Source organism: Halorubrum orientale, from assembly GCF_059623105.1.
The window spans coordinates 1-57,671 of sequence record NZ_JBSPSR010000004.1; the positions used below are offsets into that span (position 1 = coordinate 1).

Here is a 57,671-nt window from a genome sequence, read left to right on the forward strand (position 1 = left end):
CGACGCAAAACAAATGATCGTCTCCGGATTCATCGAACCGATCACGGAAGAACTCCCGATCGAGTACGCGGTCGAACTCAACCGACTCGTCGAACTCGAAATGGAGGGCTCGCTCGGGTAATCCATCATGAGCACACAAGCAATCGAGAGCCTCTCTGAGGACACAGTACGACGCATCGCCGACGACCGAGACGAGCCCAAGTGGCTCCTCGAAGCCCGCCTCGAAGCGCTCGAGGCGCTCGAGACGGCCGAGTTGCCCGACGTCATCCAGACGCCCGGGCGTCGCTGGACCGACCTCGAGGCGCTCAACTTCGAGGCGCTCGTCGACCCGCTGAATCAGTCCGACGCGACCCAGCGAGACGGCGGCAGCGACGAAGTCGTCGTCGCGCCGTTCACCGAGGCGTTCGACGAGTACGGTGACGTTCTCGAGGCGCACTTCGGAACGGTGCTTGACCCAACCGAGAACTATCTCACCGCACTGTCGGTCGCACTGTTCACGACCGGGACGTTCGTCTACGTCCCCGAGGGCGTCGACGTCGAGGACGTCACCGTCCGTGCAGAGATGAACTCACGGTCGTTGTTCAGTCAGACGCTCGTCGTGGCCGAGGAGTCGTCGTCGGTGACGATCCTGGAGTCGATCACCTCGGGTGACGGCGACGTCGACGGCGACCGATACTTCTCGAATCTCGTCGAGATCGTCGGCGGCGAGAACGCCGACGTCCAGTTCGGGTCGCTACAGAACCTCGACGACGAGACGTACACCTACTCGCTGAAGCGCGGCGTGACCGACACGTACGCGACGATCGACTGGATCGAGAGCAACTTCGGCTCGAAGCTCACCCGGTCCGACGTCGAGACCGAGCTGAACGGCGACGGCTCCGAGAGCCAGATCGTCGGGACGTTCTTCGGCGGCGAAGACCAGCACTTCGACGTCAACGCTCGTGTCTGGCACCAGGCTGAGCACACGACGGCCGACCTCGTCACGCGCGGCGTACTCGACGACGTTGCCCGCTCGGTGTACGAGGGAGTCCAGGACGTCGGCGACGACGCGTGGAACACCTCGAGCTATCAGCGAGAAAATACGTTGATGCTCTCGGATGAGGCCGAAGCGGACGCGTCACCGAAGCTGATTATCCACAACCACGACACCGAGGCGTCACACTCGGCGACGGTCGGGCAGGTCGACGCAGAAGACCTGTTCTATCTAGAGAGTCGGTCGGTCGACTCGCGGTCGGCGCGAAACATGCTCGTTGAGGGCTTCTTCGTTCCCGTCCTCGAAGAGATCGCGGTCGACGAGTTCCGGCAGGACGTAGAGGACCTCGTCCAAGCGCGACTCGCGTAGACACGACAGCAGCGAAACGGATTTTTTCGCTCACTTGGACGCCATACCATTGAGCGCATCGGCCGTCTGACCGACGGCGTCGACGACACCGCGACCGATCGTCGCTATTGTCTCATCGTCGACGGTGAGCGGCGGCGTAAGCATCAGATGGTCACCGGCGCGGCCGTCGGCGCTCCCGCCGCCAGGATATGTGTAGACGCCGTTCTCGAGTGCAGCGTCGTACACGCGCCTCGTGACCGCCGTATCGGGGTCGAATGGGCTGTTCGTCGACCGGTCTGTGACGAACTCGATTCCGATCTGTAGGCCCACGCGCCGAAGCTCACCAACGATCGGGCTCTCGCGGAGCGGCGCGAGGGCCGACTCGAGACGCTCGCCTCGCCGGCGAACCGCCGCGTACAACGCCGGGGTGTAGTGGTCAAGCACGTGGTCGGCAACAGCAGTCGAAATTGGCGTGGCGCTGTAGGTGTGACCGTGAGCGAACGAGTGAGTGTGAGTCTCGAGCGTCTCAACGACGTGGTCACGCGCCATCGTGGCGCTGATCGGTGCGTATCCCGCAGAGAGCCCCTTACCGAGCACCAGGAGATCTGGCGTCACATCGAGCCCTGTACAGGCGAACGCGTCACCCGTTCGGCCAAAGCCGACCATCACCTCGTCGGCGATGAACAACACGTCGTGTGTCGCACAGATGCGGGCCACCTCGCGGTAGTACGCCGGGTGGGGTCGCGCCGCCGGCAGGCTCGCACCCCCGACGGGCTCGGCGATGAACGCGGCAACGGTTTCTGGGCCGGTCCGTCGGATGAGCCGGTCGAGTTCCGCCGCAGCAGCGATCGCCTGGGTTTCCGGGTCACCGCGGTGATCCCAGCGGGCGGGATCGGCCGGGGCGATCTTCGGCCACTCGTGGAGCAGCGGGGCATATGTCGCTCGGCGGTCGGTGTTACCCGACGCCGAGAGCGCACCGAGCGTCGCCCCATGGTACGACTGCCATCGGCTGATCACCGTCTGTCGCGTCGGCTCACCACGGGCGACGTGGTAGTCTCGAGCGAGCTTGATCGCCGACTCGACCGCCTCACTGCCCGACGTGACGAAGAACGCGGTGTCGAGGTCACCGGGCGTCATCGCGGCCAGTCGGTCGGCGACGGATTCAACCGACGGCGTCCGGAAGTGTGAGGTCGAGACGTAGCCAACGCGGTCGGCTTGGTCGGCCATGACGGCCCCGATACCGTCGAGTGAGTGGCCGAGATTGACGACGGCTGCGCCCGCGGCCGCATCAACAATCTCGTCGCCGTCCGCCGTTACGAGAACAGCGTCGTGTGCGTCGACGATGGTGGGGTGGTCAGGGTTCCGCCCGGCACCCCACTTGAACAGTACACTCATCAGGAGCCAGTCACAGAGTGGGTATATAACTCGACAGCCACCCGGCACCGATCACCGCAATGGTTGAGACCGCATAGAACGCGCGGGCGCAAGCACCGTAGTGTGAGGGAACGGCTTAAGTCCGGACGGGCCCGACGGTTCGACTATGCGAACGGGTGCACAGCGCGACGGGTGGTCGCCGTGAGCGTCAGTCAGCGGGTCACCTCAGACGACCAGCTCGCTCGGTTGCTCCAGATTGGGATTGTCTTAGAGCAGGTCGTCGAGGCACGAGCACACCATCACACCGAGAGCCTCGACGAAGCGCTCGACGAGGAGGTAGAGACGTTACTCGCCGAGGCCGCCGCAGAGTCCGCAGATCACCGTGGTCGGCTCGAAGCGCTGGTGGACGCGCTGGGCGTCGACAGTGTGCCGTTTGAAGAGATTGAGTCGTTAGTTGACGCGCGATACGGCCAGACACGACCGGAGGATTTCGACGGCGTGTTGTACGACCAGCTGTGTAACGAAGAGACCGCCTACAAGTTCTATGACGACCTCATTGAGGCAATTGTGGAGTCGGACGCGACGTTCTCACTCGATCGGTCGGCGCTACTCGAGACGCTGCGGGCGATACGCGAGGAGGAAGCCGAGGGTGTGAGCGAGGTTACCGCCGTCATGGAGCGACGATGAGTGAGACAGGGGAGCCACCGACTGAGATCGCTACCGCAGCGACCGCCGACGGAGGGGAGCCGTGAACACCGCAGACCAGTACCTCAAGACGATATACGTCGTACAGCAGCAAGAGGACGGACCCGCCTCAACCGGGTCAATAGCCGACGCGCTCGACGTGAGCCCGGCAAGCGCGAACGAGATGATCGGGAAACTCGAATCCCGCGGACTCGCCGAACACGAGAAGTACAAAGGCGTCAGGCTCACCGACGACGGCATCTTCAAGGCGCGCGAAGCACTGCAAACGTACTGCATCATCGAGCGCTTCCTCGCGAACGTGCTCGCCGTCGAAGCGTTCCGTGAAGAGGCGCGCGAACTCGAGGCAGTCATCGATGACACTGTCGCCGAGCGTCTCGATACGATAATCGACCGACAGCCGGAGTGTCCAGACTGTTTCGACCCCGACAGCGACGCCTGCGCGTGTCTGGAGGCGGTGACCGCGCCGGTCGAATCAGAGTGATGGACGCGCGCTGTGCGAGCGCGTAGGTAGCCGGGTCAGACGCCAGTCGAATAGCGAAGGATACCAGCGATACCGCCGAAGGCGTCAAGCAGCTGTTCGCCTTTCTCGAAGTCTGTCGAGATGAACTTTGTCTCCGTGCCGCGCTGTTCAGCGATCGACATGAGGTGCTCGATGACGTCCTCGCGTGCTTCGACAGCCGCCGACTCACCGCACTCAGAGCACTCGTGGTCGGGCGTCGAGTGGCGGGCATCGACGACCTCGAATTCCTCGTGACCGTTTGGACACTCGTAGACGATCACGTCAGAGCGAAGATCCTCCGAGATGAGGAGCCGGTCGACTGATCCCATGATGAGGTTTCGGCGGGTCTGTTCGAAGCCGTAGGTGGCCTCCTCGCCGGTGTTGAGGTTCTCGAAGAACTCCTCCATCTGGCGTTTATCCTCGACTATCTCTTGATCGGCGAGCGCGTCGCTCGCGGCGTCGACGAGGTCTTTCAGCCCGGACTCGTCGGTGTACGCGACGTCGAACTTCCCGAGCACCTTGTCTTGGAGCTCGTGGTGGAGGTAGTCGCCGTCGAGAAATTCGTCTTTGGTCGGGGAGGGGCCGCCGACGAGTACGCCGTCGAGCTCGTGACGCTTGTCGACGAAGAGATCGTTCGCCATGCCCGCGACCTCCTGATAGAAGTTGTCGATAGCCTCGAGCCGGAGGCGGGCGAACCGCTGGGCGGACTGACCGCCTTTGCGTTGTTTGCCGGGGACGAGCGAGGAGGCGGACTTGACCGGTTCGACCCGCTTGCCTTTTAACCAGCCGACGTTCGCTTCTCGGCGGTCTAAGACGATGAGCCCGAAGAGCCCGGAGTCGGTGAGCATGTGCTCTAACGGCTCCGTAAGGAAGTCCGAGTCGCAGTGGTACCGGAATGACTCGACCGGCTGTGGGGGCGAGTCGAGCGTACGGGTCACCATGTCCGTCTGGCCCCCACCAGTGTCGATGGCGCCAGAGAAGATCACGATCCCGTTTTCTGGTGGGAAGGTGTCGTAGTAACGGAGTCGGTCTTTGATGCTCGTAAGAGCGTCTTGGACGTTCGTCCGCGTTTGTTTGGACTTGATGTTGGACGCCTCGCTGTGTTCTTGGGTGACGTGGGCGACAACGTCGGAGATCTGTCTGTCTTCGGGGATGTAGATCGTGACGAGTTGCGTGCCGGAGCCCTCGTACGACTTGAGCTCCTCTATGACTTTGCGGAATTCGTACTTCCGTCTGTCTGCAGAGTCGCTCGTGGTACTCGTATCGCTCATGCTGGTCTCTTATCGGCATCGAAGGTGCCAGGACAGTAAAGATACCCGACTTTCCGTCTCTGCGGGGACGACGTGTCGAGCGGGCGGTCAGATCACGGCCGCATCCACCGGAAGGTAGCTTTATATCGCTTCATCTGGAGACCCAGGTGAATGACGTCTCCCCAAGACGGATCGACCCGCCTCATCACCTCGGGTGTGGAGGAATGGGTCGCTCACGCGGCGTTGCTCAACGCCTACGAGCGCGCCGTCAACGCGGGGGAAGACGAGAGTCACTACCGACGCGCCCTCATCCGGGTCGAAGACAGTAGCCCCCTCGATCGATCCGGGCGGCAGCTCCTCCGTGCGGCGCTGGTCGAGTACCTCGCAGATGCCCCACTTCGGGATCGCGCCGCCGCGAGAGCGGTACTCAGACGGATTCGAGAACACGCTGGCTCACCGGCACTCACCGGGCGTTCACCACGCCAATGGCGAACAGACTGAGACCGAGTGCGAGCGCGATGGCGTCGGTGCGACCGAATGTGAGCGCCGGAAGTGTTGGGTTCCACGAGAGACACCGCGCCGCCATCGCCGTTCCAAGTCGGTCTGCCCGCGAGAGCGTTCGGCGAACGCCGACGGTCGCGACCGCTCGCATTCGCAGGTGGACGGGACGGGCGCCGCCGCCGCGGGCGTGAACCGCCTCGCGAGCGCGACGGAGGTCGGCAGCCAAGCGCGGCAGGGCGCGGAAGACGAGCGCGACTCCGAGTCCCAGCGCCGCGCCGGGGCGGCCGGGAACCGTGTGTTGTACCGCAGCGCGTGACTCGCGAACCGTCGTCGACCGAACGTAGGCGGCCGCAACGACAAGAATCAGTCCAACTCGGTAACTCGCGAGCGCGGTGGTAGCTGTGCGGTCCGGCTGTATCCAGGGCTCACCAAGCGTGAGGCCAGCAGCGACTGGGGCGACAAGCAGCATCGGCAACGCAAAGCGGAACGCCCACACGTCACCGATGCCACCATCAGCCGCCCACAGACAGCCAACGGCGAGCGGCGTCGCAAAGAGCAGCCCGCGGGGTGAGTGTGTCGCGTAGACGGCCGCGGTAAAGCCAGCCTGGACGACGAGTTTCACGCGGGGGTCAAGACGATGAGCGAGCGAGTCGCCCGGTACGTACGCGAGCGTCATCGTTCCACACTACTGAAGGGTGGCACGCGAACGCCGTGGTCAGCAAGATCGGCCATGACCGACGCAGGCAGTCCGTTCACGACGAGCCGGCCGTCGTCCAGTCCGATAAGTCGGTCTGTGAGGCCTAGAACGTCGCGGAGGTCGTGAGTTACCACGATGATGCTCGTCCCCTCTGCGGCGAGCGATCGGAGGCGCCTGAGGACGGTCCGACGTGCCGGCTCGTCAAGTCCCGTGAACGGTTCGTCACAGACGAGATGCGTGGGGGCCATCGCCATCGCCCCCGCGATGGCGGTTCGTTGTTGTTCGCCCCCAGAGAGCGCCGCAATCCGGGTGTCGCCGCGGCCGGCTAGGTCGACCGCGTCGAGTGCGGCCGCGACACGCCGGTCGATCTCCTCGCGCGGAAGTCCGAGATTCTCGGGGCCGAAGGCGACATCGGCGGCGACGGTCGGCGCAACGAACTGGTCGCGCGGCGTCTGGAACACCATGGCGACCGCCGAGCGGGCGCTCACGAGATCGGACTCAACAGGGGTCCCGTCGACCGAGACGGTGCCCGTCGTGGGCTCAACGAGGCCGTTGAACGTCCGGACGAGCGTCGACTTGCCCGAGCCATTCGCGCCGGCGAGGACGACGAACTCGCCGTCGTCGATCCGCAATGAGACGTCGTCGACGGCGACAATATCGGATGAACTGGTGTTCTCGTCCGGCTCGGCTCGGTCGCCACCGACCTGACTCACGTCGTATCGAACGGTGACGCCATCGACGTCGATCATTGGCCGGTGGCGCTGACGACGTCAGAGCGGACGATCCCGACTGCGGCCGCGATTTTTATCGCCTCTGCCGGGAGGAACGCGACCGCGCCGACCGTGACCGCCTCAGAAATTGTGAGCGACAACACGACGACGAGCCCGAGGACCCCGGCGGTGTAGATCACGATGGTGCCGAGAACCATCGCGGCGACGAGGACAGCGGGGCGGACCATGCGCGGGTCGCGGAGCGTGGGCCCGCGGTGGACGATTCCACCGACGAGCACCGCGGCAACCGGATACGAAAGGAGGTACCCGCCGGATTGCCCCACGATGGCCCCGATTCCGCCTGTTCCACCCTGAAACACCGGGGCCCCGAGCGCGCCAGCGACAAGATAAAACACGAGCGAAACGCCACCCCACACCGGGCCCAAGTAGACGCCCGCAAGGAAGACGCCGAGCACCTGTAGCGTCACGGAGACGGGAGAGACGGGATTCGGGAAGGTGACATACGCAAACGCCCCGACGAGCGCCGCGAACAACGCCGCTCGCGCGAGGTTACGTGCCGTCCCGTCTGCAACGAGCTCGACGGTCTCGGACCGTGTCGACATGCAACCAGATGGTTCGTAAACCACATTTAGTGTACCGGTTTACAATCGGGTTTGGCGCGCGGTTTATCACCGCCGACGGCGACGGCTCCATCATGGACGAGCAGACCGAACACCTTCGAGACGTGTTCCTCGAAGCAACGGGCGAAGAGACAGTCACCGAGCGACAGGAGGCGTCACCCGGCAGCCTCGTTGACCGCGACGAGGCGACTGTGGCGGGCCGCATCGTAGCGATCGTCGAGACGATGCGCGAGCGGGAGTCCTTCGAATCCGATCTCTCGACCGCAGCCTACGAGCGGGTCGCACGCGGGGTCTTCGACGGCGAGTCGGACGAGGCGATCACGGACGCGCTTGAGGCCCGCGAGGAGTTCGACCGGCGTGATGGTGTAGACGACGTGGACGAGGCGGACGAAGAGATCGGCCCCGAGACCGTGCGGCGGTCCCGCCTCGACCTCCACCTCGTTCGCGCGAGCGACAGGGAAACCGTGGCTCCATATGCGGCGCTTCAGCAACTGCTCGCAGCTGACCCCGATCGGTCGGCCGAGGCGTGTGCACGCCGCCTCAATGCACCGGTTGGAGCCGTCGAACGAGCCCTCCCGGCGGCACGGGCAGACCTTGCGTCGGCCCGGGTGAACGACCGGTTCCGCGACGAGTTTCGATCGCTGCTCACCGACGCGGACCTCAGCGAGTCACACGCAGCGACGGCCAGAGAAGACGGCCTTCGCGAGGCGACCGAAGACATCGAGACGGACGTTTCTTTGTGAACTGACCCCAAGCGGTTATTACTGAAGCCGCGGCCACCCCACCGCGTGATCGCCTTTAGCGACCTGGCGTCGGCCGCATACTGTCCGCGACAGTTGTACTACCGCTGGCGCGACGAGGACCGTGAGGTGCCGGCTGTAGCCCGTGAGCGGATCGAGTTGGCGTACCGGTATCCCGAGCTGGCGACCGCGTCGGACGCAACACTTCGTCGACTGCCGATCCGCCGCGAGCCGGCAGTGTACCGGCGAAACCTCGCGCAGGTGCGTGAACGACCCGAGTACGACCACCTCGTCGACCCGGCGGCGACGCGGACCGTCCTCACCGGTCGAGAGTGTCGTGGGGTCGTTCACAAACTGCTGTCGGGCGACGCAGATCGAGCGCCGACACCGGTCGTCTGTTCACCCGGGGAGCCCCCGGAGCATGGCGTCTGGGAGCCGCAGTCGGTCCGTGCGGTGGCGGCGGCGAAGGCACTCGCGTGGGAACGAGAGCGAGAGATCCCGCGAGCCCTCGTCGAATACCCGGCGGTCGGCGTCGTCCGGTCGGTACGGCTCACGACCCGGCGGAAGGCCGCCTATCGGCGGACAGTGCGAGCGGTGCGGGCGATAGACGGCCCTCCCGCACGGGTCGCCGATAACCGCTGTCAGAGCTGTGCGTACCGCGAGACGTGTGGGCCGAGCCGACGCACCCTCCGGTCGGTGTTGCGCTTGGGCGAGTGAATTGGCAAACCTCACTACAGACGAACAAATCCAGGCGCTGTATGCGCGGGCCGCCCGTAGCACGCTAGCTTCGGGAGCTCGACGAAGGATCGTCGCCAATCACCGGCAATCATCGACGATTGCTCGGCTATCACCCCGGAATAACCGTCCGATTTAATACGGTGTGTCCCTTCGCCACGGGTACGAATGACACGAGACGCTCGTGGTCGTTCGGAGGATAGAGCAAGTCGCCTCGCGGCGGCTGGCCGCGAAATTCACCGACCGTGACCACTCCCCCGACGACCGACCCACGCGAACCGACGGCGGCAGCGACCACCCTGCGACGACGGAGACCGTTTTGACCCAACTTACCACCCTCGACGAGGTACAGCTCTTAGATACGACACTGCGCGACGGCGAGCAGATGCCCGGCGTCTCGCTCACGCCGACCGAGAAGGTCGACGTGGCCCGTGAACTCGACGCCACGGGCGTCCACATCATCGAGGCCGGCTCGGCGTGCACCTCAGCCGGCGAGCGGGAGGGCATCCGCCGCGTCGCTACGGCGGGCCTCGACGCCACCGTCACCAGCTTCGCGCGCGGGGTCCAGTCGGACATCGACCACGCGCTGGACTGCGGCGTCGACGGCGTCAACCTCGTCGTCCCAGCCTCTGACAAACACGTCGAGACAAAGGTCGGCTCAAGCCGTGATGCCGTCGTCGAGACCACCGTCGAGCTCGTCGAGTACGCTACAGATCACGGCCTCTGGGTCGAGGTGCTCGGCGAGGACGGTTCGCGGGCCGACCTCGACTATCTTGAACGACTACTCGGTGCTGGGCTCGACGCGGGTGCAGACCGCATCTGTTACTGTGACACTGTTGGAGCGGCTGGCCCCGAGCGCACCGCGGACGTTGTCTCACGGCTCGCCGCGCTCGGCCCGACGAGTCTTCACACGCACGACGACCTCGGCTTCGGGCTCACAAACGTCCACGCGGGCCTGCGTGCCGGTGCCGACACCGTCCACGGCACCGTGACGGGCGTCGGCGAGCGAGCTGGCAACGTTGCACTCGAGGAGGTCGCCATCGCACTCGACCAATGTTACGACGTCGAGACGGTCCAGCTTGACCGACTCTACCGGCTTTGCCGGCGCGTCTCGGAGGCGACTGGCGTCGCACTCCCCCCGAACAAGGCAGTGTGTGGTGCGAACGCCTTTGCACACGAGTCGGGGATCCACACCGATGGCACGCTCAAAGACGGCACAATGTACGAGCCGTACGCGCCGGAGACGGTCGGCAGAGAGCGCCGACTCGTACTGGGCAAACACGCCGGGCGGGCGGGTGTCGCAGCTGCGCTCGCTGAACACGATCTTGAGTTCGACGACGACGAGCTCCACGAGGTCGTCACGCGGGTGAAAGACCTCGGTGACCGCGGAAAGCGCGTCACCGACGCCGACCTGCTCGCGATCACGGAGGACGTCCAGGGTCGTGAACGCGACCGTCATGTCGAACTCGTCGACCTCTCTGCGACCTCTGGTGGGAATCTCCCCTCCGCGTCGGTCAAGCTTCGAGTAGGGGACGACGAGCGGATGGCGGCCGGCACCGGCTCTGGACCAGTCGACGCCGGCCTCGAAGCGGTTCGTGCCGCGCTCGCAGACGGAACGGAGGGAGTCGACGAGACGGCCTTCGAGCTTGACGCCTACCACGTCGACGCCATCACCGGCGGAACAGACGCTGTGGTCACCGTGGCGGTCGACCTCTCACGTGGGGACCAGTCTGTGTCGGTCTCGGCGTCCGACGCGGACATCACTCGGGCGAGTGTCGTCGCCATGGTCGACGCACTCGACCGGCTTTCGGCGCTCGAATCGTCTGATGACGGCTCGGCCACGGTGGGTGCGTCGACGTCTGCCGGTTCCGCAGACGACTGAGTCAGGACGGCAGGCTGAAGTGCCTCGGGGACACGCCCCGAGGCTTCACCGTGTTGACCGCACGCACGAAAGCGGGTCGTGCCGTCGCAGGCGAATTTAATTCCCTTCGACCTCCCCATACGGGTTGATTGAAATTAACACCCGAACACTCGGTGCGTCCGTGAGGGTCGGCGGCTCCACCTCACCCGACAACATCCGTCTCACCACGTCGAAGACGCGGGGGGTGAGAGGTGCCGCATTTTCACCAACCGAGCGACCACTTCATATTGAGGTCTTCAATATTCGCGGTCGTTACCAGTTGATACGAAGTGTTGAATATTAAATATGTTGGTCGGCTTCACCTCCGAGGTCAAGTGGTTCGAGACGCAAAGCATCTCGTCATCACGGAAATATCCGATTTCCGTACGACCCCGGGGCACTCGTCTTGTACCGCCTGTAGATCTCGTTTTTTCGCGTATCACACCAGCCGGCGGCCGTCGTCGGGCCGGCGAGATGATCCGCCTCGAGGTCTGCCACCGGTCTGGATGATGTTGAACGCGGTCATCAGGTCTGACCGCGAGATGAGTCCGACGAGCTGTCCCGTATGATCGACGACGGGCAGTCGTCCGATCCCGTTTTTTTGCATGACCTGAAGCGCGGTCATCGCGTCGGTGTCCGTCGTCACCGAGGCGATATCGGTCGCCATTACGTCTCCGACGTGGTGTGCGTCGCGTTCGACCTCGCGTACGTCACGGGCGTCTTCAAGCGTGACCATCCCGACAAGGTCGTCGCCGTCCATTACTGGATAGCCGGTGTGTCGTTGCTCGAACATCCGGTGCATCAACTCGGCCACCGACGTCTCTGCGGTGACGGTGTGTAACTCCGCGCCTGGCGTCATTACATCGCTGACGGTGACGTCTTCAAAGACGGCTTGAAGCGTTGTCTGTTGGGCCTCGCCTGAGGCGGCGACGTAGATGAAAAAGGCGAGTGCGATCAACAACAATTGAAACGACAACAGACCAAAGAGCCCGAGCAGAAACGCGAATACCTTTCCGACCGCCGCAGCTCGCTGGGTCGCCTGTGCGCGCGGCTGGCGCCGAGCCAAGAGCGCCCGCAACACGCGGCCGCCGTCCATCGGGAACGCCGGAAGCATGTTGAATCCCGCGAGGACGACGTTCAACAGCGCGAGGTAGCCGGAGACGAACAACAGCGCGTCAGCACCGGCGGGGGCGAGTCGAAAGATGACGTAACAGACGCCGCCGACGCCGACACTGACGATCGGGCCGGCGATAGCGATGGTGAGTTCGTGGCGCCAGTCGTCGGGGAACGCCGCAAAGTTCGCGAGCCCGCCGAGAAGCCACAGCGTTATCGACTCGATCTCGTAGCCGTACCGCATCGCGACGACTGAGTGGCCGAGTTCGTGGAGCAAGACGCCGGCGAAGAGGCCGATAACCGCGGTCAGTCCGAGTACCCAAGTGATGGTGCCCGAGCCGATCGCTGCCGGGTCGATACCTGCACCGAGCGTCTCGTTCATCACGCCTGCAATCGTTCCCACCTCAGACCCGATGAGGTACGCGAAAAGCGGCAGGACGATCAGGAACGTCCAGTTGAGTCGGATGGGGATACCGACGATGGTTCCGACGTGAATTCCACGCATGAGTGTCATTTCACGCGGTAGCCGCATAAGTATCGGGCCTGTACGCATCGAGGACCGAGCCACCGTTTTATGTTCGACGGGCGTGAGCGTCAGGTATGGCTGATATGGGGGAAACTCATCCGGAGCCCGTGATCGTACGCCACGAGTCGGTGAGTGCTGACCCGGTCGACGCTGCCGAGGGGCTCCAGAAGGCGGTCTTGCTCGATGAATCCGACGGCGCACCAACGTTCGCCATCCGTCGGTTCGAACTCGATCCGGAGAGTACGGTCCCGCGGCACACCAACGCGATCGAACACGAGCAGTACGTACTTGACGGCGAGTACGTCGTCGGAATCGGCGAGGAAGAGCACGTCGTCTCCGCCGGCGACGCGCTGTTGATCCCGGCCGGCGTCGAACACTGGTACCGTAACGAGGGGAGCGAGCCGGGCGCGTTCATCTGTGCGGTGCCGAACGGTGACGACGAGATCGACCTCGTCGAGTAGCTGACCGACCAGTCGCCCGCGACTCACTCGAGTACGCCGACGCGCTCTGCAACGTACCCGAATTGGTCGCGGTACCCCTCCGCCGAGAGCAACACCGGATAGAAGTCCGTCTCCGCGCGGACCGGCTCTCCGTCTGCGGTTGCGAACCGTTCGCCGGCCTCGACGCGCTCGAAGTTGTGTGCGAACACTTTGTACTTCGTCGCGGCCGGCTTCGGGATCCGTTCGTGGAGCCGAAACACCGGCACGGCCTCGCGGCCGCCGGCGTCGACTACGCCGTCCGCAGCCGGGACCGCGAGCACACCGGTCGCGGCGAGGAACGCCCGGGTGACCCAGTAGGCGTTGTCGGCCGCTTCAGTCGACCCTTGTAGCCCGGCTTCGATTTCGAGGGTGTGCGGCTGTTCGATGAGCCGCCCTTCGGTGATCGCGTCCGTCTGAACCACCGCGTCGACCGGAAGGTGCGGGGCGACCGCACGGGCGACCTCGTCCATCGAGTCGACGACAGCGAACGGCTCGGCGTATGACTGTGTCGAGTGGATCGCAAGGGTCGTACAGCCGCCGAGTTCTGCGTGGAGCCGGTGAGCGAGCCGTTCCTCGTGTGTGTCTGCGTCCGGGTCACCGGGGAACGACCGGTTGAGATCGGCTTCGAGATAGCGCTCGCCGGCCGCAAGCGCCTCCTCGTTCGCGACGATCAGCTTCACGGCACGCTCGACCGCCGGCGCCTCTTCTATCAGCCGCTCAACTGCACTGGCGCCACAGGGCTCGTCTCCGTGAATCGCGCCGACAACCGCGACCTCGGCTGGACCCTCTCCGAGCTCGTGAACCTCCATACACGCATCTGGCCCCGGGCGGGTAAGTGGCGTTCGGATCGACGCGTCTCGGCTGACGACCGCTCACACCGGGTCGAACCGGAGCACGTCGCCGGCGGCGACGTCCCGGGCTGTCGTCCAGTCGTATCCGACCTCGAGCACGTACTTTCCGCGACCCGGATAGCGCTGGCTTTCACCGTCCTCATCCGGTCCCGGCGCCGGAGCGTGGTGTATCTCGGTGATCACGCGGTCGGTATCGGCGAACACGATGTCGATACCGAAGTCCATCTCGCGCATCACGTACGTCAATCCTTGCTCGCGTTCGTGGACGAACAACATGCCGCGGTCTTCAGGTAGCGACGTGGTGTCACTCAACCCAGTGTATCGCAGCGCGCGCGTGTCGGCGACCGCGGCGGTCACTGCCCCGAGACGGTCACCGGCGGCCGTCTCGACGACGACGTCGCGGGTGTCGTAGCCGGCGTGGATCGGTGGGGCATCGGTTTCGCCTGTGCCCGTCGTATCAGCGTTCACGCCGGCGTCACCGCCATCGTCGGTCGAACCGGCGGTCGACGATCCGCCGAGACACCCGGTGACGCCCACACCCACAGCGCCGGCGACCACACCGAGAAGTCGTCTGCGCGATCCGGTCGGTGCGTCCATACGGTCGATCGTCGACGGGCGGACATAAACCGGTCGCCGGCAGCAGTGAGTGAACACGCACCACCCCGACGGGAACGCCTATGCCCGGCGCCGCCGAAGCTGTGACATGGACGAACGCGTACGCGAGCACGCGAGGGTGCTCGTCGACTGGAGCGCGCGGGTGACGGCGGGCGACGATGTCGTCCTCAGCGTGGCCGAGGGAGCTCACGAGTTGGCCGTCGCGGTCGCCCGAGAGCTCGGCGAGCGTGGGGCGACGGTGACGACCCTGTACGACTCGGCGGAGGTCACCCGCGGGTACCTCCGCGGGGTCGCCGCGGGCGAGGTCGACGTCGACGATGACCAGCCAGTCGACCGGGCGCTGTATGAGGCCGCAGACGTCGTCTTGCGGCTCGGTGGCGGCCGAAACACGACTGCGACCGCTGACGTTCCCCGTGAGACGCGGCGAGCGTACGCGACGGCGCGCGAGGGCGTTCGCGAGGCGCGTATGGCCACCGACTGGGTGTCGACGGTCCACCCGACCCGAGCGCTCGCCCAGCAGGCCGGCATGTCAGTCGAGGCCTACCGCGACTTCGTGTACGACGCGGTGGTTCGCGACTGGGAGTCACTCGCCGAGGAGATGGCCCAGTTGAAAACGATCTTCGATGCGGGGGCGCGTGTCAGGCTTGTCACCGAGCGCGCGGACGCACCAGACACGGACGTGGAGATGCGTATCGACGGGCGAACCGCGGTCAACTCCGCGGCGTCGGTCGCGTACGACTCACACAACCTCCCCTCAGGCGAGGTGTTTACCGCGCCGTACGCGACCGAGGGGGAGGCCTTCTTCGACGTGCCGATGACGATTGACGCGACTCGCGTGCGCGACGTGCACCTCGTGTTTGAACGCGGGGAGGTCGTCGACGTCACCGCCGCTCAGGGCCAGTCAGCCGTAGAGAGCGTCCTCGAGACCGACCCGGGCGCGAAGCGACTTGGTGAACTCGGCGTCGGGATGAACCGCGGCATCGACCGGTTCACCGACTCGATCCTCTTCGACGAGAAGATGGGTGACACCGTCCACCTTGCGGTCGGCCGGGCCTACGACGCCTGTCTCCCCGAGGGCGAGTCGGGGACCGAAAGCGCGGTACACGTCGACATGATCACCGACGTGAGCGAACGGTCACGACTCGAGGTCGACGGCGAGGTCATCCAGCGAGACGGCACCTTCCGGTGGGAGGACGGCTTCGAGGCGGCCTGAACGGTATCGCCGCGGGATCGGCTCAAAGCGCCGACGACTGGCCGATCGACCCGACCGGCGGCGCCTGTGCGTCCTGGACGGCGTCCCATTCGGTCGAACAACGGAGACACAGATAGTACGCAAATCCGTCGACATCACAGTAGTGGACCGGGTGATCGGTCCCGCACTTCTCACACTGCATGCCCCTCACCAACGGAGTGGGTCAAAAAAAGCCACCGATTCGACCGACCACGTCCGGATCGTTCGTGTGGATCCGGTGTTCGTGATGCACCGTGGACGGGTCGACGTGCCGCTCACCGAAGCGCGTCGAGGGCGAACTCGAAGGCGGCGACGGGGACCTCGAGGTCGTGGTCAACGAGGACCGCCGGGTGAACTTCACCTATCACGCCGACCCGGTTGCCGTCGATCACCACGTCGGCAACCCGACCGTCGATGAACGTCGGATGGTCCGTCGGTGGGGTCTCCAGGGTGCGATCGAAGCCGTCACAGACGGCCTGCAGTCGGCCCTTCGCGGCCTCGTAAGAGGCGTCTCTTCGGGCGAGCGCGCCGGCAACGTGACGCGACTCTGCGACGCTCGTGTTCGCGGTCGGGTCGTGCTCGGCGACAAACCCAATCTCTGAAACGTCTTGTGGATACGCGTTGTGGGTATTACCCTTGAGCAGTTGCAGAAGCGACGGGAGCGCCCATGTCCGAAGCTGGGTATACGCCTCGCTGTACGGCTCGGTGATCTGGACCGGGTCGCCGCCACCGAAGACGCCGTCCTCGACTGCGACGCCGCCGGTGCCGGGGTCAACGCGGAGCCGGTCGTAATTCTGCTCGGCGCTCGTCATGTGGAAGTTGAGCAGATCCTCGAAGCCGAGGCCGACAAGACTCGTGCGGACGGCGTCCTCTAGCCGCGTTCGCTCGTGTCGCCCACCGACGGTTCCCGCATCCGGGTACCGCGGCATCAACTCGTCGAAGCCGTACGCGCGCCCCACGTCGTCGACGAGATCGAGCGGGTGGAGCACATCGACACGGTACGGCGGAATCTCGACGTCGTACGTCACCGACTCGTCGAGCTGGTACGTTGCGTCCAGTCCGGAGCGCTCGAAGCAGTCGACGACGTCCTCGGGCTCGAAGTCAACGCCGAGGAGCGTCTCGATCCGGTCGTGGGTGACCGACTTCTCTTCAATGTCGAGGTTGGGACGCACCAGCTCCGCCTCGTACTCGCTCGGGTGGGTTGCGCCGTCGGCGTAGTTCACCGTGACCTCCTCTATCGTTGCACCCCGCGCCGAAAGCGCATAACAGACGATCGTACACATCTTGTCGATCGTCCACTGGTCGGTGCCGGTGAGTTCGACGAGCAGCTCGCGGGACCCGGTCGTTACCTCGGTCCGTCGGCCGTTGATCACTGGTGGGAACGAGAAGAGCCCCAGATCGTCGTATATCGCCGGGTAGCGGTCGTACTCGCGGACGAGATCGGCATACGTGCGGCCGGTCTGGTGTGTCTCGAGGACACCCGCCGGCGTCAGCTCCTCGGCCGCAGCGAGCGGGACGAACGTGTCGCCGTCGGGCTCGACACCGCGGTAGGTGATGGAGCGCTCAGCACCCTCCCGATGGGGCGCGCCCTTCACCATTGCCAGGTCGTGGATCCCAATCGCCCCCTTCGCCCGGCCGCGGCCCATCGTTGCGTGCAGCTTTTCTTGTAACCCTATCAGTGACTGCAGGCCAGACTCATCGAGGTCGACGCCCCGAACGACGGCACCGGTGACGTAGGGGCGCTCGGCCGGCACCGACGAGTCGACTTCGATCGTCCACTCGGGGTCGTTCGTCTCCGGGACGTACACACCCCGGTCGTCGCCGTAGTGGTACCGAAGCGACCGGGCGACGCCTTCAACGGAGAGCCGGTCGAGACGGTCTGGAGCGAATTCGAACTGGAGAGACCCGTCGTCGGTCTCGCCTTCGAACTCTAATCCGAGGCCGAACAGCGTTTGTTTGAACGCCTCGTTGCTCGTGTCGGTGTGGCCAGTGAGCCCGCGTAGCTCGTCGGGGTCGACGTCGACGACGGGCATCAGTAGCTCACCTCCGCGGTGCGCAAGAACTCGATGTCGGCGAGCGTGCCGTGGAGGTCGCGGATGTCGTCCGCGCCGGTGGTCAACATCGCGAGTCGCTCGAGCGCGAGTCCCCACGCCATGACGTCGCAGTCGACACCGAGGGGCCCGGTCACCTCCTCACGGAAGATACCGGAGTTGCCGATCTCGATCTCCTCGCCCGTCTCAGGGTGATCACCGAACAGCTCGAAGGAGGGCTCGGTGTAGGGGTTGTAGTGCGGTTTGAACCGGATATCGGTGATCCCGAACTGCCGGTAGAACTCCTCGAAGGTCCCCATCAGGTCGCGCACGGAGAGGTCTTCGGCCATCACCCATCCCTCGATCTGGAAGAATTCGAGGAGGTGTGTCGGGTCGAGCGTGTCGTTGCGGTACACCTTCTCGACGGAGAAGTACCGTTGTGGCGGGTCGAGCGGCGCGCCAGCGTGTCCGGAGAGGTACCGCATCGACAGCGAGGTGGTGTGGCCGCGTAAGGCGATCTCGCGGGCGAAATCAGCCGACCACGGCGAGTGGTAGCCGTCGCCGTCCTCGCCCCACCCCTCACGATGGGCGCGTTCGACCCGCGAGAGAAGCGCCTCGGGGACGGCTTTCATCGGCTCGACGTCGAGCGCGAACCGGTCCCAGTGGGTGCGTGCCGGGTGGTCTTGGGGCATGAACAAACAGTCGTTGATCCAGAAGTCACTGTCGGCGTGTGGGCCCGCCATCTCCTGGAACCCCATGCCGACGAGCACGTCTTTAACGCGGTCTGCGGTCCGGCGAAGGACGTGTTTGCGCCCACTGGTCGCTTGCGGGGCGTCGGCTTCGACGTCGTAGCTCGCAAACTCCACGTCCCGCCAGTCGCCGCTCGCCAGCAGTTCTGGGGTGAGCTCGGCAACCGTCTCCGCCGTCTCGACGCCGGCCATCAGTGCATCGACGCCCGCGTTGGTGAGCGTCACCGCACGGGTCACCGACTCGACGACCCGAACCAACCCCCGCGAGTCGAGTCGGTCGACGACGTCGTCATCCGCCGGAGGCGTATCGGCTGCGAGCGCTTCAAGCGCCGCCATCTCGGGATCGTCACTCGGGTCGGCGTCCGGGTCGATGGTCAGCTCGCCGGTGTCGATCGACCCCAGCCCCTTTCGGGCGAAGTTCGAGAGCGCGATGTCGACCGCAGAACCGTCGAGGTCGGCCGCGCCGATGGCCTCACCCATCGAGACGGGCGTGTCGGCAGCGTCGAGTCCCTGGCCGGCCCGGTAGAGTCGACACTCGGGCAGTCCTTCGTCGACATACCGGGCTCCCTCGTCGGTCAATTCCGCGCGCTCGCGGGTCGTCTCCGTCACGTCGAGGAGCCCCTCGTCGCGTAGTTCAAACGCCGCGCCGGTCACTGTCTCGGGTTTGAGCCCCGTCTCCGTGGCGAGGTCGCCGATCGTCCGTTCGTCCGTCGCGCTCGCCGCCTCGAGGACGGCGAGCTGTCGTTCCGGGAGTCGCATTCGAGTTGTGTGTATACGCGTGTGGCCTGTTGGTAACGGTTCCGGGTCGTCGCGGCCGCGAGTCGTGGTGCAGGGTCGGTCCCACGGGAGCAACAAGCTGGCGCACACAGGCGCGACGACCGGCTAGCTCACGCAGACGCGACGACCGGCTGGCTCACAGCGTGCCGAAGCCGGCGAGACGCAGCCCGATCACGGCGACGACGACGATAGCGGCGACCACGACGACGACCCAGTCGCGGGCGGCGAGCGGACGCGCCCCGTAGAAGCTCCGGTCACTGCGGGTGTCGAATCCGCGTGCCTCAAGCGCCATCGACTGGGTGTTCACGTTGCGGAACGCCGTCATGAACACCGGGACCAACAACGGAACAGACCGACGCAGCCGAGCGATCACGCCGCCTTCTGTGAGGTTGAGCCCGCGCGCCGCTTGGGCCTGTTTCACCGTCGTCGCCGCTTCGAGGAAGGTCGGAAAGAGTCTGAGTGCGGTGCCGACCGCAAAACAGAACGCGTACGGCACCCCGAGCTGGCGCATCCCACGGACGAGCTCCTCGTTCGAGGTCGTCGTCACGAAGAGGAGCCCCCCGACGACGAACACCGCGATTCGCTCCGAGCGACCGAGCGCGAACAGCACCTCGCGCTCAGAGAGCGTAATCGGCCCGAGGTCGAGGAAGATGCGCCCGCCTGGCTGGGTGAACGCCGGCCACACGACGAGTCCGACGAGAAAGAGGGCGGCGACGATCGGCGAGAGTCGCCGGAAGTTTCGCCAGCCACCGACGGCGACGAGCGTGAGGAACGCAACCGCGAGCGGGACCGCCGCGTACCGTGGGTCGTCGAAGGTGTACCCCGCAACGAACAGGGCTGTCACGAGCGCGAGGGTGCTTCGTGGGTCGAGCCGATGGATCGGTGACGCCCGGTCGACGTACAGCGAGGTCGCGCTCACACGTCACCACCACCGAGTCCCGCGGCGAGTTCTGCGACCGAGAGCGCCGGGAGGGCATCCGGCAGGTCACGAGCCGCCGCGAGCCGGTTCGACGCCTCGACGACGTGTGGCGGCTGGAGCGCGTGGGCATCGAGTCGGTCGCGGTCAGCAAAGAGCCGCCTCGTGCTCCCGTCGTACGCCACCTGCCCGTCCTCAAGCACGACGGTCCGTGGCGCGTACCGTGCCACCGTCTCCATCGAGTGGGTGATCGCGACGACCGTCAACCCCGTCGTGCGGTTGAGCTCGGCGACGAGACGCATAAACTGGTCGCGCTGTGTCGCGTCGAGTCCCGTCGTCGGCTCGTCAAAGACGATGACGGCTGGGTCGGTCGCGAGGATGCCGGCGAGGGCGACGCGCTGTCGCTGGCCACGCGAGAGCGCGAACGGGTCGGCGTCGGCGAGGTCGGTCAATTCGACGGTCTCGAGCGCCTGTGACACCCGTTGGTCGAGCGCCTCACCGCTGATACCGAAGTTCTGTGGGCCGAATTCGACTTCTTCGCGGACGGTGTCGGCAAACAGCTGATGGTCGGGATTCTGGAAGACGTAGCCGACGTCACGACCGATGGCCGACATCGAGTAGTCGGTGACCTCGCGGCCGTCGTAGCGCACATGGCCGGCATCCGGGGCGTGAAGGCCGTTGAGGTGTTTTGCGAGCGTCGTCTTGCCGGAGCCGTTGTGCCCGACGAGGGCGACCACCTCGCCCGTGCGGATCGTCAGCGAGACCTCGTCCACGGCGCGTTTCGGCCCGCGATCCGTCTCGTAGGCGAAGACGACATTCTCGAGTTCGAAACACGGCTCACCCAGGGTCTCACCGGTCCCCGCCGGGACACTGGTGGCGGACGCCTCGGTGGCTGACCGGTCGTCGTCGAGACGTGCTGGTGGCGTCCACGAGAGTCCGTGTGCGGCGGCGACGTCGACGGCTTCGGCCGGTGTGAGCGGGAGGTCCGCAGTCGGAACGCCTGCCTCGTCGAACGCGGCGACGAGCGGCGGAATCGCAACGCGCGACGCGCGCAGTGCCGCCGTATCGGTGAACACCTCCCGTGCCGGCCCAGCCCTGGAAACCCGGCCGTCCTCAAGCAGTATCGCGTGGTCTGCGAGCAGCGCCTCCTCGATTTTGTGTGTTACCATGACGACGGTCTCGGGGCCCGCCCAAGCCACCTCGTCGGCTGTGCGATCGTCGTCGGGCGCCGCTGTGTTGGGTGCCACTGTTTCGGGCTGATCGACCGAGTCAACGCGGTCGAGTCGACCGCCGGCAAGTTGGCCCACCGCCGAGAGGAGCCGGCGAGTCCCGGAGGGATCGAGGTCACTCGTCGGCTCGTCGAGGACGAGTAGGTCGGGCCGCATGGCCGCGACGCCTGCGAAGACGAGCCGCTGTTTTTGTCCGCCGGAGAGGGCGGCCGGCTCGCGTCGGCGGTCGAGATCAGACAGCCCGGCGAGCGCGAGCGAATCGTCGATTCGGTCGTCGATCTCGGCCGGTGGAACCGCGAGGTTCTCGGGACCGAAAGCGACCTCGGCGGTAACGCTCGTGCCGAACAGCTGTGATTCGTAGTCTTGGAGCACCATCCCGACGTCGGTAGCCAACTCGCTCACCCGCGTCGCCGTGGCGTCGCGGCCGAGTACCTCGACCTCGCCAGCGAATGACCCGGTGATGAAGTCCGGAATGAGCCCGTTGAGCGTGCGCAACAGCGTCGATTTGCCGCCCCCAGACGCCCCCATGATGACGGTGAACGATCCCATTGGGACGTCAACGTCGACCCCGCGAAGCACGGCGGCGTCGCGACCGGCAGAATCCGTCGCGTCCGAATCCGTCGCATTCGGGTCCGGAAGCGACGCCTCGCGGTCGTACGAGAACACCACGTCGCGCAGTCGGGTCGCGACGCCTTCATCTCTATCAGTCATCGCCGCGGCCCTCGTGACGTTCGATCACGCACCGTCCAACAGCCCCGAGAGTCGTTCGCCGACGAGCACCGCAGCGATGGCCACGACCGCCATGCCGACCGCACCGACCGCAGCGACGCTCGACAGCGATGGACCCGCACCCGTGCTGAGCAGCGTGCCGACGCCGACCCACGCGATCGGGACGATCACGAGCGTCCACGCCAAGACGCCGTCCAATCCTGGTCGCCCCGGTGAGAGGTCGTCTGCACGGAGTACGTCAGGGTAGAGCAGCCCGAGCGCTTTCAGTCGCGGGTACGTGAGGTACAAAAGCGGCGGGCCGAGCACGACGGCGGCGATGGCGTTGTTGGTGAGGATGAGCGGCCCGAGCACCGCGAACGGAACGAGTCCGAGTAGGTCGACAACCCACGCGATGATCGCCGCACACGTCGCGGACGCCGCGACGGCGACGACGGCGTACTCAACTGCTTGGCGTCCGGCCGACTCACGGAAGTCAGGCTCGACGCCTGCCGAGAGCGGCCGAAGGTTCCCCCAAAGCTTGTAGCCGAGCAGGCCGAAAAAAAAGTTCCCGACGAACCCGCCAACGCTTCCCGGTCCGAACGTGCCCCCGAAGACGTCCCCGATCAGGTTACCGATCGCCGATCCCCACGCGGCTGCCGGACCGAACATGATCCCGAAGATCACCGGAAGGACGTTCGCCGGGCGAATGCTCGTGATCCCGGGGATTATCTGAAACGTCTGGAACGGCACGAGCACGGCAGCGTACACCGCGGCGACGACGGCCACGAGGAGCACCATCCGTGTCTCACGCCACATCGTGAGTATCTCTCGCATCAAGCGAGCCATTGTGAGCGACTCGCATAAGCCGATCGGTGCCGTGATCGCCAAGTCTGACAGATGATCCAGATATGTGGATCAACGTGGCCTTCACCGAGCCATCAATTCCAACAGATCGCCACAAACGTGTCATTCACCAGACTCTCTCTCGTCTGCCTGCCGACGGAGTGCCGCGATCCGATCGCCGAGCGGGGGCTGGATATCGAGCCACGTCGAGTAGTCGCCGGTCGCAGGGGTGACACCGCTTCGATCGGCGGCGCGCTCGAAGGCGTCGGCAACCTGCCCAGCACCCACCGTGTCGGCCGCGTGCGCGTCTGCGGCGTACTGAACACGCCGACCGGCCCACAACGCAGTCAGTCCGACCGCGATCAGGGCGGTGAAACCCGGCGTGAACCCGACGACGGTCGTCGTGATTGCGGTAAACAGCGCGACGACGACGGCGACCGCAGCGGCACGAAACGTAGCGAAGTGCGCCTTCACCCGTCCTGCCTCCGCCGCAAGCAGTCCGACAGCGACGTCCGCTTCGATCCCGTCAACGACCGGCTCGGTGACGAAGAGCACGCGGCGACGAGGTGGCCCGCGGACGGAGATGTCGACGGCCGACTCCTCCTCAAGTACGGCGACTCGATCGACGCCGAGGCCGGCCTTCCGACGCATTACGTCCAGGGCCGCCCGCTCCGGGTCGGTCGGCTCGCGAAGGTCGCGAAACCGGTCCATCACGTACAGCGGTCCCACGGCCGCGGTGAGGAACGCGAGGATCCCGATGCCGACGAGGAAGACGACCGGCTGCATGACGTGACTATCGGTGCCCACCCAGCTAAAATCACGTGTTCCGGCCTGCGCTACCACACCGGCCTCACGCCGGCACGCGGTCGGCGAGCGATTGGATCGCCGCGGCTGCGTCGCTTTGTGGTGCCGCGGTCACGACTGGTCGTTCTGCGGTGACGGATCGTCCGACACGCGGATCGGCTGGCACGACCGCCGCCGGCGCGCCGAGGGCGTCGGCGATCGCGTCCGTCGGCGGCAGTTCGACGACCCGATTGATCGCACAGGCGACGAGCCCTGCCTCAAGCTCGCGAGCCAGCTCACGGGTTCGGATCGCGTCCGCCAGCGCGAACGCCCGCGGTGAGACCACGACGAGACACGCCCGAGCCGCCGCGAGTGGAACACCCACGTCGGCGCGTCGGCCGGCCGGACAGTCGACCACAACACGTCTGTGTTCCCGCTCGATGGCCTCAAGTGTGTCCACGAGCCGTGTCACGTCGGCCGCGCGAGCGCCGGCCAACGTCCGGCCGCACGGGACGACATCTACCGGTCCCGGACGGATCGTCTCCTCCACGGCTGCACGTCCAGCGAGCACGTCGTGGAGGTCCGGACCACGGGCCGCCGGCAGATCCGCCATCCCGAGGTCTGCGTCAACGACGACCGCGTCAAGTGCGGCCGCAAGGTTGTACGCAAGTGTCGTCTTTCCCACCCCGCCTTTACCGCCGGCGACGGCGAGAATCATGTGAGTCGCTCCAGTGGCTCGACCGGCACGTCCGTCGCCTCAGCTCGCCGTGCCAGCGACGACGCGCGATCAGCAATTTGGGTGAGTCGTGAGGTGTCGGCGTCAACCTGGTAAGCGAGGTCGACCGCGGCCGCGGCACTCCCGATTCGTTCGAGCGCGGCCGTGGCCGTCTCGAGGTCAGAGTCGGTCAGGCGCTCTGCGTGCTCGACGCGCGCCTCGACGGTGTCGAGCCAGGCGGTAATCGCGGCCGTCTCGCCGAGGGAGGAACCCCCAGCAGCAGACTGGTCACTGCCAGTCCCGCCGTCGGCCACCGCGTTCGACTCGGTGCCAGCCATCGACGCCGCGGTCGTGGGCGTGGGGGAGCCGTCGACCACGGCGCGTGGCGGCCGATGGTCGCCAAGGCGACGAACGGCGGCTGCCGCTGTCGGGTTCGACGTGGACGCCGTAGGGTCGACCGGCGCACAGTCGGTGACGGCGACCGGCGGGTCTGGTGGGGGTGGCGTTTGGTCGGTGTCGTCTCCGTCGTCGTCACTATCGGGCGACATGGGACACGCGAAGCCGACGCCACGGCGCTCGTTGGGCCCGAGTTCGAGGCTGAGACCGGTGGCGTCCCAGCCCGGCACTGGCACACCACGGCGTCGTGGCGGAAGCACTGGCCCATCGAGACGACTATCGAGACGTACTCGGCAGGTCGCCGCAGTCTGATTGTGGAGCCGACAAGCGACGAACCACACCCCGTCGACCCGGTCGACGGTCCACGAGAGGTCCACGCGCATACGTCGTGTGTGCCGGCATCCAATTTAAGCGTCGGGTCGAACCGTGACCACGCCCAGCGCGCGGTCGGGTGACGTCCCCGGCCACCCGCGAATGGTGTCGGCGACGTCTGGTTCGAGCACCACCGGCCCCTCGATAGACGCGATGCGGACCGCAGCGACCGACGCGATGAGCCGCGACCCGGTGTAGTCCCTCGGGGCGTTTCCGGCGGCATCCGGGTCACCGGCCGGCAGCGCCGCCAGTGCGTCGTGAAACGCCGGGTACACGCTCCGCGAGAGCTCGCGTCTGGCCGCCCGACGTCGGTTCTCGAGTCGGTCCCGAAGCCGGAGCCGCCGATCGCGTTCGTCACGGCTCGCCGCCGCTCGCTTACGGGCACGCTTGAGCGCTTGTTCGGCCGCGATCCGCGTCGTCTGTACCTCTGCGAGCGACGCGGCGGCCGCCTCGAGCGCCTCGCGGGCCGCGTCGGTCTCCGCCGCTATCTCCTGGCGCGCGCGGAGCTCCCCGCGGGCCGCCGCGACGCGTTCGACGAGTCGCGTCTCCTCGCCGGTCGCGGCCGCGAGGCGTCGCCGCGGCTCGGTGAGGTCGACGGTCGCCGGGTCGATGGCCTCGATCGCCGCCCGGAGCGAGCCGAGCTCCGTCGCGTACGACGACCGGTGGCCCAAAGAGTACGCGGCCGCAGCGAGCTCCGTACAGAGGGTCGTACCGGTCGGCAGTCGACCAAGCACGGTCGCAGGATCGGGGATCGGTGGTGTCGCTGGAGCCGGCGTGTCGGGAGTGGGCGCGTCCGCACGACAGTGTGTCTCATCAACCGATGGAGGTGTGCCGTGGGGTGGCGATGCGTTGTCGGTCGATCGTGACCGAGCGTTGCCGGTCCCAGCGCCCGGTTCGGCGTCGCGCCGCTCATGGTGCCTCCGAGTCATCACAGCGAGCGGCGCTTCATCGTGTCGGGAGCCGGATGGTCGGTGCCGGCCGCGAACGAGGCGTACGGCGTCGCAGCTGTCTCGCGGTTCGCGTACGCCGCGGCCGCCGCACGGACGTCCTCGTCGACGCGGACGAACTCGTTGAACGGTTCTGTCCACTCGATCTGGACGTCGTCGGTGTGGGTCTCACGGAGCTGGAGCGCGAGGAAGGCCCCGTAGGTGGTTGCCTCAAGCAGTGCTGCGCGGCCGAACCGGCGGACGACATGGTCCTCGTGACGACGACACACGTTCCGAAGCCCGGTCCGGGCTGCCGTCGAGTAGGTGACGACGAGTATCACGGAGAGCGATGCCGCGTCATGCTACTTAGCGGTTGTGGAGCTGGCGACGATCGCCGGACTGCGGCGGGGTCACACCCGTTCAACCTCGAAGACGTCGAGCGTCTCCTCGTCGACGCCCGCAGCAGCCATCACCCGCTCGCGGGCCGCCGGAGCCGAGGGTGCGACGACCACGCGCCCGTCGATCGGCGGGTCGCCGGTCGCGCGGTAGACGGCATCTTCGCCCTCGAACGTCGTCGCGTACGTGCGCAACACAGCGGCGACGCGTCGCTCGGTCGCCGTGAGGTCAGCCTCACCGGCCTCGAACGCGGTAAGCGCGTCTTCGATGTTGCGCAGCGCGGAGATGCGGTCCATGGCTATGTCGTCCGGAGGTGTCCCTGCGTCGGCTCGTACACTTCGCCTTTCGTTCGAAGCTTCTCGATCTCCGCTTCGGCCTTGCGCTGATCCATCCCGATCTCGCCGGCACGGTCGAGCACCTCCTCAACGGGAGCGCCCTCCTCGTACTCGGTTTCGATATCGGCGATGAGTCCTTTAATATTCTTGATGCGGTCGCGCTGGCTCTTTGAGGTTCCCGTCTCGACGACATCGGCGTCGAACTGGCCGGTCTCGGGGTCGACGCCAATGTCTTGGAGACACGACTCGACGATATCGGTCGCGCGGTCGGCATCTTCGCGCTCAACGGTATCCGAGAGTCGGACCCGTGCGCTTGCCTCAGAGAGCCGAACCATCGCCTCGAGTTTCCGCGCGGTGACCGGCACCGGCGCGTCCTCGTCGGCCCCTTTCGACCGGAGGTCGACGTAGAACTCCTCGATGAGGGCTTTCGCCTCGGACGTCATCGTCGGGTAACACGAGCGCTTTGCGTGTGCGATATACTTCCGAAGAAGCTCGGCGTCGATAGCCGGCGCGACCTCATCGGTGACGGCCGCGACCTCGTCTGAGGTAAACTCCGAACTCGCGAGCTCCGTCCGCTGGGTGTTGAGCTCGCCCGCGTAGTTCGTCTTGATGATGTGTTGTGCCAGCCGCGAGTCGTGTTCTGGATCCGGGCTGTCCGTGACGGTGAAGATGAGGTCGAATCGTGAGATCAGCGCGGGCTCTAAGTCTATTTGCTCGCCGATCGGCTCGTACTGGTCGAACCGACCGTACTTCGGGTTCGCTGCGCCGAGCAGCGAGCAGCGGGCCTTGAGCGTCGCGTTGATCCCCGCCTTGGAGACGGAGATCTTCTGTTGTTCGAGGCCCTCGTGGAGTGCGGAGCGGTCAGAAGAGTTGTGTACGACCAGACCGTTCGCGACGAAGTTGTGTGTCTCCTCGACGGTCAGGTCGTACACCTTCGGCCGCCGTCCGTCCTCGATCCGCATCAGTATCGACCGGAGTTCCGCTTCGACGGTGGCCGCTTCTTGTAGGATGGCTTCACGCAGATCACCGAGCCGGTCCGTTTCGACGACACCGGACAGCCACCGCGACACCGTCGCCGGGCTTGCATCGAATCTCGACGCCACGTCCGCCTGGCTGATGCCGTAGGCGTCGAGCGCTGCTGCTAACTCCGCCTTCGTTTCGCCGATCGCATCGCAGCCGAGGAGTTCACGGGCCCGTCGCTCCGCGGTTTCGACCGGCCCACCGATAACGTCGGCGAGACGCTGTCTGAGTACCTCGCCACGGTATTCAGTCGACCTCGGTTGCACGGTTTCGACCGACTCGACGCGGCGCCACTTCACCTCGCCCGCGACGAACTCGTGGAGGTCGCTGAGATCGGTTTCTTCGACGTCGGTGAGGATCTCTCGCAAGCGGTCGGTCACGAGCCCACGAACGCGGTCATGGTTGCCCCACTCGCGGGAGATCTGCTGCTGTGACAGCACCGTTCCCTTGGCCAGCTCGGACTGTGAGACGTGGTACCGGTTTCGCAGCTCGGCGAGCGTCTCCCACGTTGCTGTCTCGTCGAGTCGACGACGGTCCTCGGCGGCCGTCTCCACTCTGTCTTCGAACGCCGTCAGTATCCGGTCAGCCCGATGGAGCGACGTGTTTGCGCCACTATTCTCGAAGTCGTGATACGTGACTGCGTTGAGTCCACACTCGCGTTGGTACAGCCGGAGTGACTCACGAGTTCGAGACAGCACGTCATCGATCTCCGGGATCACGTTGACGATCGTCCGGTCGCCGTCAGCGGCGTTGACGACGCGGTCAAGCGCCTCCATCTGCCGAGTCGCGGTGAATCCAACAGCGCGCTGAAACGCCGCCAGCGAGTCCGCGTTAGTCAGCGTGAGGTAGTACACGTCTCGACCCCCGGGTCGTTCGCGGTCTTGAAGCTGGCTCGACACCCCAAACTGCAAGAGGAGTGCCCGTGTGCCTCGAAGGAGGCTCCGGCTCGCCGACGCTATCCGAACGTTGCCGGCCGATTCGTCGACGTGCCCCTCGCTGTCGGCCAGCGCACGGACGAACGCGGCCTTTGCCGCTCGGCATCCCGTCGAAACGGCAGTCGGGAAGCATTTCTCGTCGTATCGACCGAGGTTCATCCCTGCGTCGAGGACAGCGTCAGCGTGCGCTTTTCCGATGACTCTGACCGTCTCGACGCCGTCATCACGCTGTTCGCTCGGGTGACGGACCGGTTCCGCGTCGAACGCCGCTCGGGCAGCCCGCTCGAAGTCCGTCAGCAGTTCCTCGTCGGTGTTGGTGAACCGGACGCCGTAGACGCCTTCGTCGCGGTCGTAGTAGATGTTCCCGTCGCCGGAGAGGTATCCGAGAACACTCGCCATCGCGGTGTCGACGCCCCCGACGTCGACAGGGTCGGCTGCTGCCCCAGCGCCGCCGAGCGCAGCCACCGCTCCGCCGTCGGCGGCCTTCGTCGGAATTTCTCTGGGGACGTACACCCAGTCACCCTCGTCAAGTGCGGCCGCTTCGCGCTCGACGCGCTCTCCATCGTCGAGGACAAAAAACGGGTGGTCAGCCGTCGCGGTCAGCGACTCACCGGTCTCTATCGTCACCCGGGTTAGCTCTGACGGCGCATCGTACTCGTGTACCGCGGAAACGGGACGCTCGACCAGCCGTCCGTCCTCGTCCATCGTCCAGACGTCGAGGTCGATATCGCGAATGTGGCGGCCGTTCGACACCTCCTCGATTTCGCCGTCTTTGGCGGCCTCTCGTGTGAGTTCGTCGATGCGCTCGACCCGTCCGTCGGCGAGCGAGACCAGCGTGTCGCCGGTCACACAGTCCATCTTATCGAGCTCGTCGACAGCCGCGATCCCTTTGTCTGCAAGGACGAGCGCGCCGGCTTCGAGCGACCACTGCTGGCCGTCGCCGAAGTCGTCGCGTACCGCAGCGGCGGTGTTGTGTGTCACGAGTCCGTTGCCGAGGAAGTTGTGCGTGTCCGGAACCGTTAGGTCAAACACTTCTTTGTTGCCGGTGTTCTCGGCGTCGAGGACCTCGTCCCAGACGAGATCGGCGTTGGCCACTTCTTCGACGACGGAGCCAACGTCGCCGAGATCGAGGTCATCGATCAGTGAGTGGGTCCGTTCACGACTCGGATCGTCGCCACAGTTCAGATTCTGCCAGTATCTGCCTGCACCCCCATCGGCACGAGCGAGGGTGCGGCCGATCGGGAGGCGTTCGCCGCGTCGAGGTGCATCCCGGATGATCTCATCCAGCGCGGCTGATTTCGTCGTCGACCGGAACCCGATTCGGTCGGCGAACGCGTCGAGGTTTTTCCCGTATATCGCCAGGTGCGTCTGGACCGACGTCGATTCGATCTCGTGACCGTCGGCGCGTTTGGAGGTTCCTCGACAGTCACGCTCGCGCGTCCGAGACCGGATGCCGTACGTTTCCAACATCAGTTGGACCTGTTCGGCGAGTTCGCCACAGACGGTCGAAAACTGCACGCTGGATCCGCCGGTATCACGCCCACACACAGAGCCATCGGCATCGAAGAGGCCCTGGAGGAAGGCGTCGGCGTGTTCAGCAGTCGTGAGCTTCGAATCGAGAGCAATATCATCTTTCGGCGACTCAATGCCGACGTTGCTGAAGAAGCGGGCAACGGTCGCACTGTGGAGGCGAATACAGGGGACACGATCGTCTTGATACTCGATATCGACTGACTTGTCGAACGTCGTCTCGATGATGTCTGCGGCGTGTTCTAGCAGCGCTTCGTCGCCGTTCGAGATTCGGACGTGCCCGCGATTTCCGCCTCGTCGAGAAACCATCACGTCACCGTCGCCGAAGACAAGGCCGATCAAGTACATCAGATCCGCGTCGAACTCCTCGGGTATCGTAACGCTGTCGCCGTGGCGGAGCATCATACGGTCGATGACGACGTCGTCCATGTCCGCTCCGATCGCCGTGAGAATCGTGTCTAATTTACTCCGTGGAATATGGCGATTCGAGAGCGTGTCGTACACGGAGTCTTCCGAGAGACCGAGTTCGGCTGCGGCGTCGCGGAGCGTTCCAAACGTCTCGGTGAGCCCGGTACGGAGGTACTCGATCGATCCGTCGGTCGGCTTGATCTTCTCCTCGGTGAATTCGACGTACGCACGAACCGGCGGAGACGAGCGATCGATGTCGGTGTACTTCGGTACCGCAACGTGGTCGCCAGCGTCGACGTCCGAGATCGACTTCCACTCGATCCCGTTCGTGTCACAGGTGAGTACGGGCGTGTTGATAGACGCTTCGAGCGTCTTTCCGTGGGCCGTCTTGATCCGCCGACACGGCTTCTCGGGCATCCGCCAGACGTGAGAACTCTCGGTGAGGTCGATCCGTCCAGACGCTCGATCGAAGGTGTAGAGATCGTGGTTCGCGCCGGCACTCGTCTCGGAGTCAACCGGTTCCGGATGGTACGCTGTCGCGATCTCTCGGATCGGTACGAACCCCTTCGACGTGTGTATCTTCGTGTCCCCGGTGACGCACAGACCTGCAGCGGATGATCCTTTTCCAGATGTATACACTGATCTCGGGGCAATATTCTCGACATAACTGATCATCTGTGAGTTGTGTGAGACGATCCCGTTCGAGACGTAGTTGTGTGTCCCCTCAACTTCGAGATCGTACACCCACTCGTCATCTGGTTCGACTTGCTCGATAGACTCGATCCGATCCCAGCGAATATCACTCTCAACGAGTCGACCGAGCGCGGCAACGTCGCGTGCGGTGGATCCGCCGTCTGTTTTGGCGAACGCGTCGGTGTCGCCGTCGAGGATGGATCCGCACGCCTCCTCGAATGCGTCGACAATTCGTTTGAATGCGCCCCGACTCGGATTCCGGCTTCCGGCCTCGTAGTGCCGGTACGTATTCCGTGGGACACCGCACTCGTACTGCGTCAGTCCCAGTGATTCACGCAGTCGACGAAGCGTCGGACCAACGTTCGGAATCACGTCCACGTTCGTGTTCCGATCCGTTGTGAGATGTTCTTCCGCTGCGGACTGTTTTCGTTCGGTAACGAACCCGATTTCGGTAGCGTAGCGGTCGAACTGTGCACCGCTGATACGGAGCCGGTGGCTTCCGTTGTGCCGCGCGTGTACCTGGGACGTAATCCCGTGCTGAAGCAAAAGCGACCGGACTCCTTCGAGAAGCTCCTCGCTCATCGACGCGACGGTTATTTCGCGTTGTGACGCAGAGACGTGACCTTCTCCCTCGATGAATCCCTCGATGAACGCTGCGGTAATTTCATCAGATGTGCCTGCGATCTTTGGCGGGACCCGCTTCTTAGCGGAGCGCTTCAGTAGGGCTTCATCGATCTCGTCGAGGAAACTGACGAATTCGCCGGCGGAACACAGCAACTCCCGTGCACTCTTGCCATCGTGCGGCTGCCTAGTGGTCGTTTCGAGGTTGAGGTCGTGAAGCGTGTTCCGCGCGTCTTCGAGGACCTCTTCGTCGTTGTTCGTGATCGAAACGAACCCCGAGTGGTCGTTGCGTTTCTCGACATAGCCCTCGGCAACGATATATCCGACGAGCCGGGAGAGCGCTGGGGTCCACCGTTCGGGAGCGTCAAGACGGACAGCGTTGTGCGACTGTGCCCTGCGGAAATCGACGTCGAGTGTGTCGTCAGCATCCACGTCGAGTCGGCTGGGTGTCGCCACGAACTCGCCTGCTTCCAGTTCTTCGGCACGGACCGGAGCGAACTCCCCGTCCCGCTGGATGAATAGCGGGTGAGAAGGCGTCACATCGAGGTCACGCCCCGACGCCGTTTCGATCCGATACATCTCCGCTGGCGCTTCTCGCTTCCAGACTTTTGTCGCCCGAGACGCTCCGACAGTGCCATCGTCCTGCAGTGCGGGGACGTCGAAGTCGACGCTGTCCCAGACGCCGTCGTCGACTGGCTTCGGATCGTCGAGGTTCTGCTCGACCAGTTCGCGTATCGAAACCTCTCGTCCATCGTTGCAGACGATATTTGTGTCCCCACGGAGACACTTTCCAGTTCCCGGATCGCCGATAAGAAGCATGTGGAGGTCCCCCCGGATCCGCGAGCCGTCGGGGAGGTGTTTGGTGACACCGGAGAAGAGCTGGAGGATCATCGCGAGTTTCTCTTCTTCGTAGCCGTAGATCGCGGGCGCGATGGAGTCGACCATCGCCTCGTAGATGTCGTCGCGTTCGGAGAGCGCGATGATCTCGCGGCGGTCCTCGTCGGTGATGTCCATGTCTTCGAACTCCTCGTCTTCGATGGCGATGGAGACACCGTCCATGTAGAGATCGAAGATGGCGGACTTCTCGTTGCCCTGTTGGACCTGTTCGATGTGGAGAACACCGACACAGGTGACGTGGTCGCCCGGGCTCACCTGTCCGGTGATGTCGTCGACGATGTCGACGTCGAGTGATTGGGGCGTCTCCCCGCCGCGTAACCCCTCGGGTGACTCCTGGATCCGGAGCTTCTGGGAGTCGACGAACTCCGACTGGTCGAAGTTGACGCGGAAGGGCCCCTGTCGTTCACACCCCTGACACTCGTGGGGCTCTTGGAAGCCGCCGTCGCTCTGTGGGATGTACGTCATCGTTCCACAGCGCTGACACTCGAAGGCCGCCTCGGTCACCTTCGGGCGGACGTCCGTCGCCTTGCGGACGATTCCCTGTACCGAGACGAGCTTGCCGATGTGGTCGTCGTGGACACGGATCCCCCGAATATCGATGTTGTCGGGGAGGTGGTGGAGTCTGACATGGGCGCGCCCGAGGCTGACGTCTGCAGGGAGGTCGTAGAGCCGAAGCGCCTCCTCTGCGTACTCGCGCATCTGGTCCGGCTTCGTGCGGAAGTCCTCGGCAAGGTCGCGGTCGAACTGGTAGAGGTCGTCGTACTCGACGTACAGCGAGCGCTGCTCGTTGGGGTACCGCTGAGCGAGGGTCCCGATTGCCTCGCGGTAGTAGTTCCGGTAGAACTGGATGAACCGCTCGGTGAGGTCCTGATTCCCGGCCTGAGCCATTACGGAGGGCTTTGGTCGGCATCGGGTATGAACCTCCGGGTCGGAGCCGCCGGCATCGGTGGCCGCGCCGAAAGAAACGCCTATGGCCTCGAAGGCCCCGTCTCGGAGTGATGCGAACGAGCCGCGCGAGTCGAGCGACGTCGCAACGCGCCGGAGGATCATGAAGGTCACAGACGCCGTGCCGGCGTTCGCCGACGCGTTCGATTTCGAGGAGTTCAATCGGATGCAACGCGAGGCGCTGCCCGGGATCCTCGAGACCGACCACAACGTCGTCGCGGCCGCGCCGACCGCCTCGGGCAAGACCGCCCTCGCGGAGCTCGCGATCTGTAAGACGCTCGCGGCGGGCGGCACCGCGCTGTTCATCGCCCCGCTGCGCGCGCTCACCAACGAGAAAGAACAGGAGTGGGAGCGGTTCGAAGATCTCGGCTACTCGGTGTACGTCGTCTCCGGTGAACGCGACCTCAATCCGCGGCGGGCAGAACGCGCGGACGTGCTCGTTACGACCCCGGAGAAGGCCGACAGCGCGACGCGAAAACACGATTCTGCGCGATACGCGTTCGTAACTGACGTGGACTGTGTCGTCATCGACGAGGTCCACCTCCTCGACAGTGAAACGCGCGGCGCCGTCCTCGAGGTCACCGTCTCGCGGCTCCGTCGGCTGCAGGATCCACGGATCGTCGCGCTCTCTGCGACGATGCCGAACGTCGGAGACGTCGCCGAGTGGCTCGACGCCCCGCCGGAGACCACCTACGCCTTCGGCGACGAGTATCGCCCCGTCGACCTCGAGACCGGCGTGAAGACGTACAGTCACGGCTCGAACGCCTTCGCCGACAAATACCGCCGGCTCTACCGCGCGCTCGACCTCGCCGAGCCGCACCTGCGGGAGGACGGCCAAGCGCTCGTGTTCGTCTCCTCGCGACAGGACACGGTGCAGGCGGCCAAGAAGGCGCGCGACGAGATCACCGACCGCGACGTGCCGATGGCCTCTCGGGGCGACTACGACTTCCACACCGAGGCGGCCGAGCTGTCGAACGACACGCTCAGACAATCCGTGCTCGACGGCGTCGGCTTCCACCACGCCGGGCTCGCGAAAGGCGACCGCGACCGCGTCGAGGCGTGGTTCAAACGCGGCAAGATCGGGATTTTGTTCTCGACGTCGACGCTCGCGTGGGGGGTGAACCTTCCGGCGCGGTGTGTCGTCATCCGCGACACGAAGTACCACGACCCGCTCGAGGGCGAGACCGACATCTCGCCGCTCGACGTGCTCCAGATGCTCGGGCGGGCCGGCCGGCCGGGCTACGACGACGTCGGCTACGGCTGGGTGGTGTGTGATCGGGGCGACGCAGACACCTACCGCGAGCTGCTTCGAGAGGGTAAGCCGATCGAGTCGCGGCTGGCCGCCGAGTTACCCGCCCACCTCAACGCCGAGGTCGCGATGGGAACGATCCGCGGGCTCGACGACGTGATGGCGTGGCTCGAAACGACGTTCTACTACGTCCGGGCGCGCTCGGAGCCGGACGCCTACGGCTTCGACGGCCTTCGCGATCGTGTGCGCGACACGCTCGAATCGCTCGTCGATGAGGGGTTCGTCGCGGCCGACGACGAGTTACGCGTCGAGCCGACGACACTCGGCCGGCTCGCCTCGAAGTACTACCTCCAGCTCGAGACCGCCCGACGCTTTCGGGAGTTGGCCGGTCGCGAGCGGCTCACCGCAGACGGCATCCTCGCGACCGTCGCGGGGGCCGCAGAGTTCGACTCGGTATCGGCGCGTGCCGCGGAGTCGGACGCGGTCGACCGGATTCTAGAGGGACACGACACGGCGCTCGAAGACGGTCACCGCAAGGTGTTCGCAATCCTGCTCGCGTCGATGGCCGACACGGTGCCGAGCGAGCTGCGCTCGGACGCGTGGGTGATCCGGCAGAACGCCTTACGGCTTCTCGCCGCGCTCTCTGAGTTCCTCGACGAACTCGCGGGGCCCCGGGCCGCCAACCTCGCGTGTCGCGTGGAGGCCCGCGTCGACCACGGTGTCTCTCGGGAGGCAGTTGCGCTCACCGCGGTCGATGGGGTCGGTGCTCGCCGGGCCAACCGGCTCGCGGACGCTGGGATCACCTCACCGGCCGAGATCTGTGCGGCGGGGGCCACCGGCCTCTCGAACGTTGGGATGGGCGAGGGGGTGGCCGAGCGGATCGTCGAGGCGGCGGACGCGATCCCACAGATTCGCGTCGACTGGGGGGCGTTCCCCGAGCAGGTGGCCATCGGCGAGAACGAGCTGTGTGAGGTGGCCGTCACCGCGGCCGGCGGTGGCGCACGGGTCGGGATTCGGGTGACCGTCAACGACGTCGAGATGACCGCGACGACGACGTACTTGGACGGGGAGACCACCGTGCCGGTCGGGGTGTTTGGGCCGCCCGACGCCGACGCGCTCACCTTCGTCGTCGAGGTGGTCTTCCCGGACCTGCCGGTGATGCCAGTTCGTGCGGAGCGACAAGTAGTGGTTGAGTGAAGTACTTCGGGGGCAAGCCGGAAGGCTTCACCGTTTTGGGTCTACACCGCACCCAAACAGGCGAATTTAATTCCCCTCGACCTTCCTGTGAAGTTGGCTGGAATTCACACCCGAACACTCGGTGTATCCGTGAAGATCCTCGAAACGCTGTGCGCCGCCCGCGAAGCGGTAGACGTCGAGACATCCGAGTAGGACCGTCCTCCTACCCGCTGGCGTCAACGCGGGCGGGCCGCATCACGACCCACTGAGAGTGTGAGCGACAGGTGTGTGAACGCTCGCCCCGAGCCCGCGTGATGGTCTGACCGGGTCATTCGTGAGATCTGGGGGACCCTCACACCTCGTACCGAGTGTACAGTACCAGACTAGCTGCCACCTATACTCGGTACGAGGTGTGGGTCTGCCGCGACACACCACTCAACCACTGCGCTTCACTCGGTATGAGGTGTGGGTGTCCAATGACGACGGTGTATCCCCTCCCTACTGCGTTACTCGCTTCGCTGCGTTCCTCCTTGAGGAAGGGGGCTTACCGTTTGCAATCAGTCAATCCAAGCTCATCACACAGCTGCGATCATAGATCGATCTGGTTTCACCCGGTATGAGGTGTGAGTGTCTGAGAACAGTGAGACAACATACACCTCCGAACTCTCGTTCAGCCAGGTGGTGGGTATACCGAGATCGCTGTGGGGGAGATTGCTGTGGGAGTGATCACATAGTAGGGACTCCTTAGGTGGTGTTGACCGCGCCCCCAACCGAACGCGAGGCGCACGGTGTTGCTCTCCGTACCGAACACCGTACTGACTCTCGCCCAACGAACCCGCTTCACGTTCACGAATCAGGTGTGCTTATGTGACTCCCACGCCCCCATCCCAGTATGGATGACCACGCACACGAGCCTGACCCAGATGCGCGCGTGACCGCCCCGATGCAGGAGTTCGGCAGCCGCGAAGTCGGTATCGGCGCGGTCGTGACCCTCCTCGGACTCCTGCTCGCGTATGTGGTGCCCGCGGTGCTCACACTCTGAGTCACAATACACTCCGTCTAGGCGCAGGACTCACGCCTCAAGCCGCAGGACTCACACACCCGAACACCGCGTCACCGAGGGTACCACGCCAGCGGGTGGTCGGCGATGAGGTCGATGCTCACGGGTTCGTCGAGGTCGAACTCCTCGACGTGATTGTGCAGACAGTGGACGGCCCCGCCGGAGTCCAACTCGACCCGATAGATGAACGACGGGCCGACGTACTGCCGTGAGACGACAACCCCATCCGCAACCGAGGGGTCTGCAGGGGTCGCCCGGAGGTCGTCCGGTCGCACGAGCACGTCCACGGGCGCCCCGTCGTAGGTCGTGTTGTACCCCTCGAGTGTGGCGGCGTTGAACCGGCCGACACCCGTCTCGACGTGTCCCTCACGAAGCCGCCCCTCGAGAAACGACGCCCGGCCGAGAAACGAGGCGACGAACTTCGACTCTGGGCGTTCGAACACACTCTCGGGGCGACCCACCTGCTCTATGGCCCCGTCGTGCATGACCGCGACCCGGTCGGAGATAGAGAGCGCCTCTTCTTGGTCGTGGGTGACCGACACCGCGGTGACGCCGGCGGCTTTCAGAATGCGGCGCACCTCCTCGCGCATCTCGACGCGAAGCCGCACGTCGAGGTTCGAAAACGGCTCGTCGAGCAACAAGACATCCGGCTCGGGCGCGAGCGACCGCGCCAGCGCGACCCGCTGTTTTTGCCCTCCCGAAAGCTGATCGGGCGTCTTTGCGCCGTGGTCGGTCATCTCGACCAGCTCGAGCAGTTCGTCCACGCGGGCTGCGGTCTCCGCCGCATCCGCCTCCGAGAGTCCGAACGCGACGTTTTCGCGGACGGTGAGGTGCGGAAACAACGCGAAGTTCTGGAAGACGATACCGACGTCGCGCGCTTCCGGCGGGACGAACGCCTCGTCGTCGGCGACGGTCTCACCCGCGAGCGTGATCGACCCGGTCGTCGGCTCCTCTAACCCGGCGATCATCCGCAGCGTGGTGGTCTTCCCACACCCGGACGGCCCGAGAAACGTGAGCAGTTCGCCCGCCGCGACCTCGAGTGAGACTCCTTCGACGGCCTGCTCGGCACCGAACGATTTCGTGACGTCCGTGAGCCGCAACACCGTGTCGTCCGCGGTCGACGCCGCACGACCGCTGGCGCCAGTGTCGAGCCCATCAGAAACAGCCGCAGCACCCTCGCCCGCGGATGCCCCGTCTGCGATCGACGAACCAGACGACGAGCCGGATGCCGAGCCAGATGCCGAGCCGGACGCCGCGCCACGGACGCGCTCTGTGGTCCCCGCCGTATTCGTCTGTTCGGAGTGAGCCATGGGTGATCAACGCCGGTGTCCCGGCGCGAGATTCGTGGCCGGCTATATTTTAGGAGGGCCTAAAAGCGTGTCGTTCGCGGCGCGGCGCGGCAGGGGGAGTTGGTGAGTAAGAGAAGTCACGCCATCTCGCGCGCGATGACGTCGCGGTGTGCCCGAATCTCGTCGGCCGTCATCGCAAGCGTCTCATCGTCGACCGTCAACGACAGCGCCCCGTCGGTCGTCACGTCGCCAAGCCGGGTGACCGTGAGGTCGCCTGCAGCGTCTCGCACTGCATCCGGATCTGTCGTCTGTACGACCAGCCGCCCGGGGGTCTCTGTGAACGCCGCCGCACGAGTCGGCAGCGTCACCGCCGCGCCGGCATCGTCGTCAACGAGTTCAGCGAGCGTCACCGCGAGTCCGCCCTCGCTCACGTCGTGGCTCGCGAGCGTCGACGGCAGTCGCGCCACCCGCGCCAACGACGCGACGACGTCGGCCGGCTCCGCGGGTAGCGATGGGAAGCGATCGGTTCCACCGGCCGCAGCCAGGTACGCCGAACCGCCGAGCGCGTCCGTCTCACCCAGCCCACCGACAACGACGAGCGTCGACGTGTCGGCGGCCGTGCCATCGAGTGCCGCCGGTGGCGCGTCGACACCGCATCTCGTTCCGAGTAACGCCAGTGTCGGTGTCGGCGGAATCGGCCCGGCAACGCTGTCGTTGTACAGCGAGACGTTACCGCCGACGACCGGGGTGTCGAGCGCCGAGCACGCGTCTGCGAGCCCATCGACGATCGCCTCGAAGCCTCCGTACACGTCGGGTTTCTCCGGGTTCCCGCCGTTCAAACAGTCGACCGCAGCGAGCGGAACTGCCCCCTTCGCCGCGAGGTTGCTCGCGTTCTCCAGTGCGACCGCGCGGGCGCCGTCGTACGGGTCGACGCTCGTCCACCGCGGGACGGCTCCCGATGCGAGTGCGAGGCCGACCGTCTCGTCGTCGACATCGCCATCGGTGTCGCCAGCATCCGCACCCACACCCTCGCTTCCACCATCGCCAGCCGCCTCACGGACGGCGAGGATGGCCGCATCGTCGCCGGGGGCGACCGACGTGCGGACGCCTACCTCGTGATCGTACTGGCGATACACCCAGCGCTTGCTGGCCGTCGTTGGATCCGAGACGACCGTCTCAAACGTCGACTCGAGGTCCACGTCGGGCACGTTGCGCTCGGGTGTCGCCGGCGTGGTCGACGGCAGGTCGTGCATCGGCGCACCGTCCGCGAGGAAATCGGCGGGGACGTCGACGACCGTCTCGCCGTCGAACGTACAGACGTAGTTGTCGTCGGTCACCTCACCGATGACCGAACAGCCGAGTTCAAAGCGGTCGGCGAGTGCACGCACCCGGTCGACGTCCGCCGGTTCGACCTCGTAACACATCCGCTCTTGACTCTCGGCGAGGAGGATCTCGAGGGCGTTCATGTTCGGCTCACGTTGGTGGACGGCATCGAGGTCGATCGACGCGCCGAGGTCGCCCTTCGCGACGAGTTCGGAGGAGGCGCCGCCGAGGCCGGCCGCGCCGAGATCCCGTGCGGAGACGACGAGGGCCTCGTCGATCAGCGCCTCGTTGCACTCGATCAGGCGCTTTTCGGCGTACGGGTCACCGACCTGTACCGCGGGGCGATCCTCGGTCTCGGCGTCCTCGGCGAGGTCTTCGCTCGCGAACGACGCCCCGCCGAGCCCGTCTCGACCCGTCGCGTTGCCGACGAGCACGAGCGCGTTCCCAGGCTGCTTTGCGGTCGCGGTGACGAGTCGGTCTGCCGTCGTGAGACCGACGCACGCCACGTTGACGAGCGGGTTCCCCTCGTAGCCGTCATGGAAGGCGACGCTGCCGCCGACGGTCGGGACGCCGATGCAGTTGCCGTAGTGAGCGATCCCTTCGACGACACCATCGAAGAGGTACCGTGACTCCTCCTGGGAGAACTCGCCGAAGTACAGCGAGTCGAGTAGCGCGATCGGGTACGCGCCCATGCTCATCGTGTCGCGGACGATGCCGCCGACACCGGTGGCCGCGCCGTCGAACGGGTCGACGTAGGAGGGATGGTTGTGGCTCTCAATGCCGAAGGTGACGTACGTATCGCCGTAGTCTCCGGCTCCGCGGTCGGCCGCCGGGGTGTCGGCGGTGTCGGGCGTCGGCAAGGCGAGCACGGCAGCGTCGTCACCCGGGCCCACGACGACCGCGTCGCTCTCGCTGTCGAACGCCGACAGCAAGGGCCGCGACGACCGATACGCGCAGTGTTCACTCCAGAGGTTCTCGAAGAGCGCGACCTCCGCTGGCGTCGGCTCCCGGCCGAGCGTTGCGGTCACGAGGTCGTGGTCCGCATCGGACAGGCTCATTCACCTGTGTGGACATCCCTGCCAGTCTAAGTTCTTTCTATGCGCACGTTCGTGAGGTGTTTGGCTGGGCCGACCGAGCACCTCACGCGGCCGACCGAACACCTCACGCGAGCTGTGTCACGACGAGCGCGACGAACAGTGTGCCGGCGACACCGATACCGAGCGCGATCGCGTTGAGCCGCACCGCGCGTTTTCGATCGGCAGCGAGCGCCTGTGGGTCGGTGACGTCCGTCGTTCCCGCACCAACGTCGAAGACGCCGATGCCGGCGAAGCCGACGCAGAATCGCTCGCGGTACTGGAGAACCCCCATTGCCGCTCCGTACAGGGGAAACACCACGAATGCGAGCGCCCACTGCGGCCACTCGAGGACGACGATGGCGGCGACGAGGAGCCCCGCCGCGAGGATCGAGACGACACCGAGCAGCAGTCGCCGTCGTTGCTGTGCCGGTCCAATGTTACAGACCCCGGGTTGATACTCCATGGCCCGCGTTCGTGTTGGTGGCTCAAAGCATCGGCGGATGTGCCCGGTGGGCGAGACCAGAGACTCAGTCGGCGGGGTAGTCGGGCCAATCAGGAGAGCCAGTCGGCGGGGTAGTCGGGCCAATTGGGGGGGCGGCCGACAGCGTCGTGTCTGTCGACAGAAACGACAGACGACCGGTTTAAGCCACCGGAGAGCTAACGAATGATGAGCAGTCGCATGACCGATCCAACGCCCTGTGAGCGCGAACGGAACCGGTACGAGACGATCCTCGAGTCGCTCGAGGACGGGGTCTACGCCGTCGATCCAGACGGTATCCTCGTCTACGTCAACGATCGGTACGCGGAAATGAAGGGGGCGAGCCGCGAGACGCTTCTTGGCACACACGTCCACGAGTGGACGACCGAAGCGGCCGCGGCGAAGGCGACGAGCGCCCGCGAGGCGATCGCCGCCGGGAACGAAGAACGGGGGGTGATCGAGTACGAGTTCGAGACCGCAAGCGGCGAGACGTTTCCGGTCGAAATGCGCTTCGACGTCGTCCCCGATCGTGACGACCTCGACCGTGTGGGAGTCATCCGCGACATCACCGATCGAAAGCGCCGCGAGGAGGCGCTCCGTGAGAAGAATGAGCGGCTCGACGAGTTCGCAAGCATCGTCTCACACGACCTCCGGAACCCACTAAACGTCGCGAGCGGACGGCTCGAACTGTTCCGCGCATCGGGCGAGGAGTCCCATCTCGAGCACGTCGAGCGCGCACACGACCGAATGGAAGCGCTCGTCGACGACTTGTTGATGCTGGCGCGGGCGGGCGACGAACTCAACGAGACGACGGCGGTACACCTCACGGGCGTCGCCGAGTCGGCGTGGCAGAACGTGGTAACGACCACCGCGACCCTTGAGGTGGGTAACGACTGCGTGTTTCTCGCCGACGAGACACGACTGGAAGGGCTCTTCGAGAACCTGATCCGAAACGCGATCGAGCACGGAGCCGACAAAGTCGATCGCGGGTCAGCGTACGAACACGACGACGACACAGCACTGGAGGACGCAGAAACGACTCCCTCGGAGAGCACGAACGTCACGATCCGGGTCGGAGCGCTCGCCGACCGAGACGGCTTTTTTGTCGAAGATGACGGCGAGGGGATCCCGCCTAAAGAGCGCGAGTCAGTGTTCGAAAGCGGCTATACGACCGCCGACGACGGCACCGGCTTCGGGCTCAGCATCGTCGAGAAGATCGCCGCCGCACACGGCTGGTCGGTGGCCGTCCTGGCGGGTCGAGACGGCGGCGCCCGCTTCGAGTTCACCGGCGTCGACCAGGCGTGAGTCGCCGCCGGCAGGTCACCAGCGCGGCCGCCGAGAGCAACCCTTTCTACGCTCCGGGGCGAGACCCACCCGTGCACCGGATACAGCTCGACAACACCGTCTTCGAGGGTGAAAACGCCGTCTACCTGATCGAGGCCGGCCAGACGACGCTCGTCGACACCGCGGTCGCGGCCTCGGCGGTCCGGGCTGACCTCGAGGCGGGTCTCGGGCGTCACGGCGTCGGTTTTGCCGACATCGACACCGTGGTGCTCACCCACTGGCACCCGGACCATGCCGGCCTGGCGGGCGCAATCCAGGCCGAAAGCGACGCCCGAGTGATCGTTCACGCCGCCGACGCCCCGATCGTCGACGGGAGCGAACAGCCGCTCACTGCGGACCCAGCGCAACAACGCGAGACGTTCACGGCGTGGGGGATGCCAGCGGCCGCACGCGAGCGACTCCAGTCGTTCTTCGAGTCGGCGGCAACCGGACTCGTCGAGCGGGATCCAACGGTGACGCCGGTCGAAGACGGCGACGTCGTCGACCTCGGTGGGGTGACCCTCGAGACCGTTCATCTCCCGGGACACACCGCGGGCCTCTGCGGATTCGCGTTCGATCCGGCCGTGGTGGGAGCGGTCGACCCAATCGGTGACGGTCGACCCAGCGACGACCACACAAGCGACGATCGAACCAGCGACGAGCCAGCCCGTTCGGCCATCTTCACCGGCGACGCGCTGCTCCCGCGGTACACGCCGAACGTCGGGGGTGCCGACGTCCGCGTCGAGGACCCGCTCGCCACGTACGCCGCAAGCCTCGCGCGGCTCATCGACCGCGACCCCGCGGTCGCGTATCCCGGCCACCGCGACCGGATCGACGAGCCGGGGCGGCGGGCCGCCGAGATACTCGCCCATCACCGCGAGCGAACCGGGCGGGTGGTCGACGTGCTCGACCGCGGGCCGGTAACTACGTGGGAGGTGTCGGCCGCACTGTTCGGCGAACTCGAGGGGATCCACGTGCTCCACGGGCCGGGCGAGGCGTTCGCACACCTCGATCACCTCGCGGCCGCCGGCGTCGCCGAGCGCGACGGGGCGACGTACCGACTCGTCGAGTCCACCCCCGACGTCGACGCGCTCTTTCCGACGACGCGGTTGGACGACGCGGTATGAGCCGGCCACCAGCGACCGGCTACACCAGCCAGTGGCCACGCCGATCGCCAGCTGACACACCCCTCCCAGGTGGACGGGATGCGACGTACCCGCGGCCGGGAACCGGGAGGAGAGTTATGATGGTCGGCCGACGAGCGACACGCATGAACCAGCTGACGGCCTGTTCGCGGCGGTGGGTGCCGTGACCGACCTCGTCACGTTCGGCGAGACGATGCTCCGGCTCTCACCGCCGCGAGGCGAGCGACTCGAACGCGCCCGCGAGCTCGACGTACAGGCGGGCGGCGCAGAGAGCAACGTCGCTGTCGGGGCGGCTCGCCTCGGTGCCGACGCCACCTGGGTGTCGAAGCTCCCTGACTCGTCGCTCGGTCGACGGGTCGTGAGCGAGCTCCGGAGCCACGACGTCGACACCGCGGTGTCGTGGACGGACGCGGCGACGAGCCGCGTCGGGACCTATTACCTCGAACACGGCGTCGAACCGCGCGAGACGACGGTGATCTACGACCGCGCCGACGCCGCGATCACGACGATAACGCCCGACGAGCTCCCACAGGGACCCATCGAAGCGGCGGAGTACGTCCACACCACGGGTATCACGCCCGCGCTCGCGTCGAGCACGGCAGAGACGACGCGGGCACTGCTGGAGACAGCGGGCGAGACGGGCGCGACGCGAACGTTCGACCTGAACTACCGCGCGAAGCTGTGGGACCGGCCGACCGCGCGGGCGAGTTACGAGTCGCTGTTCGCGTCCGTCGACGTGCTCTTCGTCCCCGAGCGAGACGCCCGCGCGGTGCTCGGGCTCGACGGTGAGGCCGACGCCATCGCCCGCGAGCTGACCGCCACGTACGACTTCGAGACCGTCGTCGTCACCCGCGGCGCGGCCGGCGCGCTCGCCCGCCACGGCAACGAGACGCACGAGCAGACCGTCTTCGAGGCGGAGACGGTCGACGCCATCGGCACCGGTGACGCGTTCGTCGCAGGCTACCTCACGTCGCGGATCGACGGCGACGACGTCCCGACCGCACTCGAGCGGGCGGCGGCGACCGCCGCGCTCAAACGCACCGTCGCTGGCGACGTGGCGGTCGTCACCTCAGCCGAGGTCGACCGAGTGATCGCCGGCGACGACGGCATCGATCGGTGAGCGGCACTGGTGACGACTCAGTGACGCTGCCGACCCCGGTTCCGACCGGTTTATACTCGCGGGGGGACCCACCTCAGCCATGAGCGACGACGAGACGCGCGAGGAGCTCATCGCGGCGCTACGCGAGGCGGACGCCATCCGCTTTGGCGAGTTCGAGCTCTCACACGGCGGCACCAGCGAGTACTACGTGGATAAATACCTCTTCGAGACCGACCCGTCGTGTCTCCGCCAGATCGCCGCGGCCTTCGCCGACCGGCTCGACGCGACCGACGCAACCCTCGCCGGGGTCGCACTCGGGGCGGTCCCGCTCGTGGCCGTGACCGCTGCCGAGCTCAACCGACCGTACGTGATCGCCCGCAAGCAGGCGAAATCGTACGGCACCGGCAATCGGATCGAAGGACGGCTCGCAGCCGACGAGGAGGTCGTCGTCATCGAGGACATCGCCACCACCGGCCAGTCGGCCGCGGACGCGGTCGAGGCGCTTCGGGAGGCGGGCGCGACCGTCGAGCGCGTCCTCGTCGTCGTCGACCGTGAAGAGGGGGCGACCGAGACGCTCGCCGACCACGACGTCACCCTGGAGTCGCTCGTCACGGCCGGAGAACTCCTCGCCGACCGACGATAGCCGCCGGCTTTCTTGTAGCTCGGCGAACAGATCGAGGTATGTCCGACGGAGATCGATTTACCGACAGACGTGACGCTGGGACACGACTGGCGGCGGCGCTCGCCGACCGACACGGCGACGTCGACCGGGTGGTTGCGATCCCGCGTGGCGGGCTTCCGCTCGGTCGAGCCGTGGCTGACGCGCTCGCCGCCCCCCTCGACGTCGTCGTCGCAAAGAAGATCGGCGCCCCACACAACCCAGAGTACGCGATCGGCGCGGTCGCGACTGACGGGAGCGTCTGGCGCAACGAGTCGGCGATAGAACGAACGGGCGCAGACGAGGCGTACTTCGAACGCGAGCGCGAGCAGGTTGCCGAACAGTCGCGCAAGAAGGCGGCTCGGTACCGCGGCGACGAGACCGAGCCGCCTGTCGCCGGCGAGCGCGTGGTGATCGTCGACGACGGCGCCGCGACGGGTGCGACACTACACGCGTGTCTCCGCCTGCTGCGTACCGCCGACGCCGCCAACCTCACCGTCGCGATTCCGGTGGCACCACCGGATACCGTCGACGCGTTAGCGGCGACCGCAGACGAGGTGGTGTGTCTGTTGACGCCGACAAACTTCCAAGGCGTCGGCCAGTTCTACGAGCGATTCGGTCAGGTGACAGACGAGGAGGCGATCGCGTACCTCGACGCAGAGTCGTGATCGAGGTCAGCGCCGAATCGGCCGCATGCGGCGGCGATCAATAGTCGATCGAAACCCATAACAGCCGACCCGTCGAACGTCAAATCGAGCCGAGGTAGCCTAGCCTGGCCAAGGCGGTAGATTCGAAATCTACTGTCCATTCGGACACCGGAGTTCAAATCTCCGCCTCGGCGTTTTCGTTCACGCACCGTCGAGCGACCGCTGTTCGGCCCCAGCCTCGCCGCGGAGGCGACGCCGCCGTTTGTCGTAGGCCGCCTCGAGCTTCGCGTTCGTCGCCCGCGAGAGCAGATAGAGGTCGGCGCCGCTCTCGTCGCGGGGGTGTGCGGCCGCGACCCACACGTGGCCGTCACCGCGCGAGAGGTCACTCGCCCACTGCGCCGCGGCCGCACGGCTCTCGAAGACGTGTCGGGAGCCGTCTTCGAAGACGAGTCGGCCGACCTTCGCGTTGCGTTTGCGAGCCGACGGTTTGACCGCGACGACGACGCTCACGGCTCCTGTGACGGCCCGGTATACAAAAATCCCCGTCGGACGCGGGCGACCACGCCGGCTCAGGCGGTCTGCATCTCGCGTTCGAGGTCACGGAGCCGGTCGATACGGTTCTCCGTGGAGGGGTGCGTCGAGGCGAGCTTGCCGACGATGCCCGTGCGAATCGGAATGATGAAGAACGCGTTCATCTCGGCTTCCTCGCGGAGGTCCTCTTTTGGAACCCGGTCCATCCGGCCGTCGATCGTGACGAGTGCCGACGCGAGCGCCCCTGGCTTCCCGGTGATTAGGGCCGCGCCGCGGTCAGCAGAGTACTCGCGGTACCGCGAGAGCGTACGGATGAGCAAAAACGACATCACCCACACGACGAGTGACGCCAGGATGGCCACGATGACGGGCGCACCTTGGCGGTTGTCACCGCTAAAGAGCCACCCCCACCGCACGATGAAGAACGCGATAGTCGAGAGGAACGACGCGATGGTCATCACCATCACGTCACGGTTCTTCACGTGTGCGAGCTCGTGGGCCAACACGCCGTCGAGCTCCTCGTCGTCGAGCGACCGAAGCAGCCCGGTCGTCACCGCGACGGTGGCGTTCTTTTTGTTGCGGCCGGTCGCAAACGCGTTCGGCACTTGTGTGTCGGCGACCGCGACCGTCGGCTTCGGCAGGTCAGCCTGCTGGCTCAGTCGTTCGATTCGTCGGTGGAGGTCGGGGAACTCCTCGGGGCTCACCTCGCGGGCACCCATGCTCCGCAGCGCCAGCGTGTCACTGAAGAAGTACTGGGCGATCGAGAACCCGCCGAGCATGATCAACGGGAAGAGGAAGTCGCCGAAGTACACCGTCAACACGCCGATGAAGACGACGTAGAGCCCGAAGAGTAAGAACATCGTGAGCGCCATCCGCCCACGCAGTCCCCAATCGGTCTGCCAATTCATAGCCGATAGTAACCGCTCAGAGGGATAAAGCCTATCGGCGCGTCGAGCGGTCCCCAACCAACCGCGGTCGACGCGTTTTAGCCAGTGTCGGGCGAGCCACGTCTATGGCGACGGCTTTACTCACCGGTGGACGCGGCGCCTCGGGGCGCTGGATCGCAGACCGACTCGCGACCGACCACGACGTCGTCGTCGTCGACTACGACCACCCTGGGCTCGACCGTGAGCCAGCACCGGGACTCTCGTTCCGAGCCGCCGACCTCGCGGACCGTGGCGAGGCGCTCGACGTCGTCGCTGCCGTCGACCCGGATGTCGTGGTCCACTGGGCCGCGATCCCCGTCGCGGGAACACACCCGGAGGGCCGCGTCTTCGAGACGAACGTGTTGGCCGCACACAACGTCCTCACGGCCGCCGGCCGCGCCGACGCCCCGATCGTTCAGGCGTCGAGCGACGGCGCGTACGGGTTCTTCTTTGCCGAACCCACTCCGGTGCCCGACGAGGTGCCCGTGACCGAATCACACCCCCTGCGGCCCGAAGATCCGTACGGTCTCTCGAAGGTGACCGCAGAACAGACAGCCGCGGCGGTCGCGAGACGTCACGACGTGTCCGCGGTCTCGGTGCGGCCGTCGTGGATCCAGTACCCTGGCGCGTACGCCTGCAGAGCGCCCGCGTACACGGACGACCTCGACGCCGGCGCCGGTAACTTCTGGTCGTACGTCGACGTCCGCGACGTCGCCGCGCTCGTCGCCCGCGCGGTCGACACCCTTCTCGCGGACTGCCCACCGATCCCATCGGGGACCCACGAAGCCGTAAACTGTGTCGCTGCCGACAACGCCCTCGGCCGGCCGTTACTCGAGCTCCTCCATGCGGTCTATGACGAGGTGCCGGACGCGACTGCCGTGAGCGAAGACGCCGACCGAAGCGTCTACGCGGTCGAACGCGCCCGTGAGCTGTTCGACTGGGAGCCACAGCACTCGTGGCGGACGGCTGCGACAGCGACCGTCGAGGAGCCGACACTCCACGAGTGAGCCACTCGGTCCGGAAGTGTGAGGACCTCCTCGAGACCGCCCTCACACCGCGGGTCGCTCTCACACCGCGAGCACTGCCTCGACGAGGATCCGCGTTCCGATCGCGGTGAGCGCACCGATCCACGTCAGCGCCACGAAGTGGATGTAGCCGTTCGCCGGGTTCCCGCCGTCTATCGTCCGGATCATCTGTGAAGAGAGCGCAGCATTGAACGCCACGACCGCCAACAACAGGAACTCGATGAGCGGCATGTTGTACGCGCCCGGGTGCACGATCTTCGCCATATCGAGGCGGTCGACGCCGAAGTCGGCAGTGATGTCAGCGAGGATCCCGACCACCTCGAGCCCGATAAAAAACGCGAACGTCGCGGCCGCGGTGATCCCGTACAACAGCCCGATAAACGTCACCGCAGACTGCCGCCGCTTCTCGCGCAGCTGATTGACCGCGCTCATGTTCGTCGAGATCAACTCGCCGAGCAGCTTCGGATCGCCGCCCATCCGCCGGCCGACGAGGTACATCTCTGAGAACTTCTGGACGAGGTACGACCGGGTATCTCGTGAGAACGCCCGCCATGCACCCTCCGTGCTGATACGAAGGTTCAGTCGACGGTAGAGCCGCGTGATCGACGGCGAAAGCGCCCCGAAATCCTTCTCACGGAGCGTAGACAACACGTCCGTCGTCGTCGACTGTTTCGCGCTCTCGGTCGCGCCGAGCGCGCGAACGAACGAGGGGAACTCCTCATCGCGGGCCGCAATCGCCCGCTCTTCGCGCCGGAGAAACAGTCCGGTGAACAAAAGCGGCGTGACAGGGATGGCAACGTAAAGCGGCAGTCGAACGTCGTCGAGGAACCACACTAACCCGGGGAGCCCAGGGCCGTAGCCGACCATCCCCGCGGCGGTGATACCGACGAGGAGCACGGAGAGCCCACCCCCAACCGCGAGCGATGCCCATAGGCGAACGTCACCGGGTGCTCCCTCATCCGGATGGTACCAGATCGGGTCCGTGGGCGCGGTGGCGCGGATCATGACGTAAAATCCCAGCTGGACGAACACAAAGAGGACGATGATAGCGGAGACGGTCACCGTCGGGTCGGTACCGGTGAGTATCGGGAGGACGACCGCGAACACCAACGCGAACGTCATCGAGAGGATCATGGACATATAGAGGTCTTTCATCACCTCCAGGTTCGACAGCGCCGCCTCGTACCGCGTCTCGTACGTCGAGAGGATGACGTCCTGTTCGGCGACGAGAAACGCCGATAGCGACTGGCCAGCACCCAGCGTGTAGCCGAGCCGGTCGAAGATGTCTGAGAGGGCGTCTGAAGGCGCTTCTTTCGCCCGACGGCGACACGCATCATCGAGACTCTGGTTCCAGGTGTCGACGAGGTGGACGATCCGTCCGATCTCTTCGGCTGCGGGGCCGTACTCCCGTTCGCGCGCCAGCGTCCGAAACACCTCGACACGGTCGATATTCGTCGTCGACAACACGGTCATGTGTGTCATCACGAGGTGGAGCTGGCTGTCGATCTGCGCTTCCAGACTGCTGCGGTAGATCGCCGGGTAGATCGCCGCCGCGACGAGTACGAGTCCACCGACGAGCGGGATGGGAACCCGAGCGGCGAGCGGCAGCGGGAGGACGACCGCACCGATCATCGACGCCGCAAAGACGACCGCAGCGGGCACGAGCACGAGGCCAACGTACTGGCGTCGCGAGACGTCGAGCCGGTCGTACGAGGCAAGCACCGCGTCGAGTGCCCCTAACGCGGCGGCGACGCCGTCGTGGTCTGTAGATGCCCCCATCGACTCAGCGCACCGATCGGTGCATCTCGAAGGGCAGTCCCTCCACCCCGTCGCGGTGGAACGCGTCGATGACACGGTTCACCTCGTGGTAGTCGAGGACACCCTCCTGGATCATTCGTTCGACGAGGTCCGCACGGAACGAGAGGTCGTCGTAGATCTCGCGGGTGTCGGCGTATCCGAGCAGCGTCGCGATCTGCTCTTCTAAGACGTAGGAGTTGTTCATCCCCTGAAAGACGATCTCGTCTTCGACGGGGTCCCAGCTGAACACCTCACGAGTGACGACACCCGACATCTCCTTCGAGTACCCCTCGATCTCCTGAACGCTCGTCACGCGTCTGAGCACCTCATCGCCGCGTTTTACCCGATTCTGGAACAACGCCACGTCAGCGTTGTCCATGAACGGCTCGGGCACGGAGATCGGCTCGGAGGTGAATCGCTGGATCATCGAGACGATGTCGGAGGCGTGAAACGTCAACATGACTGGATGGCCCGTCTGTGCCGCTTGAAACGCCATCCGCCCCTCTGCGCCCCGGACCTCACCCACGATGATGTAGTCGGGCCGCGAACGCAGCGCGGCCGCAACCAGGTCGAACATGTCGACGTCCGTACTCCCCTCGCCGCCGCCCTCGCGGGTCAACAGCTGCTGCCAGGTGTTGTGTGGAGGGACGACCTCGGCGGTGTCCTCTGCGGTGTAGATCTTCGAGTCACGGGGGATGTACGAGAGGATCGCGTTCAGCGTCGTCGTCTTCCCGGAGGCGGTTTCGCCGACAACGAAGACCGTGCGCTCGTTCTCGAGACACAACCAGAGATACGCCGCGAGCTCCGGAGAGAGCGTCCCCCAATCGGTGATCTGATTCACCGACAGTGGGACGTCTTCGCCCTGGCGAATCGTGAGCGAGGCGCCCTTCAGCGAGACGTCGTCGGAGTAGATGATGTTGATCCGCGAGCCGTCGGGCAGCGTCGAGTCGACGATCGGGTCGGAGTCGGACAGCGGGTCACCGATCCGCTCGCCCATGTTGCGCAGCCAGGCGTCGAACTCGGCGGGGCTGCCGAAGTCGACGGTCGTCTCGAGCATCCCGAACGTGCCGTGGTCGACGTGACACTCGTGGGGGCCGATGACGTGGACGTCCTCGTTCGCCGGATCGCGCATCACCGGCTCCAACGGTCCAAGCCCGACGATGTCGCGGTTGAGTCGGTAGCGAATGTTCTCGTACGTCTCCTCAGTGACGGTGAGCTTACCGGCGTTGAGCAGCCGCTCGGCCTCCGCTTTCAGGCCGCCGTCATCGTGGTGGATGTGCGTGACGTCGGCGAGCAGCTCCTCAATGAGGTCGTCGTACTCCGTCTCCGACTCTGGTGCAGTGCGGCCCCCGCTCGCGGCGAGCAGCTCGTCTTTGACTCGCTTGAGGACGGCAGCCTGTGGGCCGGACACCGTCGGTTCGATCGCGTAGTACTTCGTTTCTTGGCCGAGGTCGCCGTACACGTGACAATAGATCGGCCCACCGACCGGGTACAGTACGTTCGGATGCCCCGATTCGTACTCGGCTTTTGGCTCGTCGATGAACAACGGAAACTCACCCGTGAGCTGTTTGAACTCACGAAGGTGTCGTCGGAGGTGTGGCCGACGCATCGCAGCCTGTCGCAGGTCGTCGGACGGTGTTCTGGTGCCGTGGTCGGTCATGTGCGTGAGTCGACGGTGAGAGAGTTCAGGCGACGCTCCGGCTCTCGATGACGATGCCCGTCCCCGAGCGCACCGAAAAGCCGATCGTGTCGCCGACCTGTTCACCCATGCCCGCGAAGCGTTTCACGTTGATCTGCCGGCGAATGTCGCTGCCGACTTCGACCATCTCGAGTTCGAGGAACACGTCTGCGATCGACCGGAACGGCCCGATAGCCTCGTCGTCGACCGCCGACGGATCGACCGTGAGCACGACAATCTTCCCCGTCGCGATCACGTCTCTGAAAAACGAGATGATCTCGAGGGCCGCCTGCCGCTCCTCATTTTTCCGGACAAGCGCCTCGAACGTCGGGTCGTTTCGTAAGATGGCATCGAACGTGTCGATGAGGATCACCTCCGGCTGCCACATCACCTCAGCATCCATGAGTCGGGTGAGCAGTTCGCGGCGCTCGCCGTCGCCGTCAGAAAAGGCCCCGCCGGCGTCGAAATCGGCGTGTAAAAACAACAGGCGCTCCGATAACAGCGGTTTCACCACATCGTACGCAAGCGAGTGCATCTGGTCGATGAATCCGCGAACCGTAAGCTCCGTGGATAACAGCGTCACCGACACCCCCTCGTCGACGAGGCCGTGGGCAAACCGCTGCGACAGTGCACTCTTGCCGGCCCCGTAGTCGCCCTCGACGAGCACGATGCTGCCGCGTGGGATGCCGCCACCAAGCTCGGCGTTCAGCCGGTCGTGGTCGTCAAGACCGATCGAGTGGAGGTTTGTTGTGCGCGCCATCTCACGCCTCCTCGACCCGGAACGGGAACGTCTCCTCGTCACCGTTGACGACGATCCGGACCCGATGGTCGCTCGGGGCCGTGAGCGCGTCGATACCCTCAACCTGGTCTACATCGATCGTGAGCCGAAGGACGTCGCCCGGCCCCCAGACGGCCGCACCATCGACCGACACGACCGTGCCAGTCGTCGCCGACGGCGGGACGTACCGACCATCGAGAACGACGTCGAGACCGGCCCCAGTTGGCGCGAGCCGCTGGCTGCCGACGTTCTTTATCAGCAGCGTGATGTTCCCGTCGGTCCCCGCGTCCGGGTCATACACCCCCGCTGCGGGGTCGGAGATCACCGCGACGTCGGTGCGAAGCTGCTCAGTCGCCTCCAGACTGCCGTCCTCGACGGCGGCGCTCACGCGATCGACGCCCGTCGTGACCGTCCCGACGACGCCGGCGGCGATGACGAGACTGGCGATGAACAACACCAGATGAGAGACCGAAACACTCGCCATCTAGCCGCTCACCTCCGCGACGGCCCGCACGCCGGTCCCCGTCGCGACCGTGATGCGGGTCGCGCCCGTGAGGTCGGCGGTGACGGCGTCGTCCGGCACTGACATCGTGAGGGTCTCACCCGGAAGCACGAGACCGGTCGTCTCAAGGCCCTCTACGGTCGTCCACGCCGGGTCAACAGAGAGGTCGACGAACGTGTTGTCCGCGAGGAGTGTGAGATCGTCGACGACGAGCGCGTCCGCCCCGTCGTTGACAACCATCAGGGTCAGCGCGTCGTTCCCACTCGCGTTGAACGTCGCCGTCTCGATGGTGATCGCCGTGTGGTGTCGGTCGAGCGCCCGCTCGTGGCTGTCGGCGGTGCCCTCAGCGACACGGTCGAAGCCATTCGCCGCCGCCGGGTACCCCGTCGTGAGCGCGATGAAGAGCCCGGCAGCGACGACCGCAGCCGACGCAGAGACGCTAACGCCCACGGCCGTCCCTCCTCGAATCGGCAGTCGGGTCGGTCGGTGGCTGTCGTCCGGTACGGTCCGCGTCCGCTGTTTGGGAGCCACCGACGAGCGGACGTCCGACGAGGTCGTCCCATCGGTCTAACAGAAGCAGGTGGCTGTCGGCGCCATTGAGTTGGGTGATGTACCGCAGGCTGCGTGTGTGGTGGTCGCGGCCGAGGTGGTCCGTACCGGGACGGTCGACAAGGTTCCGGTCCACTGTGCCGAACCCCGAAAGGAACTCGCGGAGGCGGTCGGCGGCCGCCGGACCGACCCACTCGATTCGCTCGTAGTAGCTCACTGCGCGAACCGCGTCAGTAACGTCCCCGGCCGAAACGAGGAACTCGAGCCACTCCATCACGAGCAGATCGCCGACGTAGTCGCCGGGAAGTTCGGTGAGGTATGGCTTCCGGCGGTGGGCAGCGAGATCCTCGTTATCGACGTATTCGAAGTCATCTCCGGACGCTGCGGCCGGATCGCCAGCAAGAGCGCGTCGGGGACCGCCCCCGTCGCGTCCGGCTGCTGGGTCTCCACCAGGGTGGTCGGTGTTAGCGACCGTCTCATCTGCCGGCACTTCAGCGCCCGCAGTCGGTGAATCTGTCACCGTCGAATCGGGGGGGTCATCCGCTAACCCGAGATCATCGAACGCGCCACCATCCATCTCACCGTCGCCCATCTCGCCGTCACTCATCTCGCCGTCACTCATCTCGCCGTCACTCATCTCGCCGTCACTCATCTCGCCGCCATCGAACGCGCCATCGTCTATCCCGAGGTCGGTGTCGTCGAGATCAGATCCACCGAGGCCACGGTCGTCATCGGGTTCCCCGGCCACTCCCGCGTCGCTGCCGACCGGTTCCACGTCAAGCGACAGGTCGTCGTCAGGGCCGGCGTCGACCGATACCGGCTCGTCGTCAGCTGGTTGATCGTCGGGCGCCGGCTCATCGGCCCAGTCGGCCTCACCGGCGTCGTACTCCGCTTTGAGTTCGCTGAAGCTCTTGCCTTCGTTAGTCATAGCGTGGTCCTCGTCCGCCGGATCGGTCGCGAACGCGGCGTCGGCGGGATCGCCGCCGTCCGGGCCATCAGTCATCGACTCGTTGTCCGTCGCGTGCTCGTCGTCTGCCGCGTCGTCCGTCGGGTCCGTGTCGTCGAACGGATCGCCGCCGTCGCTCTCGTCTCCTTCAAGCAGGTCCTCGTCGAAGAAGCCGGCCGCATCCGCCGAGGCGACGTCCTCGTCGAGTGACGCCGCCTCGTCGTCGGTATCGTCTTCGAACAGGTCGAACGAGCCCTGGCCCGGGTCATCCCCAAACGCGCTGGGCTCGTCGACGAACGGGTTGATTCCGCGGGTGACCATCTCGTAGATGTCGAGGAGGCTCCGTACGTCCTCTTCGGTGTCTGCTATCGCCGCGGCGATCTCCTCGTTCTCCGAGCGGACCGTCGAGACGGTCGACGAGAGCGTCGCGACCTCCGCTTCGAGGTCGTCGATTCGACCCGCCAGCGCACTAGAGTCGTCGTCGTCACCGCCTCCAAACTCGTCGTCCCACTCGTCCATCTCGTCGAAGGCGTCAAAGGAGTCGTCTCCCGAGCCGCCGTCAAGCCCGCCCGCGTCACCAAATACCGCATCGTCGTCGGATTCCCCGGAGTCGAAGAGCCGGTCAAGAACGCTTGCACCGACGATTCCCGACGCGACGGCTCCCCAAGCGAGTACCGACCCGTCAATCAGCGCTGCGTCGAGCCCCATCGATAGCGAACAACCCCGGTCAACACTTGAAGGCTCTCTCCAAAATATCGGACGTGAGAATCGGCAGCCGCAGACGGCGGCTCACTCGATCGTTCGCTCGAAGCCGTCCGCGGCTCGAACGACCACTTCACCGCCCGCAACGAACCGGACGGTGCGGCCGACGTCGGCGCCCACATCGCTCGCGACGATCGGGATCGACGCGGCCGTGAGGCGCTCGCGGGCCCGCTCGACGTTCTGGGGGCCGACGGCGGCCGTGAGATCGAGGAGCTCTGCGCCCCCGATGAGTTGTGCGTCAAGTCGCGTAGACGCCGCACCGGCGTCGACGAGCGCTGTGAGGAGCGCGTCGATCCCGCTGTCGACGTACTTGCCCGGCCGGGGTGCTGCTGGCCGCGACCGTGCCGCCGACGGGAGCATCGCGTGTAATAGTCCTCTGACGCCGGCGCGCCGGTCGGCCATCGCGACCGCGACACAGGAGCCGAGCCCGCTCGTCGTCAAGGTCGCGTCGTCGTCGATGACCGCGAGGTCACCGACACCGACGCGGACGCGCCGCGGGCGGCCCGGCGATCCGTCCTCGCCCGGGGTGAGTGAGGTCACGGGTCGGCGAGCCGACGAAGCACGGCGACGAGCTCGCGCTCGTCGGGAAGTACGTACACGTCACACCGTGCCTCGACGCCGCGAGTCCGGATCGTCGCGTCGACGACGAACCCGTAGTCCTGTCGCCGGCTCAACGCGGCGACGAGCGGGCTAACGGTCGCCGCACCGATGTCGTGGACGAACTCGGGCGGCGAGTGTGAGATAGACGTCTCAAGGACGTTCGCCCACCCGTCGATGAGCCCGCTCGTCATCACGTTACCGAGTTCACAGAGCGCGTGTTCGGCCATCTCACCGAGCGGTTCGTCCGGTTCCATCGGAAGCATCGCGTCGGCGATCCGCGCGGCTGACGGCTCAGCGAAGAGGATTGCCAGGTAGCCGCTTGGCTCGCCGTGGAGTTCGAACACCGTCCCGGCGTGTGGAGCGGTCCCGACCGCGGTTGGCACGTCGGTGAGCGGAACGAACCGGAGGCGACTCACGTCGACGGTCGTCTTGAGGCCGGTCATCGCCTCGATGTTCGCCGCGGCCGTCTCCGAGCCCTCTGCGGCGAGCGACGCGAATTGCAAGAGTGCGTCGTACGTCACCCCCGTCGTCGCGGTCTCGGCGTGCCCCGCTGCGGGCTCCGCGTTGCCGCTCAAAACCGCATCGAAAGAACCCGCAGCCGCGCCGGCGGCGTCGGCATGTGCGTGCCCATGGGCGAGGTCGCGAAACGGCGTCGCCGCCGGAAGCAGTGCGATGGAGAAGTCGAGGTTGGTCGCCGCCTCGAGCCGGCTCTCGAAGCGGAACACCGGGTCGTCTGTGGATCCATCGGATGCCTCCATCGCGGGATCGTCGGCCGAGACGTACTGCGGCGGCGTCAGCTCGATCGCCCGTCCGAGGTGGTTCGCGAAGCCGTCGAGGAAGCCACCGAGCGCGATGTTCCCTACCTCGGTCACCGCGCTGTGTCGCAGTGAGGCGTCACCCGGTAACAACTCGAGGAGTCCGTCGACGCGGTCGGCGTCGAAC

The 57,671-nt window shown here is 65.8% G+C and carries 51 protein-coding genes and 1 tRNA gene (1 of these 52 running past the window's edge); 18 read left to right on the forward strand and 34 right to left on the reverse strand.

Annotated elements, in window-relative coordinates:
* Positions 1–127: 127 nt before the first annotated feature.
* Positions 128–1,342 (forward strand): Fe-S cluster assembly protein SufD, encoded by a 1,215-nt coding sequence (gene sufD / locus ACWUI7_RS04875; RefSeq protein WP_496641106.1) that lies wholly within the window; start codon positions 128–130, stop codon positions 1,340–1,342.
* A gap of 30 nt (positions 1,343–1,372) precedes the next feature.
* Here sufD and ACWUI7_RS04880 read toward each other — a convergent pair whose 3' ends face one another.
* On the reverse strand, positions 1,373–2,716 hold the full coding sequence (locus ACWUI7_RS04880) for an aminotransferase family protein (RefSeq protein ID WP_496641107.1): 1,344 nt from the start codon (positions 2,714–2,716) through the stop codon (positions 1,373–1,375).
* Between the two features lie 180 nt (positions 2,717–2,896).
* On the opposite strand from ACWUI7_RS04880, the gene ACWUI7_RS04885 reads away from it, so the two are divergent.
* Both ACWUI7_RS04885 and ACWUI7_RS04890 read left to right on the forward strand, forming a co-directional pair.
* Positions 2,897–3,382, forward strand: a complete 486-nt coding sequence (locus tag ACWUI7_RS04885; RefSeq protein ID WP_496641108.1) for a ferritin-like domain-containing protein — start codon at positions 2,897–2,899, stop codon at positions 3,380–3,382.
* Positions 3,383–3,443: 61 nt separating this feature from the next.
* Complete coding sequence (locus ACWUI7_RS04890) at positions 3,444–3,881, forward strand: metal-dependent transcriptional regulator (RefSeq protein WP_496641109.1); 438 nt, start codon at positions 3,444–3,446, stop codon at positions 3,879–3,881.
* A gap of 35 nt (positions 3,882–3,916) precedes the next feature.
* Here ACWUI7_RS04890 and prf1 read toward each other — a convergent pair whose 3' ends face one another.
* On the reverse strand, positions 3,917–5,170 hold the full coding sequence (gene prf1 / locus ACWUI7_RS04895) for a peptide chain release factor aRF-1 (RefSeq protein ID WP_496641110.1): 1,254 nt from the start codon (positions 5,168–5,170) through the stop codon (positions 3,917–3,919).
* A 150-nt stretch (positions 5,171–5,320) separates the two neighbouring features.
* Between prf1 and ACWUI7_RS04900 the strand changes: the two genes are divergently transcribed.
* Positions 5,321–5,650, forward strand: a complete 330-nt coding sequence (locus tag ACWUI7_RS04900; protein WP_496641111.1) for a DUF7853 family protein — start codon at positions 5,321–5,323, stop codon at positions 5,648–5,650.
* On the opposite strand, the gene ACWUI7_RS04905 is transcribed toward ACWUI7_RS04900, so the two are convergent.
* The 3 genes from ACWUI7_RS04905 to ACWUI7_RS04915 are packed head-to-tail and all read right to left on the reverse strand — an operon-like array spanning position 5,613 to position 7,680.
* A complete protein-coding gene (locus ACWUI7_RS04905; RefSeq protein ID WP_496641112.1) occupies positions 5,613–6,326 on the reverse strand; it encodes an energy-coupling factor transporter transmembrane component T family protein in 714 nt (237 codons plus the stop codon). The two genes, ACWUI7_RS04900 and ACWUI7_RS04905, sit on opposite strands and share 38 nt — an antisense overlap.
* Positions 6,323–7,096 carry an energy-coupling factor ABC transporter ATP-binding protein gene (locus ACWUI7_RS04910; protein WP_496641113.1) on the reverse strand — a complete coding sequence of 258 codons (774 nt, stop codon included), beginning with the start codon at positions 7,094–7,096 and terminating at the stop codon, positions 6,323–6,325. Before ACWUI7_RS04910 ends, ACWUI7_RS04905 begins: the two co-directional genes overlap by 4 nt.
* Entirely contained in the window at positions 7,093–7,680 is a 588-nt protein-coding gene (locus tag ACWUI7_RS04915) for a biotin transporter BioY (RefSeq protein WP_496641114.1), read from the reverse strand. The genes ACWUI7_RS04910 and ACWUI7_RS04915 overlap by 4 nt, the downstream gene beginning before the upstream one ends.
* 92 nt (positions 7,681–7,772) lie before the next feature.
* Here ACWUI7_RS04915 and ACWUI7_RS04920 point away from each other — a divergent pair, with 92 nt between their 5' ends.
* The 3 genes from ACWUI7_RS04920 (at position 7,773) to ACWUI7_RS04930 (ending at position 11,055) form a co-directional block, all read left to right on the forward strand.
* Positions 7,773–8,441: a hypothetical protein gene (locus tag ACWUI7_RS04920; protein WP_496641115.1), complete on the forward strand. Its 669-nt coding sequence runs from the start codon at positions 7,773–7,775 to the stop codon at positions 8,439–8,441.
* 45 nt (positions 8,442–8,486) lie between these two features.
* Positions 8,487–9,155 (forward strand): CRISPR-associated protein Cas4, encoded by a 669-nt coding sequence (locus tag ACWUI7_RS04925; protein ID WP_496641116.1) that lies wholly within the window; start codon positions 8,487–8,489, stop codon positions 9,153–9,155.
* Between the two features lie 337 nt (positions 9,156–9,492).
* Complete coding sequence (locus ACWUI7_RS04930) at positions 9,493–11,055, forward strand: hydroxymethylglutaryl-CoA lyase-like TIM-barrel protein (RefSeq protein ID WP_496641449.1); 1,563 nt, start codon at positions 9,493–9,495, stop codon at positions 11,053–11,055.
* Positions 11,056–11,512: 457 nt separating this feature from the next.
* Here ACWUI7_RS04930 and ACWUI7_RS04935 read toward each other — a convergent pair whose 3' ends face one another.
* Positions 11,513–12,691: a CBS domain-containing protein gene (locus ACWUI7_RS04935; protein ID WP_496641117.1), complete on the reverse strand. Its 1,179-nt coding sequence runs from the start codon at positions 12,689–12,691 to the stop codon at positions 11,513–11,515.
* Positions 12,692–12,786: 95 nt separating this feature from the next.
* Here ACWUI7_RS04935 and ACWUI7_RS04940 point away from each other — a divergent pair, with 95 nt between their 5' ends.
* Positions 12,787–13,173 carry a cupin domain-containing protein gene (locus ACWUI7_RS04940; protein ID WP_496641118.1) on the forward strand — a complete coding sequence of 129 codons (387 nt, stop codon included), beginning with the start codon at positions 12,787–12,789 and terminating at the stop codon, positions 13,171–13,173.
* Positions 13,174–13,196: 23 nt separating this feature from the next.
* On the opposite strand, the gene ACWUI7_RS04945 is transcribed toward ACWUI7_RS04940, so the two are convergent.
* Both ACWUI7_RS04945 and ACWUI7_RS04950 read right to left on the reverse strand, forming a co-directional pair.
* A complete protein-coding gene (locus tag ACWUI7_RS04945) occupies positions 13,197–14,000 on the reverse strand; it encodes a M14 family metallopeptidase (protein WP_496641119.1) in 804 nt (267 codons plus the stop codon).
* 63 nt (positions 14,001–14,063) lie between these two features.
* On the reverse strand, positions 14,064–14,639 hold the full coding sequence (locus tag ACWUI7_RS04950) for a DUF192 domain-containing protein (RefSeq protein WP_496641120.1): 576 nt from the start codon (positions 14,637–14,639) through the stop codon (positions 14,064–14,066).
* A gap of 106 nt (positions 14,640–14,745) precedes the next feature.
* Between ACWUI7_RS04950 and ACWUI7_RS04955 the strand changes: the two genes are divergently transcribed.
* Positions 14,746–15,870 carry an aminopeptidase gene (locus tag ACWUI7_RS04955; protein ID WP_496641121.1) on the forward strand — a complete coding sequence of 375 codons (1,125 nt, stop codon included), beginning with the start codon at positions 14,746–14,748 and terminating at the stop codon, positions 15,868–15,870.
* 22 nt (positions 15,871–15,892) lie between these two features.
* Here ACWUI7_RS04955 and ACWUI7_RS04960 read toward each other — a convergent pair whose 3' ends face one another.
* The 13 genes from ACWUI7_RS04960 to ACWUI7_RS05020 all read right to left on the reverse strand — a co-directional run bounded on the left by ACWUI7_RS04960 (position 15,893) and on the right by ACWUI7_RS05020 (position 34,055).
* On the reverse strand, positions 15,893–16,051 hold the full coding sequence (locus ACWUI7_RS04960; RefSeq protein WP_496641122.1) for a hypothetical protein: 159 nt from the start codon (positions 16,049–16,051) through the stop codon (positions 15,893–15,895).
* Between the two features lie 112 nt (positions 16,052–16,163).
* Positions 16,164–17,921 carry a phenylalanine--tRNA ligase subunit beta gene (gene pheT, locus ACWUI7_RS04965; RefSeq protein WP_496641123.1) on the reverse strand — a complete coding sequence of 586 codons (1,758 nt, stop codon included), beginning with the start codon at positions 17,919–17,921 and terminating at the stop codon, positions 16,164–16,166.
* Positions 17,921–19,426, reverse strand: coding sequence for a phenylalanine--tRNA ligase subunit alpha (gene pheS, locus ACWUI7_RS04970; protein WP_496641124.1), 1,506 nt, complete (start codon positions 19,424–19,426; stop codon positions 17,921–17,923). Before pheS ends, pheT begins: the two co-directional genes overlap by 1 nt.
* A 154-nt stretch (positions 19,427–19,580) precedes the next feature.
* Positions 19,581–20,363 carry an energy-coupling factor transporter transmembrane component T family protein gene (locus tag ACWUI7_RS04975; protein ID WP_496641125.1) on the reverse strand — a complete coding sequence of 261 codons (783 nt, stop codon included), beginning with the start codon at positions 20,361–20,363 and terminating at the stop codon, positions 19,581–19,583.
* Entirely contained in the window at positions 20,360–22,300 is a 1,941-nt protein-coding gene (locus ACWUI7_RS04980; protein WP_496641126.1) for an ABC transporter ATP-binding protein, read from the reverse strand. The genes ACWUI7_RS04975 and ACWUI7_RS04980 overlap by 4 nt, the downstream gene beginning before the upstream one ends.
* A 24-nt stretch (positions 22,301–22,324) precedes the next feature.
* Positions 22,325–23,131 carry a QueT transporter family protein gene (locus tag ACWUI7_RS04985; RefSeq protein WP_496641127.1) on the reverse strand — a complete coding sequence of 269 codons (807 nt, stop codon included), beginning with the start codon at positions 23,129–23,131 and terminating at the stop codon, positions 22,325–22,327.
* A gap of 132 nt (positions 23,132–23,263) precedes the next feature.
* On the reverse strand, positions 23,264–23,926 hold the full coding sequence (locus tag ACWUI7_RS04990) for a M48 family metalloprotease (RefSeq protein ID WP_496641128.1): 663 nt from the start codon (positions 23,924–23,926) through the stop codon (positions 23,264–23,266).
* Positions 23,927–23,990: 64 nt separating this feature from the next.
* Positions 23,991–24,641 carry a MinD/ParA family ATP-binding protein gene (locus ACWUI7_RS04995; RefSeq protein WP_496641129.1) on the reverse strand — a complete coding sequence of 217 codons (651 nt, stop codon included), beginning with the start codon at positions 24,639–24,641 and terminating at the stop codon, positions 23,991–23,993.
* Positions 24,638–25,417: a DUF7857 domain-containing protein gene (locus tag ACWUI7_RS05000; protein ID WP_496641130.1), complete on the reverse strand. Its 780-nt coding sequence runs from the start codon at positions 25,415–25,417 to the stop codon at positions 24,638–24,640. Before ACWUI7_RS05000 ends, ACWUI7_RS04995 begins: the two co-directional genes overlap by 4 nt.
* Positions 25,418–25,441: 24 nt before the next feature.
* Complete coding sequence (locus tag ACWUI7_RS05005; RefSeq protein WP_496641131.1) at positions 25,442–26,335, reverse strand: DUF7856 family protein; 894 nt, start codon at positions 26,333–26,335, stop codon at positions 25,442–25,444.
* The gene (locus tag ACWUI7_RS05010) at positions 26,335–26,673 is read right to left on the reverse strand and encodes a DUF7855 family protein (protein ID WP_496641132.1); all 339 of its coding nucleotides are present in this window, start codon (positions 26,671–26,673) and stop codon (positions 26,335–26,337) included. The genes ACWUI7_RS05005 and ACWUI7_RS05010 overlap by 1 nt, the downstream gene beginning before the upstream one ends.
* Before the next feature lie 69 nt (positions 26,674–26,742).
* Positions 26,743–27,024: a DUF7854 family protein gene (locus ACWUI7_RS05015; protein ID WP_496641133.1), complete on the reverse strand. Its 282-nt coding sequence runs from the start codon at positions 27,022–27,024 to the stop codon at positions 26,743–26,745.
* Positions 27,025–27,026: 2 nt separating this feature from the next.
* Entirely contained in the window at positions 27,027–34,055 is a 7,029-nt protein-coding gene (locus ACWUI7_RS05020; protein ID WP_496641134.1) for an LAGLIDADG family homing endonuclease, read from the reverse strand.
* A gap of 160 nt (positions 34,056–34,215) precedes the next feature.
* Between ACWUI7_RS05020 and ACWUI7_RS05025 the strand changes: the two genes are divergently transcribed.
* Complete coding sequence (locus tag ACWUI7_RS05025) at positions 34,216–36,558, forward strand: DEAD/DEAH box helicase (protein ID WP_496641135.1); 2,343 nt, start codon at positions 34,216–34,218, stop codon at positions 36,556–36,558.
* 871 nt (positions 36,559–37,429) lie between these two features.
* Positions 37,430–37,579, forward strand: coding sequence for a DUF7550 family protein (locus ACWUI7_RS05030; protein WP_496641136.1), 150 nt, complete (start codon positions 37,430–37,432; stop codon positions 37,577–37,579).
* A 71-nt stretch (positions 37,580–37,650) separates the two neighbouring features.
* Here ACWUI7_RS05030 and ACWUI7_RS05035 read toward each other — a convergent pair whose 3' ends face one another.
* From ACWUI7_RS05035 to ACWUI7_RS05045, 3 genes are all read right to left on the reverse strand, one after another.
* On the reverse strand, positions 37,651–38,907 hold the full coding sequence (locus ACWUI7_RS05035; RefSeq protein ID WP_496641137.1) for an ABC transporter ATP-binding protein: 1,257 nt from the start codon (positions 38,905–38,907) through the stop codon (positions 37,651–37,653).
* Between the two features lie 116 nt (positions 38,908–39,023).
* Positions 39,024–41,267, reverse strand: a complete 2,244-nt coding sequence (gene purL, locus ACWUI7_RS05040) for a phosphoribosylformylglycinamidine synthase subunit PurL (protein ID WP_496641138.1) — start codon at positions 41,265–41,267, stop codon at positions 39,024–39,026.
* A gap of 103 nt (positions 41,268–41,370) precedes the next feature.
* A complete protein-coding gene (locus tag ACWUI7_RS05045; RefSeq protein WP_496641139.1) occupies positions 41,371–41,748 on the reverse strand; it encodes a hypothetical protein in 378 nt (125 codons plus the stop codon).
* 216 nt (positions 41,749–41,964) lie between these two features.
* On the opposite strand from ACWUI7_RS05045, the gene ACWUI7_RS05050 reads away from it, so the two are divergent.
* From ACWUI7_RS05050 to ACWUI7_RS05075, 6 genes are all read left to right on the forward strand, one after another.
* Positions 41,965–43,068, forward strand: a complete 1,104-nt coding sequence (locus tag ACWUI7_RS05050) for a PAS domain S-box protein (RefSeq protein WP_496641140.1) — start codon at positions 41,965–41,967, stop codon at positions 43,066–43,068.
* A 71-nt stretch (positions 43,069–43,139) separates the two neighbouring features.
* Positions 43,140–44,213, forward strand: a complete 1,074-nt coding sequence (locus tag ACWUI7_RS05055) for an MBL fold metallo-hydrolase (protein ID WP_496641141.1) — start codon at positions 43,140–43,142, stop codon at positions 44,211–44,213.
* Between the two features lie 172 nt (positions 44,214–44,385).
* Positions 44,386–45,351 carry a bifunctional 2-dehydro-3-deoxygluconokinase/2-dehydro-3-deoxygalactonokinase gene (kdgK1, locus tag ACWUI7_RS05060; RefSeq protein WP_496641142.1) on the forward strand — a complete coding sequence of 322 codons (966 nt, stop codon included), beginning with the start codon at positions 44,386–44,388 and terminating at the stop codon, positions 45,349–45,351.
* Positions 45,352–45,430: 79 nt separating this feature from the next.
* Entirely contained in the window at positions 45,431–45,973 is a 543-nt protein-coding gene (gene pyrE, locus ACWUI7_RS05065; RefSeq protein WP_496641143.1) for an orotate phosphoribosyltransferase, read from the forward strand.
* Between the two features lie 38 nt (positions 45,974–46,011).
* The gene (locus ACWUI7_RS05070) at positions 46,012–46,656 is read left to right on the forward strand and encodes a phosphoribosyltransferase (RefSeq protein WP_496641144.1); all 645 of its coding nucleotides are present in this window, start codon (positions 46,012–46,014) and stop codon (positions 46,654–46,656) included.
* Between the two features lie 88 nt (positions 46,657–46,744).
* Positions 46,745–46,829 (forward strand) — tRNA-Ser (locus tag ACWUI7_RS05075).
* 7 nt (positions 46,830–46,836) lie between these two features.
* Here the strand turns inward: ACWUI7_RS05075 and ACWUI7_RS05080 are convergent.
* Positions 46,837–47,145 carry a DUF8081 domain-containing protein gene (locus ACWUI7_RS05080; protein ID WP_496641145.1) on the reverse strand — a complete coding sequence of 103 codons (309 nt, stop codon included), beginning with the start codon at positions 47,143–47,145 and terminating at the stop codon, positions 46,837–46,839.
* Between the two features lie 59 nt (positions 47,146–47,204).
* The gene (gene htpX, locus ACWUI7_RS05085) at positions 47,205–48,074 is read right to left on the reverse strand and encodes a zinc metalloprotease HtpX (RefSeq protein ID WP_496641146.1); all 870 of its coding nucleotides are present in this window, start codon (positions 48,072–48,074) and stop codon (positions 47,205–47,207) included.
* 104 nt (positions 48,075–48,178) lie between these two features.
* On the opposite strand from htpX, the gene ACWUI7_RS05090 reads away from it, so the two are divergent.
* On the forward strand, positions 48,179–49,099 hold the full coding sequence (locus ACWUI7_RS05090) for an NAD-dependent epimerase/dehydratase family protein (protein WP_496641147.1): 921 nt from the start codon (positions 48,179–48,181) through the stop codon (positions 49,097–49,099).
* Between the two features lie 60 nt (positions 49,100–49,159).
* Here ACWUI7_RS05090 and arlJ read toward each other — a convergent pair whose 3' ends face one another.
* The 8 genes from arlJ to ACWUI7_RS05130 all read right to left on the reverse strand — a co-directional run.
* Positions 49,160–50,896: an archaellar assembly protein ArlJ/FlaJ gene (gene arlJ / locus ACWUI7_RS05095; RefSeq protein WP_496641148.1), complete on the reverse strand. Its 1,737-nt coding sequence runs from the start codon at positions 50,894–50,896 to the stop codon at positions 49,160–49,162.
* Positions 50,897–50,900: 4 nt separating this feature from the next.
* The gene (gene flaI / locus ACWUI7_RS05100) at positions 50,901–52,574 is read right to left on the reverse strand and encodes an archaellum flagellar ATPase motor FlaI (RefSeq protein ID WP_496641149.1); all 1,674 of its coding nucleotides are present in this window, start codon (positions 52,572–52,574) and stop codon (positions 50,901–50,903) included.
* Positions 52,575–52,599: 25 nt separating this feature from the next.
* Entirely contained in the window at positions 52,600–53,352 is a 753-nt protein-coding gene (gene arlH, locus ACWUI7_RS05105; protein WP_496641150.1) for an archaellum protein ArlH, read from the reverse strand.
* A 1-nt stretch (position 53,353) separates the two neighbouring features.
* On the reverse strand, positions 53,354–53,854 hold the full coding sequence (gene arlG, locus ACWUI7_RS05110; RefSeq protein ID WP_496641151.1) for an archaellum stator protein ArlG: 501 nt from the start codon (positions 53,852–53,854) through the stop codon (positions 53,354–53,356).
* A complete protein-coding gene (gene arlF / locus ACWUI7_RS05115; RefSeq protein ID WP_496641152.1) occupies positions 53,855–54,322 on the reverse strand; it encodes an archaellum stator protein ArlF in 468 nt (155 codons plus the stop codon).
* A complete protein-coding gene (locus ACWUI7_RS05120; protein ID WP_496641153.1) occupies positions 54,312–56,075 on the reverse strand; it encodes a FlaD/FlaE family flagellar protein in 1,764 nt (587 codons plus the stop codon). The genes arlF and ACWUI7_RS05120 overlap by 11 nt, the downstream gene beginning before the upstream one ends.
* An 81-nt stretch (positions 56,076–56,156) precedes the next feature.
* Entirely contained in the window at positions 56,157–56,669 is a 513-nt protein-coding gene (locus ACWUI7_RS05125; protein WP_496641154.1) for a chemotaxis protein CheD, read from the reverse strand.
* Positions 56,666–57,671, reverse strand: the 3' portion of a protein-coding gene (locus ACWUI7_RS05130; protein ID WP_496641155.1) for a chemotaxis protein CheC. The gene runs 230 nt beyond the window's last position; 1,006 of the gene's 1,236 nt are visible here — the last part of the coding sequence; the start codon falls outside the window, past its right edge — the gene reads right to left on this strand; it ends in the stop codon at positions 56,666–56,668. Before ACWUI7_RS05130 ends, ACWUI7_RS05125 begins: the two co-directional genes overlap by 4 nt.

Bases quoted from the DNA above. Each gene is read 5' to 3' on its own strand.
- sufD (WP_496641106.1), top strand. From the start codon at position 128: ATGAGCACACAAGCAATCGAGAGCCTCTCTGAGGACACAGTACGACGC.
- ACWUI7_RS04880 (WP_496641107.1), bottom strand. From the start codon at position 2,716: ATGAGTGTACTGTTCAAGTGGGGTGCCGGGCGGAACCCTGACCACCCC.
- prf1 (WP_496641110.1), bottom strand. From the start codon at position 5,170: ATGAGCGATACGAGTACCACGAGCGACTCTGCAGACAGACGGAAGTAC.
- ACWUI7_RS04900 (WP_496641111.1), top strand. From the start codon at position 5,321: ATGACGTCTCCCCAAGACGGATCGACCCGCCTCATCACCTCGGGTGTG.
- ACWUI7_RS04905 (WP_496641112.1), bottom strand. From the start codon at position 6,326: ATGACGCTCGCGTACGTACCGGGCGACTCGCTCGCTCATCGTCTTGAC.
- ACWUI7_RS04910 (WP_496641113.1), bottom strand. From the start codon at position 7,096: ATGATCGACGTCGATGGCGTCACCGTTCGATACGACGTGAGTCAGGTC.
- ACWUI7_RS04915 (WP_496641114.1), bottom strand. From the start codon at position 7,680: ATGTCGACACGGTCCGAGACCGTCGAGCTCGTTGCAGACGGGACGGCA.
- ACWUI7_RS04920 (WP_496641115.1), top strand. From the start codon at position 7,773: ATGGACGAGCAGACCGAACACCTTCGAGACGTGTTCCTCGAAGCAACG.
- ACWUI7_RS04935 (WP_496641117.1), bottom strand. From the start codon at position 12,691: ATGCGTGGAATTCACGTCGGAACCATCGTCGGTATCCCCATCCGACTC.
- ACWUI7_RS04940 (WP_496641118.1), top strand. From the start codon at position 12,787: ATGGCTGATATGGGGGAAACTCATCCGGAGCCCGTGATCGTACGCCAC.
- ACWUI7_RS04945 (WP_496641119.1), bottom strand. From the start codon at position 14,000: ATGGAGGTTCACGAGCTCGGAGAGGGTCCAGCCGAGGTCGCGGTTGTC.
- ACWUI7_RS04950 (WP_496641120.1), bottom strand. From the start codon at position 14,639: ATGGACGCACCGACCGGATCGCGCAGACGACTTCTCGGTGTGGTCGCC.
- ACWUI7_RS04955 (WP_496641121.1), top strand. From the start codon at position 14,746: ATGGACGAACGCGTACGCGAGCACGCGAGGGTGCTCGTCGACTGGAGC.
- ACWUI7_RS04960 (WP_496641122.1), bottom strand. From the start codon at position 16,051: ATGCAGTGTGAGAAGTGCGGGACCGATCACCCGGTCCACTACTGTGAT.
- pheT (WP_496641123.1), bottom strand. From the start codon at position 17,921: ATGCCCGTCGTCGACGTCGACCCCGACGAGCTACGCGGGCTCACTGGC.
- pheS (WP_496641124.1), bottom strand. From the start codon at position 19,426: ATGCGACTCCCGGAACGACAGCTCGCCGTCCTCGAGGCGGCGAGCGCG.
- ACWUI7_RS04980 (WP_496641126.1), bottom strand. From the start codon at position 22,300: ATGACTGATAGAGATGAAGGCGTCGCGACCCGACTGCGCGACGTGGTG.
- ACWUI7_RS04985 (WP_496641127.1), bottom strand. From the start codon at position 23,131: ATGCGAGAGATACTCACGATGTGGCGTGAGACACGGATGGTGCTCCTC.
- ACWUI7_RS04990 (WP_496641128.1), bottom strand. From the start codon at position 23,926: ATGCAGCCGGTCGTCTTCCTCGTCGGCATCGGGATCCTCGCGTTCCTC.
- ACWUI7_RS04995 (WP_496641129.1), bottom strand. From the start codon at position 24,641: ATGATTCTCGCCGTCGCCGGCGGTAAAGGCGGGGTGGGAAAGACGACA.
- ACWUI7_RS05000 (WP_496641130.1), bottom strand. From the start codon at position 25,417: ATGCGCGTGGACCTCTCGTGGACCGTCGACCGGGTCGACGGGGTGTGG.
- ACWUI7_RS05005 (WP_496641131.1), bottom strand. From the start codon at position 26,335: ATGACTCGGAGGCACCATGAGCGGCGCGACGCCGAACCGGGCGCTGGG.
- ACWUI7_RS05015 (WP_496641133.1), bottom strand. From the start codon at position 27,024: ATGGACCGCATCTCCGCGCTGCGCAACATCGAAGACGCGCTTACCGCG.
- ACWUI7_RS05020 (WP_496641134.1), bottom strand. From the start codon at position 34,055: ATGGCTCAGGCCGGGAATCAGGACCTCACCGAGCGGTTCATCCAGTTC.
- ACWUI7_RS05025 (WP_496641135.1), top strand. From the start codon at position 34,216: ATGAAGGTCACAGACGCCGTGCCGGCGTTCGCCGACGCGTTCGATTTC.
- ACWUI7_RS05030 (WP_496641136.1), top strand. From the start codon at position 37,430: ATGGATGACCACGCACACGAGCCTGACCCAGATGCGCGCGTGACCGCC.
- ACWUI7_RS05035 (WP_496641137.1), bottom strand. From the start codon at position 38,907: ATGGCTCACTCCGAACAGACGAATACGGCGGGGACCACAGAGCGCGTC.
- purL (WP_496641138.1), bottom strand. From the start codon at position 41,267: ATGAGCCTGTCCGATGCGGACCACGACCTCGTGACCGCAACGCTCGGC.
- ACWUI7_RS05045 (WP_496641139.1), bottom strand. From the start codon at position 41,748: ATGGAGTATCAACCCGGGGTCTGTAACATTGGACCGGCACAGCAACGA.
- ACWUI7_RS05050 (WP_496641140.1), top strand. From the start codon at position 41,965: ATGACCGATCCAACGCCCTGTGAGCGCGAACGGAACCGGTACGAGACG.
- pyrE (WP_496641143.1), top strand. From the start codon at position 45,431: ATGAGCGACGACGAGACGCGCGAGGAGCTCATCGCGGCGCTACGCGAG.
- ACWUI7_RS05070 (WP_496641144.1), top strand. From the start codon at position 46,012: ATGTCCGACGGAGATCGATTTACCGACAGACGTGACGCTGGGACACGA.
- htpX (WP_496641146.1), bottom strand. From the start codon at position 48,074: ATGAATTGGCAGACCGATTGGGGACTGCGTGGGCGGATGGCGCTCACG.
- ACWUI7_RS05090 (WP_496641147.1), top strand. From the start codon at position 48,179: ATGGCGACGGCTTTACTCACCGGTGGACGCGGCGCCTCGGGGCGCTGG.
- arlJ (WP_496641148.1), bottom strand. From the start codon at position 50,896: ATGGGGGCATCTACAGACCACGACGGCGTCGCCGCCGCGTTAGGGGCA.
- flaI (WP_496641149.1), bottom strand. From the start codon at position 52,574: ATGACCGACCACGGCACCAGAACACCGTCCGACGACCTGCGACAGGCT.
- arlH (WP_496641150.1), bottom strand. From the start codon at position 53,352: ATGGCGCGCACAACAAACCTCCACTCGATCGGTCTTGACGACCACGAC.
- arlG (WP_496641151.1), bottom strand. From the start codon at position 53,854: ATGGCGAGTGTTTCGGTCTCTCATCTGGTGTTGTTCATCGCCAGTCTC.
- ACWUI7_RS05120 (WP_496641153.1), bottom strand. From the start codon at position 56,075: ATGGGGCTCGACGCAGCGCTGATTGACGGGTCGGTACTCGCTTGGGGA.